The organism is Carnobacterium divergens (assembly GCF_900258435.1).
GTDB classification, from domain to species: domain Bacteria; phylum Bacillota; class Bacilli; order Lactobacillales; family Carnobacteriaceae; genus Carnobacterium; species Carnobacterium divergens_A.
The window spans coordinates 737,275-787,172 of the sequence record NZ_LT992558.1; the positions used below are offsets into that span (position 1 = coordinate 737,275).

General features: G+C 35.7%; 53 protein-coding genes, 2 riboswitches and 1 other annotated feature. Of the genes, 40 read left to right on the forward strand and 13 right to left on the reverse strand.

The annotated features are described in order from the left end of the window. Positions 1 to 165: 165 nt before the first annotated feature. Entirely contained in the window at positions 166 to 1,068 is a 903-nt protein-coding gene (locus CDIMF43_RS03885) for a LysR family transcriptional regulator (RefSeq protein WP_109841241.1), read from the reverse strand. Positions 1,069 to 1,224: 156 nt separating this feature from the next. Between CDIMF43_RS03885 and CDIMF43_RS03890 the strand changes: the two genes are divergently transcribed. The 8 genes from CDIMF43_RS03890 (at position 1,225) to mgsA (ending at position 9,578) form a co-directional block, all read left to right on the forward strand. Next, positions 1,225 to 3,258 carry an oxidoreductase gene (locus tag CDIMF43_RS03890; RefSeq protein WP_109841242.1) on the forward strand — a complete coding sequence of 678 codons (2,034 nt, stop codon included), beginning with the start codon at positions 1,225 to 1,227 and terminating at the stop codon, positions 3,256 to 3,258. 27 nt (positions 3,259 to 3,285) lie between these two features. Continuing rightward, positions 3,286 to 4,152 carry a shikimate dehydrogenase gene (locus CDIMF43_RS03895; protein ID WP_109841243.1) on the forward strand — a complete coding sequence of 289 codons (867 nt, stop codon included), beginning with the start codon at positions 3,286 to 3,288 and terminating at the stop codon, positions 4,150 to 4,152. Between the two features lie 124 nt (positions 4,153 to 4,276). Beyond that, positions 4,277 to 5,479, forward strand: a complete 1,203-nt coding sequence (locus tag CDIMF43_RS03900) for an MFS transporter (protein ID WP_109841244.1) — start codon at positions 4,277 to 4,279, stop codon at positions 5,477 to 5,479. Positions 5,480 to 5,524: 45 nt separating this feature from the next. After that, positions 5,525 to 6,286 (forward strand): type I 3-dehydroquinate dehydratase, encoded by a 762-nt coding sequence (gene aroD, locus CDIMF43_RS03905; protein WP_109841245.1) that lies wholly within the window; start codon positions 5,525 to 5,527, stop codon positions 6,284 to 6,286. Positions 6,287 to 6,320: 34 nt separating this feature from the next. Beyond that, positions 6,321 to 7,547, forward strand: a complete 1,227-nt coding sequence (locus tag CDIMF43_RS03910) for an MFS transporter (RefSeq protein WP_109841246.1) — start codon at positions 6,321 to 6,323, stop codon at positions 7,545 to 7,547. Positions 7,548 to 7,657: 110 nt separating this feature from the next. Beyond that, on the forward strand, positions 7,658 to 8,161 hold the full coding sequence (locus CDIMF43_RS03915) for an NUDIX hydrolase (protein WP_199198146.1): 504 nt from the start codon (positions 7,658 to 7,660) through the stop codon (positions 8,159 to 8,161). A gap of 152 nt (positions 8,162 to 8,313) precedes the next feature. Then, positions 8,314 to 8,553, forward strand: coding sequence for a hypothetical protein (locus CDIMF43_RS03920; protein WP_074402313.1), 240 nt, complete (start codon positions 8,314 to 8,316; stop codon positions 8,551 to 8,553). Positions 8,554 to 9,155: 602 nt separating this feature from the next. Beyond that, a complete protein-coding gene (gene mgsA / locus CDIMF43_RS03925) occupies positions 9,156 to 9,578 on the forward strand; it encodes a methylglyoxal synthase (RefSeq protein WP_109841247.1) in 423 nt (140 codons plus the stop codon). A gap of 57 nt (positions 9,579 to 9,635) precedes the next feature. On the opposite strand, the gene CDIMF43_RS03930 is transcribed toward mgsA, so the two are convergent. From CDIMF43_RS03930 to CDIMF43_RS03945, 4 genes are read right to left on the reverse strand one after another with little or no spacing between them, the layout of a single operon-like run. Beyond that, a complete protein-coding gene (locus CDIMF43_RS03930; RefSeq protein ID WP_162532906.1) occupies positions 9,636 to 10,838 on the reverse strand; it encodes an amidohydrolase in 1,203 nt (400 codons plus the stop codon). 11 nt (positions 10,839 to 10,849) lie between these two features. Next, positions 10,850 to 11,683, reverse strand: coding sequence for a MetQ/NlpA family ABC transporter substrate-binding protein (locus tag CDIMF43_RS03935; RefSeq protein ID WP_109841249.1), 834 nt, complete (start codon positions 11,681 to 11,683; stop codon positions 10,850 to 10,852). 28 nt (positions 11,684 to 11,711) lie between these two features. Further along, complete coding sequence (locus CDIMF43_RS03940) at positions 11,712 to 12,395, reverse strand: methionine ABC transporter permease (RefSeq protein ID WP_034571693.1); 684 nt, start codon at positions 12,393 to 12,395, stop codon at positions 11,712 to 11,714. A 21-nt stretch (positions 12,396 to 12,416) separates the two neighbouring features. Beyond that, on the reverse strand, positions 12,417 to 13,490 hold the full coding sequence (locus CDIMF43_RS03945) for a methionine ABC transporter ATP-binding protein (protein ID WP_109841250.1): 1,074 nt from the start codon (positions 13,488 to 13,490) through the stop codon (positions 12,417 to 12,419). Positions 13,491 to 13,865: 375 nt separating this feature from the next. Further along, positions 13,866 to 14,137, reverse strand: a binding site (T-box leader). A gap of 165 nt (positions 14,138 to 14,302) precedes the next feature. Further along, positions 14,303 to 14,407: riboswitch (THF riboswitch) on the forward strand. Between the two features lie 41 nt (positions 14,408 to 14,448). On the opposite strand from CDIMF43_RS03945, the gene CDIMF43_RS03950 reads away from it, so the two are divergent. Beyond that, a complete protein-coding gene (locus tag CDIMF43_RS03950) occupies positions 14,449 to 14,976 on the forward strand; it encodes a folate family ECF transporter S component (RefSeq protein ID WP_109841251.1) in 528 nt (175 codons plus the stop codon). A 94-nt stretch (positions 14,977 to 15,070) separates the two neighbouring features. Here the strand turns inward: CDIMF43_RS03950 and CDIMF43_RS03955 are convergent, their stop codons facing one another. Further along, positions 15,071 to 16,108 carry a YdcF family protein gene (locus CDIMF43_RS03955; protein ID WP_074402317.1) on the reverse strand — a complete coding sequence of 346 codons (1,038 nt, stop codon included), beginning with the start codon at positions 16,106 to 16,108 and terminating at the stop codon, positions 15,071 to 15,073. Positions 16,109 to 16,261: 153 nt separating this feature from the next. Here CDIMF43_RS03955 and CDIMF43_RS03960 point away from each other — a divergent pair, with 153 nt between their 5' ends. Continuing rightward, the gene (locus CDIMF43_RS03960; protein WP_109841252.1) at positions 16,262 to 16,720 is read left to right on the forward strand and encodes an NUDIX hydrolase; all 459 of its coding nucleotides are present in this window, start codon (positions 16,262 to 16,264) and stop codon (positions 16,718 to 16,720) included. A gap of 46 nt (positions 16,721 to 16,766) precedes the next feature. Here CDIMF43_RS03960 and CDIMF43_RS03965 read toward each other — a convergent pair whose 3' ends face one another. Further along, a complete protein-coding gene (locus CDIMF43_RS03965) occupies positions 16,767 to 17,201 on the reverse strand; it encodes an organic hydroperoxide resistance protein (protein ID WP_074402319.1) in 435 nt (144 codons plus the stop codon). 90 nt (positions 17,202 to 17,291) lie between these two features. Further along, a complete protein-coding gene (locus CDIMF43_RS03970) occupies positions 17,292 to 18,137 on the reverse strand; it encodes a GNAT family N-acetyltransferase (RefSeq protein ID WP_162532907.1) in 846 nt (281 codons plus the stop codon). Between the two features lie 123 nt (positions 18,138 to 18,260). Here CDIMF43_RS03970 and CDIMF43_RS03975 point away from each other — a divergent pair, with 123 nt between their 5' ends. Together CDIMF43_RS03975 and CDIMF43_RS03980 are read left to right on the forward strand one after the other, a co-directional pair. Further along, positions 18,261 to 18,440 carry a 2-hydroxymuconate tautomerase gene (locus CDIMF43_RS03975; protein ID WP_109841254.1) on the forward strand — a complete coding sequence of 60 codons (180 nt, stop codon included), beginning with the start codon at positions 18,261 to 18,263 and terminating at the stop codon, positions 18,438 to 18,440. Between the two features lie 121 nt (positions 18,441 to 18,561). Further along, the gene (locus CDIMF43_RS03980) at positions 18,562 to 19,356 is read left to right on the forward strand and encodes a histidine phosphatase family protein (protein ID WP_074402322.1); all 795 of its coding nucleotides are present in this window, start codon (positions 18,562 to 18,564) and stop codon (positions 19,354 to 19,356) included. Positions 19,357 to 19,446: 90 nt separating this feature from the next. On the opposite strand, the gene yidA is transcribed toward CDIMF43_RS03980, so the two are convergent. Genes yidA through CDIMF43_RS03995 form a run of 3 tightly spaced genes read right to left on the reverse strand, consistent with a single transcriptional unit; the run spans position 19,447 to position 22,514 of the window. Beyond that, positions 19,447 to 20,259, reverse strand: a complete 813-nt coding sequence (yidA, locus tag CDIMF43_RS03985; protein WP_109841255.1) for a sugar-phosphatase — start codon at positions 20,257 to 20,259, stop codon at positions 19,447 to 19,449. Further along, positions 20,260 to 21,651 (reverse strand): HD domain-containing protein, encoded by a 1,392-nt coding sequence (locus CDIMF43_RS03990; RefSeq protein ID WP_109841256.1) that lies wholly within the window; start codon positions 21,649 to 21,651, stop codon positions 20,260 to 20,262. Further along, positions 21,648 to 22,514, reverse strand: a complete 867-nt coding sequence (locus CDIMF43_RS03995; protein ID WP_109841257.1) for a lipoate--protein ligase family protein — start codon at positions 22,512 to 22,514, stop codon at positions 21,648 to 21,650. The genes CDIMF43_RS03990 and CDIMF43_RS03995 overlap by 4 nt, the downstream gene beginning before the upstream one ends. Positions 22,515 to 22,722: 208 nt before the next feature. Between CDIMF43_RS03995 and CDIMF43_RS04000 the strand changes: the two genes are divergently transcribed. The 12 genes from CDIMF43_RS04000 to CDIMF43_RS04055 all read left to right on the forward strand — a co-directional run bounded on the left by CDIMF43_RS04000 (position 22,723) and on the right by CDIMF43_RS04055 (position 34,333). Beyond that, a complete protein-coding gene (locus tag CDIMF43_RS04000; protein WP_109841258.1) occupies positions 22,723 to 23,712 on the forward strand; it encodes a thiamine pyrophosphate-dependent dehydrogenase E1 component subunit alpha in 990 nt (329 codons plus the stop codon). A gap of 10 nt (positions 23,713 to 23,722) precedes the next feature. Further along, positions 23,723 to 24,712 (forward strand): alpha-ketoacid dehydrogenase subunit beta, encoded by a 990-nt coding sequence (locus tag CDIMF43_RS04005; RefSeq protein WP_074402327.1) that lies wholly within the window; start codon positions 23,723 to 23,725, stop codon positions 24,710 to 24,712. Between the two features lie 29 nt (positions 24,713 to 24,741). Then, positions 24,742 to 25,683, forward strand: a complete 942-nt coding sequence (locus CDIMF43_RS04010) for a sugar-binding transcriptional regulator (protein ID WP_109841259.1) — start codon at positions 24,742 to 24,744, stop codon at positions 25,681 to 25,683. Positions 25,684 to 25,703: 20 nt separating this feature from the next. Beyond that, entirely contained in the window at positions 25,704 to 26,132 is a 429-nt protein-coding gene (locus CDIMF43_RS04015) for a YwiB family protein (RefSeq protein WP_074402329.1), read from the forward strand. A gap of 44 nt (positions 26,133 to 26,176) precedes the next feature. Then, a complete protein-coding gene (gene rpoE / locus CDIMF43_RS04020; protein WP_074402330.1) occupies positions 26,177 to 26,776 on the forward strand; it encodes a DNA-directed RNA polymerase subunit delta in 600 nt (199 codons plus the stop codon). A 468-nt stretch (positions 26,777 to 27,244) separates the two neighbouring features. Next, positions 27,245 to 28,846 carry a CTP synthase gene (locus CDIMF43_RS04025; protein ID WP_034571647.1) on the forward strand — a complete coding sequence of 534 codons (1,602 nt, stop codon included), beginning with the start codon at positions 27,245 to 27,247 and terminating at the stop codon, positions 28,844 to 28,846. 147 nt (positions 28,847 to 28,993) lie between these two features. After that, complete coding sequence (locus CDIMF43_RS04030; RefSeq protein ID WP_074402331.1) at positions 28,994 to 29,548, forward strand: biotin transporter BioY; 555 nt, start codon at positions 28,994 to 28,996, stop codon at positions 29,546 to 29,548. Positions 29,549 to 29,762: 214 nt separating this feature from the next. After that, positions 29,763 to 31,028 (forward strand): UDP-N-acetylglucosamine 1-carboxyvinyltransferase, encoded by a 1,266-nt coding sequence (locus tag CDIMF43_RS04035; RefSeq protein WP_074402332.1) that lies wholly within the window; start codon positions 29,763 to 29,765, stop codon positions 31,026 to 31,028. 14 nt (positions 31,029 to 31,042) lie between these two features. Next, positions 31,043 to 32,338, forward strand: a complete 1,296-nt coding sequence (gene rho / locus CDIMF43_RS04040; protein ID WP_074402333.1) for a transcription termination factor Rho — start codon at positions 31,043 to 31,045, stop codon at positions 32,336 to 32,338. 132 nt (positions 32,339 to 32,470) lie between these two features. Continuing rightward, positions 32,471 to 32,734 (forward strand): type B 50S ribosomal protein L31, encoded by a 264-nt coding sequence (locus CDIMF43_RS04045; protein ID WP_034571636.1) that lies wholly within the window; start codon positions 32,471 to 32,473, stop codon positions 32,732 to 32,734. Positions 32,735 to 33,077: 343 nt separating this feature from the next. After that, entirely contained in the window at positions 33,078 to 33,365 is a 288-nt protein-coding gene (locus tag CDIMF43_RS04050) for a hypothetical protein (RefSeq protein WP_109841260.1), read from the forward strand. A 245-nt stretch (positions 33,366 to 33,610) separates the two neighbouring features. Beyond that, positions 33,611 to 34,333 carry a class A sortase gene (locus CDIMF43_RS04055; protein ID WP_109841261.1) on the forward strand — a complete coding sequence of 241 codons (723 nt, stop codon included), beginning with the start codon at positions 33,611 to 33,613 and terminating at the stop codon, positions 34,331 to 34,333. A 42-nt stretch (positions 34,334 to 34,375) separates the two neighbouring features. Here CDIMF43_RS04055 and CDIMF43_RS04060 read toward each other — a convergent pair whose 3' ends face one another. Continuing rightward, positions 34,376 to 35,155, reverse strand: a complete 780-nt coding sequence (locus tag CDIMF43_RS04060) for an SMI1/KNR4 family protein (protein ID WP_109841262.1) — start codon at positions 35,153 to 35,155, stop codon at positions 34,376 to 34,378. A gap of 220 nt (positions 35,156 to 35,375) precedes the next feature. Here CDIMF43_RS04060 and CDIMF43_RS04065 point away from each other — a divergent pair, with 220 nt between their 5' ends. From CDIMF43_RS04065 to CDIMF43_RS04135, 15 genes are all read left to right on the forward strand, one after another. Next, entirely contained in the window at positions 35,376 to 35,849 is a 474-nt protein-coding gene (locus tag CDIMF43_RS04065) for a Dps family protein (RefSeq protein WP_109841263.1), read from the forward strand. Between the two features lie 141 nt (positions 35,850 to 35,990). Further along, positions 35,991 to 36,545, forward strand: coding sequence for a LemA family protein (locus CDIMF43_RS04070; protein WP_034571614.1), 555 nt, complete (start codon positions 35,991 to 35,993; stop codon positions 36,543 to 36,545). Positions 36,546 to 36,697: 152 nt separating this feature from the next. Beyond that, entirely contained in the window at positions 36,698 to 37,591 is an 894-nt protein-coding gene (htpX, locus tag CDIMF43_RS04075) for a zinc metalloprotease HtpX (protein ID WP_109841264.1), read from the forward strand. A gap of 149 nt (positions 37,592 to 37,740) precedes the next feature. Beyond that, complete coding sequence (locus tag CDIMF43_RS04080; protein ID WP_074402342.1) at positions 37,741 to 38,505, forward strand: hypothetical protein; 765 nt, start codon at positions 37,741 to 37,743, stop codon at positions 38,503 to 38,505. 187 nt (positions 38,506 to 38,692) lie between these two features. Then, positions 38,693 to 39,022: a DMT family transporter gene (locus CDIMF43_RS04085; RefSeq protein ID WP_074402343.1), complete on the forward strand. Its 330-nt coding sequence runs from the start codon at positions 38,693 to 38,695 to the stop codon at positions 39,020 to 39,022. Next, positions 39,019 to 39,336, forward strand: a complete 318-nt coding sequence (locus CDIMF43_RS04090; protein ID WP_074402344.1) for a DMT family transporter — start codon at positions 39,019 to 39,021, stop codon at positions 39,334 to 39,336. Before CDIMF43_RS04085 ends, CDIMF43_RS04090 begins: the two co-directional genes overlap by 4 nt. Positions 39,337 to 39,489: 153 nt before the next feature. Next, positions 39,490 to 40,581 carry a D-alanine--D-alanine ligase gene (locus tag CDIMF43_RS04095; protein ID WP_109841265.1) on the forward strand — a complete coding sequence of 364 codons (1,092 nt, stop codon included), beginning with the start codon at positions 39,490 to 39,492 and terminating at the stop codon, positions 40,579 to 40,581. A gap of 102 nt (positions 40,582 to 40,683) precedes the next feature. After that, positions 40,684 to 42,063 carry a UDP-N-acetylmuramoyl-tripeptide--D-alanyl-D-alanine ligase gene (locus CDIMF43_RS04100; protein WP_109841266.1) on the forward strand — a complete coding sequence of 460 codons (1,380 nt, stop codon included), beginning with the start codon at positions 40,684 to 40,686 and terminating at the stop codon, positions 42,061 to 42,063. Between the two features lie 84 nt (positions 42,064 to 42,147). Beyond that, positions 42,148 to 42,840, forward strand: a complete 693-nt coding sequence (locus CDIMF43_RS04105) for a Bax inhibitor-1/YccA family protein (RefSeq protein ID WP_074402347.1) — start codon at positions 42,148 to 42,150, stop codon at positions 42,838 to 42,840. Between the two features lie 381 nt (positions 42,841 to 43,221). After that, positions 43,222 to 44,841 (forward strand): degradosome RNA helicase CshA, encoded by a 1,620-nt coding sequence (gene cshA, locus CDIMF43_RS04110; RefSeq protein ID WP_162532908.1) that lies wholly within the window; start codon positions 43,222 to 43,224, stop codon positions 44,839 to 44,841. A gap of 301 nt (positions 44,842 to 45,142) precedes the next feature. Beyond that, entirely contained in the window at positions 45,143 to 45,496 is a 354-nt protein-coding gene (gene acpS, locus CDIMF43_RS04115) for a holo-ACP synthase (protein WP_074402349.1), read from the forward strand. Positions 45,497 to 45,527: 31 nt separating this feature from the next. Further along, positions 45,528 to 46,640: an alanine racemase gene (gene alr, locus CDIMF43_RS04120; RefSeq protein WP_109841268.1), complete on the forward strand. Its 1,113-nt coding sequence runs from the start codon at positions 45,528 to 45,530 to the stop codon at positions 46,638 to 46,640. Positions 46,641 to 46,775: 135 nt separating this feature from the next. Then, complete coding sequence (locus tag CDIMF43_RS04125) at positions 46,776 to 47,039, forward strand: hypothetical protein (RefSeq protein ID WP_074402351.1); 264 nt, start codon at positions 46,776 to 46,778, stop codon at positions 47,037 to 47,039. A 13-nt stretch (positions 47,040 to 47,052) separates the two neighbouring features. Next, positions 47,053 to 47,403 carry a type II toxin-antitoxin system PemK/MazF family toxin gene (locus CDIMF43_RS04130; RefSeq protein ID WP_034571581.1) on the forward strand — a complete coding sequence of 117 codons (351 nt, stop codon included), beginning with the start codon at positions 47,053 to 47,055 and terminating at the stop codon, positions 47,401 to 47,403. 75 nt (positions 47,404 to 47,478) lie between these two features. Further along, a riboswitch (PreQ1 riboswitch) is annotated at positions 47,479 to 47,526 on the forward strand. Positions 47,527 to 47,532: 6 nt separating this feature from the next. Continuing rightward, positions 47,533 to 48,024, forward strand: a complete 492-nt coding sequence (locus tag CDIMF43_RS04135) for a QueT transporter family protein (RefSeq protein ID WP_074402352.1) — start codon at positions 47,533 to 47,535, stop codon at positions 48,022 to 48,024. Positions 48,025 to 48,085: 61 nt separating this feature from the next. Here the strand turns inward: CDIMF43_RS04135 and cbpA are convergent, their stop codons facing one another. Beyond that, positions 48,086 to 48,727, reverse strand: coding sequence for a cyclic di-AMP binding protein CbpA (gene cbpA, locus CDIMF43_RS04140; protein WP_034571575.1), 642 nt, complete (start codon positions 48,725 to 48,727; stop codon positions 48,086 to 48,088). 224 nt (positions 48,728 to 48,951) lie between these two features. On the opposite strand from cbpA, the gene CDIMF43_RS04145 reads away from it, so the two are divergent. Continuing rightward, a complete protein-coding gene (locus CDIMF43_RS04145) occupies positions 48,952 to 49,650 on the forward strand; it encodes an O-methyltransferase (protein WP_074402353.1) in 699 nt (232 codons plus the stop codon). Positions 49,651 to 49,898: the final 248 nt, after the last annotated feature.

The window sequence follows — 49,898 nt, forward strand, 5'->3', positions numbered from 1 at the left end:
TAATGGCTGTAAATTTAAGAAAATATAGGCTAAATAAGCCAGAAAACAAGGGTGATTCTCCCAATAATCGAAAAAATAGAAGACTGAAAATCCTTTTTGCGATTTTCGGTCTTCTATTTTATTTATCTTGAGACTTATGTCCCAAGCTCTTTTTTATGGATAAAATTAAGATTTATGAAGAAAAAATGTTTGGCCATAATTTACGACGAAATCGCGAAATAAGCGTGTAGCAGGTGCTAAATAGTGGTTTTTCAAGGTAGCTGCATAAATAAAGCGATGGTAGCTTGGGTTTTTAATCGAAATAATTTTAACCGCGTAATGATCCAATGCTGCTATCCGAGGTAAAATACCAATCCCATGTCCAAAAGCCACAAAACCAGCTAAAGTATGATCTTCTTCTACTTCGCAAACGATTTTAGGTGTGATATTTACTTCAGCCAACATACTGTCAACAATAGGACGTAAGCCACTTTTTTTATTAAAAAAGACAAATGGATAAGGAGCCGTGTCCGCTAAATCAATCTCTTCAAGTTCGGCTAAAGGATGATGAATTGGAACAATTAGTACGACCTCTTCTTCTGCAATTCGTTCAAAATGGATTTGTTCATCAGGAACCACCATAGAGCATAAAGCGATATCAATGGTCTCATTTTTTAAATGAGTTAGTAGGTCTTTTGTGTTGCCTTGACTTAATGAAAATGAGATTTGTTGATAGTCTGGGTGAGTCGAAAATTCTTTTAATAAAAGAGGAGCAAAATGAGCACCTAAAGTATAGATAAAAGCTAAATCAATGTGGCCCTTGTCTGGACTGGTTAATTCTTTTAAGGCTTTTTCACCACGTTCCAATTCATCCAGCGAACGCTCTACATAGGACAAAAAGAAGTCGCCGTATTTAGTTAAACGAATGTTACGTCCTTGCTTTTCAAATAAAAAAGTTCCAAGTTCCTTTTCAAGTTCAGCCATCGAATGGCTCAAACTAGGTTGAGTAATTGTTAATTCTTCAGCAGCTTGTGTCATATGTTGGATTCTTGCCAATGTTTTAAAATAATAAAGTTGTTTCAAATTCATGATTTTAGCACCTCTCTGTATTTATTGATAGTTTTATTCTATCAATAAATACAAAAATATGCATTAGATTAATAGAAAGTTTCACGTTACAATTTAATTGTGAAATAAAGAACAATGTATCGTTATATTAATGGATTTAACAGGAGGATTTAATAAATGGAAAATTATGAAGCAATTTTTGAACCATTGACAGTTAAACGTATGACACTTAAAAATCGTGTGATTATGCCTCCGATGGGAACCAATTTCGCCAATATGGACGGTTCGTTCAACAATGAACATATTACCTATTATGAACAACGTGCAAAAGGCGGGACGGGCTTGATTACATTAGAGAACGCTTGTATCGACTACCCAATGGGAACTAATGGAACGACGCAGCTCCGAATTGATAATGATCAGTATCTACCTGGCTTATGGAAATTTAATGAAGTCATGCATTCGTATGGTGCTTGTACCTCCGTTCAAATCAATCATGCGGGAGCCTCAGCATATGGTCTACGCTTAGAAGGAAAACAAGCTGTTTCAGCTTCCAATATTCCTTCTAAAAAAGGAAATGCCGTTCCTCGTCCTCTTTTAAAAGAAGAGATTTTAGAAATCGTAAAAAAATATGGTGAAGCAGCCAATCGCGCGCAACGTGCTGGCTTTGATTGTGTTGAAATTCATGCAGGCCATTCTTACTTAGTGAGCCAATTCTTATCGCCACTGTACAATCAACGAACAGATGAATTTGGCGGAAGCCCAGAAAATCGTTCACGCTTTGCCAAATTAATTGTTGAGGAAGTTCGAAGAGCGGTTGGCCCACATTACCCGATTTGTCTCCGTTTTAGTGCGGATGAATTATTAGAAGGTGGAAATACATTAGAAGACACCCTAGATTTATTAACCTATTTTGTAGAAGAGATTGACATTCTAAATGTTTCGGCAGCGTTAAATGACAGCATTCAATATCAAATCGATCAAATGAACTTGGCTGATGGTTGGCGCTCTTATATGGCAAAAGCTGTGAAGGAGAAATTTGGCAAAGTGACGATTACCTCAGGAAATATCCGCAGTCCTAAAATTGCCAATGATATTTTACTAAAAGGCGATGCGGATTTATTAGCAATGGGTCGGGGGTTAATTGCTGAACCAAACTGGGTCAATAAGGTGAAAAATGGCGAAGAACAGTTATTGCGTAAGTGTATTTCTTGCAATATTGGATGCGCAGATCACCGCATTGCCAAATCTCGTCCCTTACGTTGTACGGTTAATCCAGATGTGATTTACGAGGATGCCTACAAAGAGCATCAAGTAAAAAATCATCTGAAGATGGTCGTTATTGGCGGTGGTACTGCAGCTCTTGAAGCAGCTACAACGGCAGCAGAGGTTGGTGTTGAAGTAATAGTATTTGAAGCGAAAGCTTATCTAGGAGGCTTAGCACATGAAATCGCTCGCTTACCTGATAAGCGAAGAATTGATGATTATGTGCTTTATTTAAAAGAGAGAGCCAAACAATTGCCCAACTTAACGATTCACTTACAGACCAAAGCAACAGTAGAAATGATTGAAAAAATTAAACCGGATATAGTTGTGAATGCAACAGGCGCAAAACCTTTATTGCCTCCAATTAAAGGTTTGCAAGAACAGCTTGCAAACCCAAATCGTAAGGTATTTTCAATTTTTGATTTACTAAACAATATGGAAAATTTCCAAGAATTTACTGGAAAACGAATTGCTGTTATCGGTGGTGGCGCAGTCGGCTTAGATGTTGTAGAGTATTATGCAGAACGACATGCGAAATCTGTTTCGATTGTTGAAATGCAACCAACATTAGGTAAAGATTTAGATATGATTACACGTATCTCAATGATGGACATTATTCAACGTCATGGAGTGGCTACGTATACTGAAACAGCATTGACACAAGTAAATGAAGCTTCCTTTACAGTCATGCAACAGGGAGAAGAAGTCGATATTCCTTTTGACTTAGGCTTTGTTTGCTTGGGTATGAAGGCATATCATCCATTAATGGAACCTTTGATGGACTACCAAAAAGAGAGTGGCGCAACAGTTGTCAATCTCGGCGATAGCAAAGTAGCCCGCCGTATATATGAAGGAACAAAAGAGGCTCGCGATATTTTAACAACCGTTCATCAAGTAGACCGAGAAAAGAGTCGTCAATCATTGAAACACTATAGTTACCAATAAACGTTAATAAAAAAGGAGCAACTTAACATGACAGAAAGATTAAACGGACACACCATTTTAATTGGATTAATGGCAACACCAATCAGACACAGCTTATCGCCAACTATGCACAACGAAGCATTTGCAAAATTAGGTTTAGATTATGCTTATCTTGCTTTTGAAGTTGGAAACAATCAATTAGCAGATGGCATTCAAGCCATTCGTGCGCTAGGCATGCGCGGTTCAAACATCTCAATGCCGAATAAACAAGCTGTTTTAAGCCATTTGGATAAATTGTCTCCAGCTGCAGAAATGGTGGGAGCCGTTAACACAATCGTCAATGATGATGGGGTTTTAACGGGACATATTACAGATGGAACAGGATTTATGCGTGGTTTACAACAAGCAGATGTCTCGATTATCGGAGAGAAAATGACGATTTGTGGAGCAGGAGGAGCGGCAACGGCTATTTGTATCCAAGCGGCACTGGATGGCGTTAAGGAGTTGGCTATTTTTAATCGTAAAGATGATTTCTACAAAAATGCCGAACGAACCGTTTCAATGATTAATGAAAAAACGGATTGTAAAGCAACTTTATACGATATTACTGATGAAGAACAACTACGCAAAGAAATTGCGACAAGTGCTATTTTTACCAATGCAACAGGTGTTGGCATGAAACCCTTACAAGAGGAAAGTTTAATTACGGATCCAACAATGTTACGCAAAGAGCTGGTTGTTGCTGACGTTGTCTACGTTCCAAGTGAAACCAAACTATTGAAATTAGCCAAAGAACAAGGTTGTAAAACGGTAAACGGATTAGGGATGATGCTGTGGCAAGGTGCAGCAGCATTTGAATTATGGACAGGGGAAGAAATGCCTGTTGATTATATTCGTGAGTTGTTATTTAATTAAATTTTTATTGAATAAAAAGGCCTGAATCAGTAGGTTTGGGCTTCTTTTATAAAAGTAGGTATTATTAACTAGAAGTAATAATCATTGTGAAATAATAAACAAATATAAAATAAGGAGATTAATAATGAAAAATAAATATATGCCCACAGCGATTAGTCTGTATATCAACTACTTCGTGCATGGTATGGGAGTTTTGATTTTAGCTCAAAATATGGGAGCATTGGGAAGTCAGTGGGGAACAGATGATGCTGGAGTGGCAATTGTAATTTCCTCACTTGGAATCGGACGGTTATTAGTCTTATTTGTTTCAGGAGCATTATCGGATAAATTTGGAAGAAAGCCTTTTGTGTATCTAGGAATGTTGACTTACGTTGCTTTTTTTGTCGGAATTTTATTTAGTCCAAGTATTGCAGTCGCGTATTTCTTTGGAATATTAGCTGGGATTGCCAATTCCTTTATGGATTCAGGCACGTATCCAGCGTTAATGGAATCTTTTCCAGAATCACCTGGAACAGCGAATGTTATTATTAAAGCCTTTATTTCAGCAGGTCAATTCGCCTTGCCATTGATTGTAGGATTACTTATTTCAACAGGAGCTTGGTATGGCTGGTCTTTTGTGATTGCCATTGCTATTTTTGTAGTAAATGCGATTTATCTTTTTAATAAACCTTTCCCAGATCAAAAAGGCAAAGCCGTTAATGAAGAAGCGGAATTGGAAGAAGCTCAAACAGTAGCAGCAAAGCCAGTTAAAAAAGTGAAATTTGCCGTTGAAGGTCTGTGTTTTATTTTATATGGCTATATCTCACAAGCTACCTTTTATCTTGTCAGTCAATGGTTGACGAAATATGGATCAGAAGTTGCAGGAATGGGAGACACTGCCTCTAGAGCGTTAATTAGTTATTACAGTATTGGCTCACTGGTTTGTGTTTTTATAACATCAGCATTAGTTAAAAAAATGTTCAAACCTATTCAATTTTTAGTGATCTATACGTTTATTTCCTTTGTATCCTTATTGATCCTATGGTTATTCCCAACGCCTCTTGTCTGCATGATTGGTGCATTTGTGATTGGATTCAGCGCTGCTGGTGGCGTCATGCAATTAGGTTTAACAGTGATGTCAGAGATGTTCCCAGCAGGTAAAGGGACGGTTACCGGTATTTTCTACACAGCAGGAAGTATTGCATCTTTTACAATTCCTTTAATTACCGGACAAATGTCTAAAACAAGTGTCGCTAATATTATGTTGTTTGATGTTGGGATTGCTTTAGTTGGATTTGTGCTAGCGATTATTATTTACGTAAGGTATAATAAAGTATTTTCAAAATAAAATGAGTTGTTATTCTAAAAAATGCAACGTAAAGGATGAATTGGAATGAAAACTGTTACGATAAAAAATGTCACATTAGGTAGCGGAGCACCTAAAATATGTGTTCCAATGGTTGGGAAAACAGTAGCTGAATTGCTTGAAGAAGCTAGTACGTTAGTAGCGATGGATTTAGATATAGTTGAATGGCGTGTTGATTTTTTTGAAGAAGTGGAAAAATTAACAGCAGTCAAAGAAGTTGGCGTTAAAATTAGAGAGATTTTAAAAGAAACACCGATTTTATTTACATTTAGAACAAAAAAAGAAGGCGGCGAACGAGAGGTTCCATCAACTTATTATTTCCAATTAAATGAAATGATGATGGAAAGTGGTTTAGTGGATTTAGTTGATATCGAATTATTTATGGGAGATGCTGAAGTGAAAGCCACTGTTGCTAAAGCACAAAATCATCAAGTGAAAGTTGTGATGTGCAACCATGATTTTGACAAGACGCCTCCAAAAGAAGAACTCATCAACCGATTGCGCAAAATGCAAGAACTGGGAGCAGATATTTGTAAGATTGCTGTTATGCCAACGTCAACAGAAGATGTGCTAACGTTGTTATCTGCAACCAATACAATGAAAGAAAAGTATGCAGATCGTCCAATCGTCACCATGTCAATGGGAGGCATGGGAGTTGTCAGCCGTATTGCGGGTGAAACTTTTGGTTCTGCTATGACCTTTGGAGCAGCAAAACAAGCATCTGCACCTGGTCAAGTTCCAGTAGCGGAGTTACGTTCAATGTTAAAGGTTCTACACGATAGTATTTAAAACCAATAGTAACTGATAGGAGAGAGAAACCAAGATGCGTAAAAATCCTTATTTTCCAACCGTCATGTCGTTGTATACAAATTATATCTTGCAAGGAATGGCAGCCATTATTTTAGCGCAAAATATGACCCCATTAATGAAACAATTTGGTACGACAGCGACAGGGATGTCTTTGGTAATCTCTTCAATTGGTTTAGGTCGTATTTTGATTTTATACTTTGCTGGACGAATGTCAGATAAATTTGGTCGCAAACGGATTGTTTTAATGGGAATGGCGAGTTATGTTGTTTTTTTTGGCGGTATCTTAATCAGCAATTCTATTTGGGTTGCAAGTTTTTTTACCTTATTTGCAGGCTTTGCCAATGCGTTATTGGATACCGGAACTTATCCAGCTTTGATGGAAGCCTATCCTGCTTCCAGTGGCTTTATGAGCGTTTTAAATAAAGCTTTTATTTCAGCGGGTCAGTTTATTTTACCGATTTTAGTAGGGGCGCTGTTAACCCATCAACTTTATTATGGCATCAGCTTTATTTTGTGTTTAGGAGTTATTTGTGCCAATCTACTCGTTATGTCGCAACAGAAATTTCCTCCGATTCAATCAGTAGAGGATGAACGAGAGTATGTTTCAACTCAAACCACTAATGAAAAGTCTAAATTTTGGCTCGAAGGGGTGGCTTTGATTTTATTTGGCTTTACGTCCGTTTCTACCTTTAATATTATTGTTTTATGGTTGCCACAGTACGCGGAGCAACTAGCGGGTATGGCAAAAGGCAATTCGTTGATGTTGATTAGTTTATACAGTACAGGATCATTAATTTCTGTTTTTCTAACAGCATTTATTGTCAAAAAATGGGTTCAACCAATTGTCGTGATTTTAAGTTGTACAATGGCTTCTTTTTTAGTGTTGGGATTTGTTCTTCTTTTTCCAACAGAGATAGGAGCAAGCATTGCAGCTTTTGGAATCGGTCTGTTTTCATCAGGAGGAATTTGGCAATTAGCGTTAACACTTTTGTTGCAGCTATTTCCAAAGAACAAAGGGCAAATGACAAGTTATTATACTTTAATGACCTCTTTTTCAGTAATGTTGATTCCGCTGATAACAGGAAGCTTGAGTGAAATCAATATTCGATTGGTTATGATTTTTAATGCAGGAGTGACTTTAGTAGGCTTTTTATTGGCTGTATTTGTTTTTATACGGTGTCAACGATTGTCTCAAATTGAAAATAAGGCTATCCTAGTAAATGAAACAATGGAGTATTGAAAATAAAGAAATTTCTAATCCAAAAAGAGCTAAGGGATGTAAATAACTTGAGGGAATAAAGCGTTTGAAGAGAATCCTTCAAGTTGTTTAGTTTAGGGGGGAAATCAAGGGTGACAATCCATAAAAAACATTTTGGCGTGTATGGTGTAGCGTATGTAAATGAGCATTTGCTCTGCATTCAAAAGAAAACAGGTCCCTACAAGAATCGATTTGATTTGCCAGGAGGAAGCCAAAAAGGAAGTGAAGGGTTAACAGAGACGCTGATAAGAGAAGTTTGGGAAGAGACAGGCTACAGGGTTGAAAACTATCGAAACGTTAGGTGTTACGATGTCCTTGTAGAAGAAAAAGAGACCGATAGAGTTGTTCACCACATCTTTGTGCTATACACGATAGACGTTATCAAGCAAAATGACAAACTTCCCAAGCTCGGTCAAGAAATAAATGATTCTTTTGGACCAATTTGGGTGGCAATCAAGGATTTGACAGAAGAAAATACTTCTCCCTTAGTCACAAAAGTAATAGCAGAATTGAATCAAGAGTTGAACAAAACCTTTTTTGACGTTAAAAGATATGAAAATTGGTTAATTAAAGGAGATTCAAATAAAAAAATATAGCTGAAATAGGTTAGTATAGGTGCGAAAGAAGCTTCTTTTTTTGACAATTTCTTTTTTTAAGTAAAAGGACTATCTTCTCTAATTGTTCTGTGTTAATATGGTGTTTGTTTGAAATGACGCATTTATATTTTATGGAAAGAAGATGAATTGTTTTGCATTCTATTGTTCACTTTATTAAGTCGAATCCATTCTCTAAAAAGCAACCCTATTATGAAACAACAAATTTTATGGCGATTGTTTCGATTATTTTAATTAGCGTGGTGTTACGTGATACAACCGTTTACCAAGCCAATCGTTTGTTTTATTATTTAGATATTTTTGCCTGTGGTGTGTTAGTGGCGATTGCCATTAAATTTATTGTGTTTAAATGCTGTAAATCTAATTTGAAATAAAGTTACGAAATCCATTTATTAAATGGATTTTTTTATTTAAATAAAAAAGGCCACTCACTGGGAGTGGCCAAAAAGGAGTTGGTTACCTTAACTTTGGAGGAGTATAAGGTAAATGAAAAATAAAAAAGTTGGTTGTTTGTTGGTTGTAAGATAATAATACCCAATAAATATGAAGAAACTATGACCAAAGTTTGCTATTTTTCTTAAGAAAAACTAAAGCTACTTTTATTGATAACTGAAAAAGAAACAAAGCTACAAAAAAAAGCTACCTCTCAAAGAGGTAGCTAGGGGGAGTGACTCTTTTCAATAGGGGGAGAAAAGAGTAATAAAAATAAAAAAGATTTAGTTTGGACTACTTAGGTAGTATAGCTAGAAAAGCTGAAATTAAAATGATAAACACATAATCTTTTTTTATCAAATCAGTGGCAATGTCTTTATTTAGAAGCGCTTCCAGATTAATCTTATTCTCATTTTTGTGTTATTTAATTATCGGTGTTATGATTAATAACCTTTGGTTTGAAGTGTTTCTAAGAGGTGTTTATTAAATTTGAGTTATATGATATAGTTTTTAAAAGGGCTTACAATGAATTAGGGGGATTGAAATGAATATTGCATTAATTGCACATGATCGTAAAAAAAAGCTGATGATTGAATTAACCACGGCTTATCGAGAAATATTAAAAGAGCATACTCTTTATGCAACTGGTACAACTGGTTTAAGAATTATTGAAGAAACGGGATTAGCCGTTCATCGATTTAAATCAGGCCCATTAGGAGGCGACCAACAAATCGGTGCTCTGATTTCAGAAGATAAGATCGATATGGTGATTTTTTTAAGAGATCCATTAGCAGCCCAGCCTCATGAACCTGATGTGACTGCATTAATTCGATTAAGTGACGTTTACGAGATTCCGTTAGCAACCAATATCGGCACTGGAGAAATATTATTAAGAGGTTTGGGAGTAGGATTTGCAGATTGGCGAACGATAACCAATGAGGTTGAAACTAAAATTTTAGACATTTAACAATTAAAAGGCTCAGCTACTATGAATTAGTAACTGAGCCTTTTCCATCAGATAAGATTATTTTTGTAAATAATTAAGAGCGTATCGAACGTGAAATTCGGTTGCTAAAACTAAACTTCGTTCATCAATATCAAAATTTTCATGGTGATGACCATACCAAGTGTCAGGATTTTCAGGATTTCTAGTTCCAACACGTGCGTAGACTCCTTCACTAACGGCTAGAAAATCGGCAAAATCGTCTGCTCCTAAACTTTTCGGGTTATCAGTAATCACATTTTCAGCACCAACCATATCATTCGCAATCTGTTCAGCAAAATGAGTTGCAACAGGGTGATTAATCAAGGGAGCTGCTGCATTATAATTTTCAAAGCTTAAAGAGGTGCGGTGAGCCTTCGCTACGTCAGTTGCAATGCGTTTAACAGCGTCTAATACGAAATGGCGCGTTTCGTGGCTGAAAGTACGGACCGTTCCTTCTAACGAAGCTTCATTTGCGATAATATTGTAGCGAGTGCCAGCATTTAAAACACCAACAGCCACCACCGCGTTGTCTAAGGGGCTGACTTCTCTAGCCACAATACTTTGGAGTTCAACCGTAATAGCTGCAGCTGTTAAGAGTGCGTCTCTTCCTAAATCTGGCCTAGCAGCATGTCCAGATTCTCCTTTAATCGTAAGTTTAAAAATATCACAAGAAGCATTTGTAGCTCCTTTAGTCGTAACAAGTTTGCCAACGTCAACACTTGAATCCAAATGGAGTCCAAAAACTTGATCTACATTTTGAACAAAATTCCCCTCAACAAACTGTCTAGCCCCAGCACCGATTTCTTCGGCTTGTTGAAAAGCGAGTTTAATGGTTCCTGAAAATTCAGATTGGTGACTCTTTAATAATTTCGCTGCGCCAAGTAAAGCAGCGGTATGTCCGTCGTGACCACAAGCATGATTTAAACCTGGATGCACTGATTTATAAGGAACATCTTTTGCATCTGCCAACTCAAGGGCATCAATATCTGCTCGTAACAAAATAGTTTTTCCTTCACCAAGTCCACCTTGAATGGTTCCAAGGACACCGGTCTCACCAACTGATTCATATGGAATCCCAATTTTCGTAAGTTCAGCTTTAATGCGTTTAATGGTTTCAAATTCTTTTAAACTTGCTTCGGGGTGTTGATGGAAATACCGACGTAATGCGATAACTTCAGCAGCACCATTTTTTAATTCAGTTGTTAAGTCTGTTTCAATTAAATTGATTGTCATATTTTTCATCCTTTTTGTGGTTATTTTTTAGCATCTTCCCAAACAGGTGTAGAGGAACCTTTAGTTGTTTTTTCAAGTAATTTAACGGTCTCAGGGGACTGATAAGCTTTAACGATTTTTTGATAAATGCTATTATCTTTATCCTTTTTCTTGGCAACAATGATATTGATATAAGGTTTTGATGTTTCATTTACTGGTTCTAGGAAAATCGCATCTTTATTAGGAACAAAGCCTGCATCGACAGCCATTCCGCTGTTAATGAGTGAAACCGTTGTGTCACTTAATGAACGAGCAGTTTGAGCAGCATCAAGTTCTTTAATTTCAAGATCGAGTTTATTTTCGGTAATGTCTTTAACTGTGGGTGTTTGTTTAGCAGCAGGGTCTACTTTGATTAAGCCGGCTGTTTGTAGCAATAAAAGCGCGCGCCCACCATTAGTAACATCATTTGGAATGGCCACAATATCTCCTTTTTTTAGTTCTTTTACATCTTTAATCTTTTCAGAATAAATACCTAATGGCGCAATAACAGTTTCCCCAATAGGGACTAAGTCTGTTCCGTGGTCTTTGTTGTAAGAATCCAGGAAAATTTGATGTTGGAAAGAATTTAGATCAATTTCACCTTCATTTAAAGCGGCATTCGGTTGTGTGTAATCTGTGAATTTTACAATTTCTAATTGAATATTGTCTTTCTTTAAACGCTCTTTAACATCATCCCAAACATCAGAATCATCCCCAACAACACCTAGTTTGACCGTAGTCGTTTTTTCTTTTGCTTGCGTACCGCCACATGCCGTAATGAAGAAAGCACCTAAAATTAGTAAAGTAGAAATCGTTAATTTTTTTATTGTTTTCATGTTGTAAAACTCCTTTTTAATTGTTTTTTTAAGAATGGCTTGTTCGTTTAATTAAGAAATTTCCGATAAATTGACTAATAAAGACTAAAATTAAAATGATTAAAGTTGCCACGAGCGTGACATCATTTTGGAATCGATTGTATCCTTTTGAAATAGCTAAATTTCCCAATCCACCGCCTCCAATTGCTCCAGCCATGGCAGTTAGTCCGATTAAATTAATAATGGTTACTGAAGAAGCGCGAATAATACCATTTAACCCTTCTTTTAGGTAAACGCGGAAAATAATTTCTAAAGGACTAGACCCCATCGCTTGAGCTGCTTCAACCACGCCAGAGTCAACTTCAACTAAGGCGTTTTGAATTTGTCTAGCAAAAAAGGGAACCGTTCCAATAACAAGAGGAACAATTGCTGCTGTGGTGCCAATGGAAGTTCCTACTAGTAGGCGTGTAAAAGGAACAATAACGGCTAACATAATAATAAATGGAATTGACCGAAAGACATTAATGATTTTATCTAGAGTGGTGTAAATTCCTCTATTTTCTAGAATCCCATTAGCATCTGTTACAACTAAGATTACCCCTAAGATAATTCCTAAAATTCCTGCAATAATGGCTGTAACGCTGACCATGTATAACGTTTGAATCGTACTTTCAATAAATTCCTCTTTTAAAGGGGGAATATTTTTAAAATAGCTAGCTAATGAATCCAACATTGTTTTCACTCCTTTTGTAAATTAACTAATTTTTTGTTTGCGTGGCAACGAAATAACGTTTTGTTGATGTTCAATTATTTCGACTTTAATATCTTTAGAAACCAGATAAGCGAGTGCTTGATCACGTTTGATTTTTTCCCCTGAAAAGATAACAATTAAATTCCCAATCGGAGTGTCTTGTAAAATTTCAATATTGCCAAATAAAATATTGGTCGAAATTGTAAATTGAGAATAGAGATGAGCAATCAAAGGCTCACTTGTTGTAGCACCTACATAAGAAACTTTCGCAAGAATGTCGTTCGGCTGTAAATCCAACAAACTAGGATGGGTTAAAATAGTTTCTAATCCTTGATCTACATGAGTCGCAGTATTAATAAAATCTTTAGTGATGGGTTTTCTAGGCTGGGTAAAAATTTGGACTAAATTTCCTTCTTCAACGACACGGCCTTTTTCCATTACCGCAACTTTAGTGCAAATTTCTTTTACAACTTGCATTTCATGAGTGATAATCACAATCGTCAAATTTAATTTTCGATTGAGCTCCTTTAAAAGCGTTAAGATTGAGGACGTTGTTTTGGGATCTAACGCGCTAGTAGCCTCATCACAAAGGAGAACCTCAGGATCATTTGCTAAAGCCCTAGCAATGGCAACACGTTGTTTTTGTCCTCCTGAAAGTTGGGAAGGATACGCGTTATTTTTATCTGATAAACCAACCAATTCAAGTAGACCAGAGACTTTTTCATTCAGCTCTTTTTTTGATAATGATGAATGTTTTAAAGGATAAGCCACATTATCAGCAATTGTTCGAGAAGCCATTAAATTAAAATGTTGAAAAATCATGCCTATTTTTTTACGTGCCCTTCGAAGTTCTTTAGGCGTGAGGCTTAAAAGATCGCGGTCAGCAACGATTACTTTTCCGCTAGTTGGACGTTGGAGCAGGTTGATGGTTCTAACGAGCGTACTTTTTCCAGCCCCACTATAGCCGACAATTCCAAAGACATCGCCTTTTTCAACGGTTAAGTCAACTTGCTCGACAGCCGTGATTTGTTGATCTTTTGTTTTAAATGTGACACTTACTTGTTCTAATTGAATCATATTATTCCCACCTTCAAGATAATTTAAAATAAAAAAACGTCCTTTTAAAATCAATTTGAATTGATTTTAAAAGGACGAATTCAACGTTCGTGTTACCACCTTTTTTTAGATTTCCTTTACAAGAAATCCCTTATCAAGTACGAGAAGACATGCTTCCGATACTCTAGCACGTTAATGGGTGCACCCATGATAGCCTAATGGAAAATCCACTCGGTATCCCGCCTCAGAGGCCATTTTCGACTTGCTTTTCATTCGCCCTTTTCAGCATCATACAGGCTCTCTGTTAGAATGAAATTTCAAGTGTACTTTTCTCGTCACTGCGTTTATCGATATAAAATAAAAAAACTCGTCCTTTAAATGATTGATTTCAATCATTTAAAGGACGAGTACAATTATGTATTCGTGTTACCACCTTTTTTTATAAAACGATTGCTCGTTTTACCTTAACCAGTACTTAAAATAACTAGACTTTGCATACTGTGGCACGATAGCGGGTGCTCCCGTAGCAATCTAAAGTAGATAATCTACAATTCAACTGCTTCACTCCAAGGCCATTTTCAGCTTTCTTCCCACTACCCTTTTTCAGCAATCTTTCAGGGCTCTCTATAAGTGTTTGTAAAACGTACTTTCCTTTTCATTGTGATTTAATGATATTCTCATTATTTGTTAACTTGATTCTTAATATACAGGTCAGTTGTCAATTTGTCAACAACAAAATAAAAAATAAATGACTTAGTGAAATAAAGTAGAACTTATGAAAACCATATGCTATAGTAAGAGAGGATTTTCTCATACGAGAAAATCTAAAAATAAACAGAGTAGGAAATAAAGCGTTAAGTGCTGCTGGGATGGGATGTTGCTCACAGACGAAAAATGATTGAACAATCATTTGCGGTTTTATTTTTGCATTCGCTGCATAAAGTTTTTATGTGTGGGAGCTCTTAAAGGAGATCTTCAAATGTTCAAAAAAAAGTTAGACGCAAAAACAATTGCAACAATGGGTTTATTAATGGCTTTACAGCTAGTTTTAACTCGATTTGTTTCGATTGAGACCCCAATTGTTCGCATTGGATTTGATTTTTTACCCATTGCCATTATGGGGATGCTTTTTGGTCCTTGGTTATCTGGCGTTGCGGTTGCAATGACCGATATTATTGGGATTTCACTATTTGCTAGAACAGCACCATTTTTCCCAGGATTCACGTTGTCTGCATTTTTGACAGCAGCCGTTTATGGTTTCTTTTTATACAAAAAACCTAAAACCTTGCTAAGAGTAGCACTAGCTGTGATTATGGTGACACTTGTGATTAACTTGGGCTTAAACACGCTGTGGTTATCAATGATTTATGACAAAGCAATGATTGTGATTTTTCCAGCCAGAATTTTACAAAATTTGATAATGACCCCGATTCAGATTGCCTTGCTTTATTTTGTTGTTCAAAGCAATATTTTATCAAAAACAATCGGAATCGATTCAACTAAATAAAACGTAACAGCTCCCAACATCCAATTCACCTTCATTTTTTGAAGGTGTTTTTTTATAAAAAAAATCCAACCCCGCAGGATTGGAAATACCCATATTAAGTGAAAATATAACCAATAATTCCTAACGCAATGGTTATCAAAGCCATTACAATGACGACGGCTAAATGCCATTTTTTATATAAAGCAAGAATAGCAATAAACTCACGAATCATAGCATTTGGCCAATAATAAAATGCCGTTTTTGCCCCAATCCCTTGACTGGTTAATCCCGCACGTTTGGCATAAATCCCTGCTCTAAAAAGATGGAAATTATTAGTAGCAAATAAGCTTTTATAATGACCCTCACCCTTTAAACGATCCATTATTTTTTTAGAAAAAACCATATTTTCAAATGTATTAACTGATTGATCTTCTAGCAATGTATCTTCAATCGGAATGCCCTTTTTTAGTGCATATTGTTGCATGGCAACCGCTTCAGGGATTTTTTCATCGCCACCTTGTCCGCCAGAAAATAAAAGCTTAGGTGGAGTGTGGAGTTTAGCCTGTTTAAGATAAAAATCCATTGCGACATTGATTCGATTTTGCAATAATGGCGGGACGATGTACCCATCAATTAATCCGCTGCCTAAGACAATAATAAAATCTTTGTTTAATCTTGGACGATAGACTTGGTAAATAAAAGAGGCAATAAAAAAGTTCAAAAAATTAAATAAAAAATATAAGAACAATAAAATTAAAAAGCCAGTAACATACCTCATAAATTCAGGTAGATAATTTGCAAGAATCGTTGATGATAAAATTAGCAAACCCAATATAGCAAGTCCTAAAAATAACGTTAAAAAATTAGAAAAACGGGCGCCTTCCTTTTTTATCAAAATTCGAGCATTGACAAAAGAAGCAACCATTAAAGCAAACGCTCCAAAAAGTCCTATTAATCCTAAGATAACTAAAAAGACTAATGAAATGATTACTAGAATCCGATTGTAGGTTGAAAAACTAAAGTACAACAGAGTGATAAAAAGTGAAAATAAAAAGCAATTAAACAAAAAACCATTGATAATCTTACGTCGATCTTGCCAATAAGAAAGAGCAAAAATTAAAAATACAGCTATATTAAGATATAAAAAAAACAAGTGGACACCTCCGATGATTTTTGGATTCAAATTATTATAACAAAAAAATCAGTTGAAGAAAGACAAAAAAGGAAATAATTTATAAATAAAAAGGATTAAACTAGCAAATAGTCAGTCTATTCTGATAAAATAAAAAGAATAGGGGGAATGAGTATGTCAATCAAACGATTTGGAACTAGAATTGAAGAAGTGTCTTACACCGTTCGAGTGGGAGTCTATGCATTAATTTTTGACGAAACACGTGAAAATTTAATGATTGTTTCACCACCTAATGGTGCGTACTTATTACCAGGTGGAGAAATTGAACCAGGTGAGACAAAGGAAGAGACGTTGCATAGAGAAGTAATGGAAGAGCTTGGTTTTACAGTATCCATAGGTACATATCTCGGTGAAGCAGAGGATTTCTACTACTCGACGTTTCGCAAAAAACATTATCATAATCCAGGCTATTTTTATGTAGTGGAATCTTATCAAAAAGTGAGGGAGCCTTTGGAAGATTTTAACAAACTGTATTGGTTGCCAATCAAAGAAGCTCATCGCCTTTTAAAAAGAGGCAGCCATAAATGGGCAATTGAGACGTATCTTGCACAACATGGTTTAAGCATCCATTAAATCAAAAAAAGAACCTTCTTAAATAGAAGGTTCTTTTTTGATGCATCTATTCTTCGTAAGCAACAGCAGTAACTGAGCTATCGATATTTCCTTTAGTTGCTTTTGAATAAGGACAAAAAGCATGTGCTTTATCCGCTAATTCTTGAACTGTTTCTAAGTCATGGCCTTCAATTGCTACTTGAATTTCACTAGCTAATTTAAAACCATTGTCGACTGGATCACTTACTAAATCAACTGTAACGTAGACTTTTGATTTTCCAGAAATTTTTTGTTGGCCCATAATATGTTCCAAGGCAGAATTGAAACAAGCGCTATAACCTAAAGCAAATAATTGTTCAGGGTTACTTCCTTGTCCTTTTCCTCCCATTTCTTTTGGAGTAGAAACACGAACTGAAAAAGAACCATCAGGTAAATGACTCTCGCCATTACGGCCACCTGTGTTGATAGCTTTTGCTTGATAAAGTTTTTTTGATTCTGACATAAAATAATCTCCTTTCAAATCCTTTAGTTTTACATTATTATGGTACCGAAAAAATGTAAAAAGACCTAATGATTTGCTCAAAAAATAATTTTATAAATCCAATTCATAGTAATCAAAGATTGCTTCTTGGTAAAAACCTGCCGATAAGTACAATTTTAAAGCACGGGCATTTTGGCTATCGACTTCAAGGTAAAGTTTTTGAAATGGTTGGTCAATTGCAAGTTGAATCCCTTGATTTAGTAGCGCGCGTCCCAGTCCTTGTCCTTGCCATTCGCTTGTAATGACCACTCCGTAAATCCCAATGATTCCTTGGAAATGGTCTAATTTAATTTTTCCTACAATTTCATTATCTAAATAGGCGATATAATTTCCTTCAATTTCAAGAGCCTCTATTTTTTGGGGGTCATAAATTAGTTTATCCTGAGGTGTAAAACCTTCATGATCAAGACGATAGAGTAGTTTTCGATCTTCTTGACTAGCCGAGTGAAGAACCAAAGGGGAGTAATCCGCTTGATTAAAATTAGCTGGATCAAAATTTAAACGATATTCTGTAAACGAGAAAGCCCCGGCATATTTTTTAATTAAAGCAGGAATGATAGGATCTTTTCGATCCGAAATAAATAGAATTCTTTTAATTTCTTGTTCTTTAGCATAGTTTACTAGGGCGTTAATAAGAATTATGGCAATTTCTTGATTGTTATTAGTTAAAATACTCGCTTCAATTTCAACTCCATCAAAAGTACTTGCGGATAAGTAGCCTTTCAGTTCAGTTTTTTCAAAATAAAGAAAATGTTGGTAATGAGGGGAATTTTTTTCAAAAGCTTTAGGGTCTAATTTATAAGAAAGATTTTCCTTTTGTTGTGCTGATTCAAGTGTTTGGATTGCTTGAATGTGTGAATCTGTTAATTGTTGCAGATGGCATAATTCAGTTTCCAATAGGCTTCCTCCGATTCTGTTTTATTCTCTTTTTCATTATAGGCTTTTTTATCAAATAGGGAAATCTTAATTGAGATTTATGCTATAATTTAAACAAAATAATTTGTTTAAGGAGAGATTTAGATGCCATTTGTTCATATTGAATTGATTGAAGGACGCTCAAAAGAGCAAAAAGAAAACTTAGTCAAAGAGGTAACAGAAGCAGTTGTTCGCAATACGGGCGCTGCTGGTGAAAGTGTCCATGTTATTTTACAAGAAATGAAAGCTAGTGACTACGCTCAAAATGGGATCTTCAAAGGATAAAAATTAAACAGGTACTTTTAGTACTTGTTTTTTTATTCGCAAGCTATTGATAGCGTTTACATAAAGTGGTAAGATATTTAAAGAACGATTGTTTCTTATTTTTTAAAAGGAGGAAAAATAAATGAAAAAGTTTATCAAAGCGATAGTGGTTGGTGCGGGAATTAGTTTAATGATTGTTGGAAGTGGGCACGAGGCAAGTGGGAAAAAAGAAACTAAAAAAGAGTCTTCAAATGATGGAAAGGTAACCTTTTACATAGCGAGACACGGTAAAACGCTATTTAATACAATGGATCGTGTGCAAGGATGGTCAGACACGCCGCTGACAGAACAAGGTCGTGAAGTAGCAGAGGACTTAGGTCGTGGTTTAAAAGACATTAAGTTTAAATCAGCTTACAGCAGTGATTTGGGACGTGCAAGAGAGACGGCTCAACTGGTATTAGCAAATAACGGTCAAAAAAAATTAGCGATTACACCAAAAGAGACATTAAGAGAAGCTTGTTATGGGAAATTTGAAGGTGATTTCAACGAAAATATGAAAAAAGCGATGGCTGAATATTACGGCTACGAAACGTTAGACAATAATCCACTAGGCAAAGAAATGTTCGAAAAAGGAGCCGATGCAGTAAGTGCATTAGACACAGAGTACCAGATGGGGGAAGATGCCAAAACAATCAAAGCAAGAATGCAGACTACCTTAAAACAAATGGCTAAAAAAGAAGCTAAAAATGGTGGAGGCAATGTGCTAGTGGTTGGCCATGGGATGTCAATTAATATCATGGTGTCAGATATGACGGATAAATATACGGGAGAAGGGTTGAAAAATGCAAGTGTAACCAAAATTATTTATGATAAAGGCAAATTTAAAGTGGAATCTATTGGCGATACCAGTTATTTTGAAAAAGGCAAAAAAGAATAAAAAGTAGCTGAAAAAAGCGACTAACCTACAATAAAAAAGCATGAATCCCATTATAAAAATGAGGATTTCATGCTTTTTTGATTAGGGTTTTTAACGAAAAGCCAGTTCTCTAATCACGTGTGCAACGCCGTCTTCGGCATTGGTTTTCGTAATAAAAGTAGCGATTTCTTTCACCGCAGGAACGGCATTGCCCATAGCAATTTTATATTTTGCAAAGTGCAACATGTCCATATCGTTCATATTATCACCAATCGCCATCACATTTTCTTGAGGAATATGAAGGTGAGCAGCTAAATCTTTCACCGCGTTGCCTTTATTTGCCTTTTTATTTAAAATTTCATAATAAAAATCTTCACTTTTAATCATCGTATAGCGTTCATTAAATTCAGCAGGAATTTGTGAAATTCCTTGATCTAAAATAGCCGGATGATCAATCATCATCATTTTACTGATTTCGATTGCAGGGTCAATTTCTTCAACAGTTCGATACTTTAAAGGGATATTTACTAAGAAAGCTTCTCGAACTGTATATTCGCTAATGTCTTTATTGGTTGTATAAAGATGATCCATATCAAAGGTTTGGAAATGAACCCCAATTTCGTTGCTAAGTTTTTCTAAGGCTAAAAAGTCTTGATAACCTAATGTATGGTGAACAATTGCCTTTCCATCATGTGTGCTTTGAACTAAAGCCCCATTATAAGTGATGGCAAAATCGCCTTCTTCTTCTAAATTCAATTCCGCTAAGAAGTCTTTAACGCCAATCAAAGGTCGGCCTGTACATAAAACAATTTTGATTCCTTTTGTTTTTGCTTCCATAATCGTTTCTTTCACGGCTTGACTGATTTTTTTATCTGGATTTAACAGTGTTCCATCTAGGTCGATGGCAATTAATTCAATACTCATTTAATCTGATTCCTCCTGAAATGTGATTGGGTTTTTAATTGCGCCATTGGCAATATATTTTGTAAATTCATTAAACAAAGGTTCAAATAAATTCACTTCACTTGTACTAGCGGGTTTAATAATCTCTTTTGGAAAATAAAAACGTTCATCTCCTCGAACTTTACCAGTCAGCGCAGCAACAATCGGACTTGCTTTAGATAACTCAATTAAAGAACCATCTGCTTCAACTAATTCAATTTGAGTTCGATGATTGATTTGCTCTGGGCGATAAAAATCATAAGGCAAGTCATAACTGTTATTGATAGCGGTATAGTAAACCGGATCATAACCGGATTCTAAAATCAACGTTTCTAAATGACGGATTACAGGTAAATCTGTTTCACTGTTGAAGGCAACTGATTTAAATGGATGTCGATCTAAAAAGCGAGTAGCTAAGTCACTTAAAATCGCATCGTTCTCTTCACGCCATTGAGTAAAATAGGTATTTAAAACCCCGTCATCTAATTTTAAATAGTCCTTCAGTGTAAAATCATTTCTGAAAAATGGAGCTAACAGAGAAACGGAGCCTAGCATTTCAAAATCAGGATCTTCGTAGAGCTTTTTAGCGCGTTTTAACAAATGATCTAAAATGACTTCCATACTTCTAGAAACAGGATGAAAGTAAACTTGCATATACATTTGATAACGACTCACCACATAATCTTCAACCGCATGCATACCGGATACTTGGAAAGAAATGCCATCTTTGTAAGGACGCATGACACGCAAAATTCTCGTTAAATCAAAAGTACCATAATTGACTCCGGTAAAATAAGCATCTCTTAACAAGTAATCCATTCGATCTGCATCAATCTGACTAGAAATCAATTGAACAACCTGTGGATTAGGATAGGTTTTTTGAATGACACTTGCTACTTTTTCAGGAAAATCAAAATGGATTTTTTTTAAAATTTGATTGACTTCAGTTTCTGGCGAAGTAATAATTTCTACTGTAATAGCTTCATGATCCGTTTCAAAAATACGCTCAAAAGTATGAGAATAAGGACCGTGACCAATATCATGAAGCAGAGCTGCACAAAGGACAACTAGACGTTCACGATCATCCCAGCCTCCGTCACCCTCAATTTTTGTAGAGAAGCTTCTTGCGAATTTATCACAAATTCTTCTAGCAATTTCATAAACGCCTAAAGAATGAGTGAAACGAGAATGCTCTGCACCGTGAAAAGTAAAAGAAGAAGTTCCAAGCTGTTTAATGCGACGCAGTCGTTGAAATTCACGAGAGTTAATCAAGTCTAAAATCACTTGATGTTGAACATGAATATAATCATGAACAGGATCACGAAAAACCTGTTCAATTGGCAATAGTTGATCTTGATAGGCTATTGAATTCATCTACTCAGCTCCTCATCGAATGTTTCTGCTAACATTTGTTCATTGCGTTCAATCATTTTTTGATAAGCCATTTTATAATTTTCTTTCAATTCTAAGTCATAATGTCCATCGCTTAACAAACAGCCATTCGTTTTTAACGTTTCAAGAATTCTTTTTTTGACGCCATCCACAGTTAAAGGGGTTTCAAGCAACGCATCTAAATTTGCCATAACCGCTGGATTCACCTTAGGAAAATGCCATTTCACTGTTTCATTTGCCAATCCGACTTGATAAAAATCACGAATCATTTCGGTTCTTTTATCCTGAGAGCCCGTCACGCTAAGATAAATCATAATTGCCACACCTTTTTTTAAACGGCGCTGTGCGATGCCAGCAAATTTTTTCCCATCAATACTTAAATCAAAATCTCCTGGACAATAAGATTCTTCAATTTCATAAGCATCAATGGTTTTCCCATACGCTTTAAATGTTTGGCGAATCAAGCGTAACATAAACTCGTATCCTTCCGTAATACTCATCTTAACAAGAGGATCTTCAGGAAGAATCAATGAAAAATTCAACACGCCCTCATTTGAAGCCACTGCCAGACCACCCGAATTACGAACTAAAAAGTGTTGTTGATGGTGAATAAAAACGTTTAACGCATCCTTGAAAAAAGGCAATTTTGTATCCATCATTCCTAAAATTACTAATTCAGAAGCAGTCCAAAAATGCAATGCTCCAAAGGATTGATGAGTCCCAATTTTTTTTATCAAGCTATCTCCCAAAGCAAAATGAGAAATAAATTGATTTGTAAAAGGCATCGAAGTGGAATCATATAGTTCATAAGCTTGTTGACTTAAATAATCTTTTTTTTCTGACATAGTTTGTCTTCCTTTATAGTAAAATTACGATACTGTTTATATTTAATAACTTCATTATACCAAAAAATAGCGCAACAAGAAGCATAAATAAAGGAATTAAGCTAAAAAATTGCTAAGAGTTAAGTAGAATAGTTGACCTTAATTTCAAAAACACGTTATACTATTTACAATTGATTCGAGAAGGAACATTTGTAAAGGAGGCGTTTTTTTGACCAGTCGAATAAAAAATTTAGCTGGATTGTCAGACGAAGACTTTAAAAACATTTATCAAATGATGTGGGAAATCCGCTTTTTTGATGAAAAAGTAGAAGAACTTTTTGCAAAAGGAAAAATACATGGAACAACACATCTTTCAATAGGTCAAGAAGCGACGGCTGCAGGAACCGGTTATTTATTAAGAAAAACCGATTGGATTACTTCAACACATCGAGGGCACGGTCACAGCATTGCAAAAGGAACCTCAATGACGGCAATGATGGCTGAATTATTCGGCAAACGAAGTGGTACAAACGCTGGTAAAGGTGGCAGTATGCATATTGCTGAATTAGCAGAGGGGAATTTAGGTTCAAATGGCATTGTGGGTGCAGGATTTCCCATTGCCGTTGGAGCCGCCTTATCTGCTCAATTAAAAGGCGAAGACCGAGTAGTTATTTGCTATGCTGGGGATGGCGCAACAAACGAAGGAAGTTTTCATGAAGCTTTAAATTTAGCCTCGATTTGGCAAGTTCCAGCACTCTTTTTTATTGAAAATAATCAATACGGGATGAGCAGTAAAATTGATCAGATGGTAAATATCCCTCAACTCTCCAAACGAGCTGAAAGCTATGGATTAAAAGGCGTAACGATTGATGGAAATGACTTAATCGCTGTACTCGATACAACTTATCAAGGGATAGAAGAAGCCAGAAAAGGCAATGGTCCGATGATGATAGAAGCCCTAACTTACCGTTTCAAAGGGCATTCAAAGTCAGATGAACGGATTTATCGCACAAAAGAAGAAGAGTTGCGTTGGGAAGAAGAACGAGACCCTATCAAATTAACTGAAAAATTATTGACGAACTCTCAAGTTGCTTCAAACGAAGAACTAATGAAATTAAAAAAACAAGCCTTTGAGAATGTTCAAAAAGCGGTTCAAGAAGCAGAAAAAAGTGAAGATAGTGAATTAAGTGATTTAACGACACAAGTTTATGCAGAATAGGAGGTGCGTGATGAGAGAAATAACTTATATCCAAGCAGTCAATGAAGCATTAGATGAAGCATTGGCAACAAATGAAGAAGTTTTCCTAATGGGAGAAGACATTGGTGTTTATGGTGGTGGCTTTGGTGCAACCAAAGGACTTGTTGAAAAATACGGCCAAAAGCGCATCCGCTCCACCCCTATTTCTGAAAGCGCGATTGCAGGAACAGCAGTTGGAGCAGCGATTACCGGCATGCGTCCTGTGATAGAACTCCAATTTTCCGATTTTATTACGATTGCTATGGATCAGCTAGTGAATCAAGCAGCAAAAATGCACTATATGTATGGCGGAAAAGTTAACGTACCCTTAGTAATGAGAACCGCTGGAGGATCAGGCACCGGTGCTGCAGCGCAACATTCCCAAAGTTTAGAAAATTGGATGGCGCATATTCCAGGATTAAAAGTCATTCAGCCCTCCAATGCCTATGACGCCAAAGGATTGCTACACGCAGCGATAGAAGATAATAATCCCGTGATGTTTTACGAACACAAATTATGCTATAAACTAAGCTGTGACGTTCCAAACGAAAAATATACGATTCCGATTGGAGTTGCAGCTATTAAACAACCAGGAACGGACATCACTGTCGTAGCTACAGGGGTGATGGTCCATAAAGCGCTAGACGTTGCAAAAAAACTAGCCCCAACAGGCATTTCTTTAGAAGTAATCGATCCAAGAACCTTAGTCCCATTAGATAAAGAAACGATTTTAAAATCAGTCATCAAAACAGGTCGACTAATGATTGTCCATGAGGCTGTAAAAGAAAGTGGCTTTGGAGGCGAAATTGCAAGTATAGTTGTTGAAAGCGAGGCATTCTATTCCTTAAAAGCACCCATCAAACGCTTAGGAGGAGCATTTATTCCGATGCCTTACCAAAAAGAATTAGAAAAAGCCGCGATTCCGCAATGTGAAGATATCGAAGCAGCAGCCAAAACGCTTATGCATGAGCATAAAAATTAAAAAAGAACGAGAACGTAAGGGGGGATACGTTGAGAATTACCGAAGATCGACGCAACCTATTAAAAGCGGCTACCATGTATTACAGCGAAGGAAAAACCCAAGCAGAAATTGCCAAAAAAATGAACATTTCAAGACCCGTTATTTCAAAAATGCTACAACTTGCGAGACAGGAAGGCATTGTTGAAATTTACGTCAAAGATGAAAATGCACATTCGATTGCGTTGGCCTTAGAAATTGAAAAAAAATATCAACTAAATGATGTAATTGTAGTTCCTAAAAGCATCGAATTTTCCAAAAGTACGATTAAGCATAATGTGGCTAAAGCGGCAGTTTCCTATTTAACTACACACCTAACAAAGGATGCTAAAATAGGCCTTTCTTGGGGGACGACGATTGCAGAAGTTATTGACGAAATGCCTTATTTATCAAAGCCAGGAATAACGATCCATCCTTTAGTTGGTGGTATCCAAAGCCAACATGTTTATTTAGATGCCAACCATTTGACCTTTTTATTAGCTGAAAAATTATCTGCTCAGTGTAGCTATTTTTACGCACCAGCATTGGCTGACACCATTGAATTAAAAGAATTACTAGCAGAATCAACCGTAGTTGAAACCGCAATGTCTGATGCCCGTAAAGTTGAGTTAGCCGTAATTGGTGTGGGAAATCCTTTAGACAATACCACTTGGAAAGAACTCGGTTATATTGGAAAAAAAGAGCTGACACAAGCAAAAAAACAAGGAATTGTTGGAGATGCGGTAGCCTCTTTGTTTGATAAAACAGGCCAAACCGTTGTCACCGATTTAACGAAGCGAATGATGGGAATGACAATTGAAGACTTGGTTCAAATTCCCAATGTAGTGGCAATTGCGTCAGGATCAACTAAAGGAACAAGCATTCAAGCCCTATTAAACAATCATGTAATAAATACCTTGATTATCGATCAATCCATTGCAGAACAACTATACTAAGAAACAAAAGGAGTAAAAAAATGAGCTTAAAAAAAATAACCCCAGTAAACATTCAATTATCAACAACGATTACACAATATGAAGCAGTAGAAAACCACACTTTCGATGTAATGGGGCAAGCCACTCAAATGGGAGATACCCTCTATGTGCGTTACAAAGAAGAAACCGAAGGCGAGACCCCAGTTACAATTAAAATAGAACCAGATGGAACTGTGGGGTTGATTCGAGCAGGAGAAACAAGAACAAAATTACGTTTTGGCAAAGGTGAACGTTATGTGACACACTATACGACCCCTCAAGGAGTAGTTTCATTAGAAACAATGACCAATCATTTGCAAATTAGTTTGATGGATCAACCCTTTCGTGGCAATCTAGAAATCCATTACGATCTCTATATGGGAAAAGAAAAATTAGGAGAATACAAATTACAATTGCTTTTTACTGCCTAAATATTGTATGATAAAGAGTAGACTGTTGAAAGGACGTGGCGAATGTGGAATTAAAACGATTTGACGGTATGAAAAAAGATGAATTGTCAATGATTGAAGTAGCTCATGCCATTTTAGAACAAAAAGGAGACGTGATGGATTTTTCTGAACTCGTTGAACAAATTCAGAAATTTTTAGGCACTTCTGCTGCAAAAGTGAAAAAAAATACTCCGCAATTTTATACAGATTTAAATATTGATGGTAGTTTTATTTCTTTAGGAGACAATCGTTGGGGGTTACGTTCATGGTATCCAATCGATTCAATCGATGAAGAAGTAACTCATTCAACTGAAGAAGAGGCTCCACGTCGTAAAAAACGTAAAAAAGTGAGTGCATTTGTTCCAAATGTCGATGATGATGTAATTGATTACAACGATGACGATCCAGAAGATGAAGATGTTGTCTTAGTGGATGACGAAGGTGTTGTTGTTGATGATGAAAGTACAGAAGATCTTGGCGAATACAAATCTGACTTAACTGAATTAGGGACAGACGAAGATGAAGAAGACGAACTTCCAGATGGAATTGAAGGTTCTTTAACTTTAATTGATGAAGACGAAGAAGAAGATGACTTCGATTCAGAAGATGAAATCAACCCAATTTAATGAATTGACAAAACTTTCCTTTTTGGGAGAGTTTTTCTTTTTTTGTTGATTTCAGCAAGTCAGTCGACATTTTTTTTGACGATTTAAGTTGATGTAGGCTCGTTTCACTTAAATCAAAAAATAAATGCCTTGACGATTGTCTGTTTTGATTGTATTATCTTTATTGGGCTCCCTAAAGAGTAATCTTGAAGGACCGATGAGATAAACGATAATCACGCTCCCCGTTCATTTATGGATGGGGAGCTTTGTTTTTTGTTTTCAGTACCCTAAATAAAAAATGCAAACAAGATTGCTATTGAAGCTAAGTAGCGTCTGTTTTTATTTTTTAGGCAAGGTTTAGTTTGTAAGAAACGAGATTTCAGAAATAAGATTGTTTTATTCTTTGTTCATTCTTAGCTTAAAGAGAGAGGAAACAAGTGAAAAAAACTATCGATTATTTCAAAAAAACACACAAAGGAGTTCGATTTAATGACCAAGTATATTTTTGTAACAGGTGGCGTTGTATCTTCAATAGGAAAAGGGATTGTAGCAGCATCTCTAGGAAGATTGTTGAAAAATCGTGGACTAAAAGTAACCATTCAAAAATTTGATCCATACATCAACGTAGACCCAGGAACGATGAGCCCATACCAACATGGTGAAGTTTTTGTAACCGATGATGGTGCGGAAACAGATTTAGATTTAGGTCATTATGAACGTTTTATTGATATTAACTTAAACAAATATTCAAACGTAACAACTGGCAAAGTGTATTCAGAAGTATTACGTAAAGAGCGTAAAGGGGAATATTTAGGCGCAACCGTGCAAGTTATTCCACATATTACCAATGAAATCAAAGAAAAAATCATGCGTGCAGGTCAAACAACGGATTCTGATATCGTCATTACAGAAGTCGGTGGAACGGTTGGAGATATCGAGTCATTGCCTTTCCTAGAAGCATTACGTCAAATGAAAGCTGATGTTGGTGCGGATAACGTGATGTACATCCATACAACCTTGATTCCTTATTTAAATGCAGCTGGCGAAATGAAAACAAAACCAACACAACACAGCGTGAAAGAATTACGCAGCTTAGGAATTCAACCAAACATTTTAGTGGTTCGTACTGAAAAACCAGTACCACAAAGCTTGAAAGACAAGTTAGCATCATTTTGTGACGTTGACCCAGAAGCAGTGATTGAATCACGTGACGTTGAAACTCTTTACTCAATTCCATTAGCATTACAAGCACAAAACATGGATCAAATTGTTTGCGATCATTTAAAATTAGACGCTCCTGTTGCGGATATGACTGAATGGATCAAACTAGAAGAAAAAGTATTAGGCTTGAAAAAAATGACAAGAATTGCATTAGTTGGAAAATACGTTGAATTACCAGATGCTTATTTATCAGTTGTTGAAGCATTAAAACATGCCGGTTTTGAATACGATTCAGATATTCAAATTGATTGGGTCAACGCAGAACACGTAACAGACGAAAACGTTGCGTCAATGTTAAAAGAAGCCGATGGTATCTTAGTACCAGGCGGTTTTGGCGATCGTGGATTAGAAGGGAAAATCTCAGCAATTCGTTACGCTCGTGAAAATAAAGTTCCATTCTTAGGAATCTGTTTAGGAATGCAATTAGCCTGTGTTGAATTTGCCCGTAACGTTGCAGGCTTAGCAGATGCCGATTCAGCAGAAACAAATCCAAATTGTGAAAACAACATTATTGATTTGATGAGTGATCAAGAAAATATCGAAAACTTAGGTGGAACCTTACGTTTAGGTTTATACCCATGTCATTTAGTGCCAGGAACAGTGGCCGCTAAGTCTTACGACAATGCAGAAGTTGTTGAAGAACGTCACCGTCACCGTTACGAATTTAACAATGAGTACCGTCAAACCTTAGAAGAAGCAGGATTGGTCTTTTCAGGCGTTTCACCAGACAACCGTTTAGTTGAAATCGTTGAATTATCAGATCATCCATTCTATGTTGCCTGTCAATTCCATCCAGAATTGATTTCACGTCCAACACGTCCACAAAAATTATTTACTGGATTTATTGGAGCAGCACTTCAATCAAAATAACCCTTTTAAAGTCTTAAAATGGCAATTCGTCATTTTAAGACTTTTTTATTTTCTGAATTACGTTAACCTAAAAAAACTTGAAAGTTAACGTAATTTGAAGTAGACTGTAAAAAAAGCATTTATTCTTAAACTAAAAGGGGCGTTTAGATGAAACTAACGACAAAAGATAGGATTCAAATAGCACTATGTACAGCATTACTTTCTATTTCTTCTTTAATTATGATTCCAATTGGGCCAATCCCGATTACGTTGCAAGTTCTTTTTATGATTTTAATACCAGCTTTACTAGGCGCCAAAAAAGGCATGTTGACGATTGGTTTATACCTAGTACTAGGTTTAGTAGGATTTCCAGTATTCGCAGGAGGGATGGGGGGATTGCAAAGTTTACTAAAACCTTCATTTGGTTATTTAATAGGAGGATTTGTCATCGCAGCAATGATTGGTAGCGTAGCTAATAAAAATGCTTCCTTTAAATCACTAGTTACGATTTCTGTCATCAGTATTCCTGTTCTTTATAGTATCGGTATTAGTTATGCTTACTTTTTGATGAACATTGTTTTGGAAACACCCATTAGTTTAAGTGTCTTAATTACTACAAGCATCTCAGTATTCTTACCTTTAGATATTATAAAAGCAATAGTTGCTTCATTTTTAGCAGTAAGGATCAGAAAAGCAGTCGGTATCAAAACGATTGTATCCTAGCAAATGTCAGTCTCTTTAAACTAAAAAGAGGCTGACATTTTTGTTATTTTTTTTCAATAAGCTATTCAAAGTTCACAAAGTAATTCGAAACTTAATAAATGAACTATTGTATTTTTGCCTTTTCTTTTCTATTATGGTTATTAGGGACAAAATAAAATTGAGATTAAAACGAACTTAAATGATTGTTACTATAGAAAAGTGAGGATATAAATTTATGAAAAAATTAGTGATCAATGGCGGAAAGCCATTATCAGGTGAACTGACGATTAGTGGTGCTAAAAATAGTACCGTAGCACTGATTCCAGCAGCAATATTAGCCGATTCGCCAGTAACGTTAGAAGGGGTTCCAGACATCCAAGATGTTCATTCATTAATTGAAATATTAACGATTATGGGAGTTGAAGTTGATTTTAAAGGTTCAACTTTGACAATTGATCCAACAAACATGGTTTCAATTCCAATGCCAAGTGGAAAAATCAAGAGTCTAAGAGCTTCTTACTACTTTATGGGAGCTTTGTTAACTAAATACGGACAAGGTGTTGTAGGGCTCCCAGGAGGCTGTTTCTTAGGACCAAGACCAATCGATCAACACATTAAAGGTTTTGAAGCATTAGGCGCAACAGTTGATAATGAAATGGGTGCAATGTACTTAAGAACAAGTGAAGAAGGGTTAGTCGGCGCACGAGTTTATTTAGATGTCGTATCAATTGGAGCAACCATCAATTTAATGTTGGCAGCCGTTAAAGCAAAAGGCAAAACGATTATTGAAAATGCTGCCCGCGAGCCTGAAATTATTGATGTGGCAACCTTGCTAAACAATATGGGTGGAAAAGTTAGAGGTGCCGGAACCGACGTGATTCGAATTGAAGGCGTAGAAGAACTGCACGGCTGTCGTCACACCGTAATTCCTGATCGAATTGAAGCCGGAACGTACTTATCCATAGCAGGAGCAGTTGGAACGGATGTTGTTATTAAAAATGTTATTTTTGAACATTTAGAAGGATTAATCGCTAAAATGCAAGAAATGGGCGTTCCAATGGAAATCGGCGAAGATAGCATTCGGGTCTTGGAAGCTAAAAACTTAAAAATGGTTAGCGTTAAAACCTTGCCATATCCAGGATTTGCAACAGATTTACAACAACCCCTAACACCGTTACTACTAAAAGCGCAAGGAGAAGGTACGATTGTGGACACCATCTATCCAAAACGCGTTAAGCACATCCCTGAGTTAGTAAGAATGGGAGCAACTGCACGAGTAGAAAGCGATATGATTTTACTAGAAGGACCAGCCATTTTGAAAGGCGTAGAAGTAGAAGCGAGTGATTTAAGAGCAGGAGCATGCCTAGTAACAGCAGGATTAATGGCAGAAGGCACAACAACGATTACCGGAGTAGAAAACATCTTACGAGGCTATGACAATATTGTTGAAAAATTAACCAATTTAGGTGCAGATATTAAAATGAGTGAAATCGAAAACTAATAGGAGTTACGTATATGGGCGATTTATTAACATTAGCAGAACTAGAGAATAAAACATTAAAAGAGATTTACGGATTTGCAAAGGCATTTAAAATTCCATACTATAGTCAAATGAACAAAAAAGAACTCTCATTAGCTGTATTGAGAATGCAAGAAGAAAAGCAAGGTTTTTTTATCGCAGAAGGGGTCTTGGATATTGTCTCGCAAGAAGGCTTCGGTTTTTTACGCCCAATTAATTACACACCAAGCCAAGAAGATATTTATATTTCAGTGTCACAAATCAGACGTTTTGGATTGCGAAATGGAGATAAAATTACAGGAAAAGCGAGACCACCTAAACCGTCAGAGCGTTACTACGGTTTAATGCATGTAAACTCAGTGAATGGGAAGAATCCAGAAGAAGCAAAAGAACGCCCTCATTTTCCTGCATTGACGGCCTTATATCCAGACAAACAAATCCACTTAGAAACAGAACAAACAAGAATTCCAACACGAATGGTCGATATTTTAGCCCCAGTAGGGTTTGGTCAAAGAGGACTGATTGTAGCCCCACCTAAAGCGGGGAAAACTATTTTACTAAAGGAAATTGCCAATGGAATTTCAAAAAACTATCCCGATGCCGAACTCATTATTTTACTGATTGACGAACGACCAGAAGAAGTAACGGATATTGAACGTAGTGTTAAAGGAGATGTCGTGTCCTCCACCTTTGACCAAAAACCTGAAAACCATGTTAGAGTAACAGAATTAGTACTGGAACGTGCGATGCGCTTAGTCGAAGATAAGCGTGACGTGATTATTTTAATGGATAGTATCACAAGACTTGCAAGAGCTTATAACCTAGTAGTCCCACCAAGCGGTCGAACATTAAGCGGCGGAATCGATCCAGCTGCATTTTATCGTCCGAAACGCTTCTTTGGAGCGGCTCGAAATATTGAAGAAGGTGGAAGTTTAACGATACTAGCGACAGCCTTAGTTGATACAGGAAGTCGAATGGATGATATTATCTATGAAGAATTTAAAGGAACTGGAAATTCAGAATTGCATCTTTCACGAGAATTAGCCGAACGTCGAATCTTTCCAGCAATTGATATTAAAAAATCAAGTACCAGAAAAGAAGATCTGCTAATGGATTCAGAACGATTAGAAGAAATCTGGAAACTAAGACGAGCAATGACGGGTGATTCATTAGAATACACCAATAAATTGATTACGATTCTTAAAAAAACCAAGACCAATAATGAGTTCTTTAAACAGTTTACAGATGAAACCTTCAGCCAAAATAAATTGCGTCGTCCAACAAAAAAGTAAAAAAATAGAACAAGAAACTAAAAGAAAATAGATTGCAATCTAACAAAGTTCATGGTATTATTTTAATGTTGTCATTAGACAAAAAATAACTCTGGTACAGCAAATGAATCAGGGCAAAGGAGCGAATAAGATATGAAACAAGGAATTCATCCAGAATACCATCCAGTAGTTTTCATGGACTCAACAACAGGTTTTAAATTCTTGTCAGGTTCTACAAAACACTCACAAGAAACTGTTGAATGGGAAAATGGCGAAACTTACCCATTAATCCGTGTCGAAATTACATCTGACTCACATCCATTCTATACTGGGCGTCAAAAATTCACCCAAGCAGACGGACGTGTGGATCGTTTCAACAAAAAATACGGTCTTGCAGACGCAAACGCAGCAGAATAAGAAAGATAGCTTAAAGATTCACTTGAATTACTGTTATAGCAGTAATTCAAGTGAATCTTTTTTTGTTTCTTTGAGTAGGATTAACCCATTTTGTAATGATTTTTTAACGGTTTAACTTTTATTTTTTTGAGAATGAAGCATAATTTAATTACATTCGTTTTTAAAAAAGGAATGTTGACATGAAAAAGCTTTTGATTGCTTATTTGATTGTGATTTTGGCAGGATGTAGCCAATCAAGTATAGAAACAAAAAAATAGAGGATCAGAATACGGGTTTAAGGAATAAGCCTGATAAATCTGATCAAAAATTAAAAATTAGTCAACTAACAGGGACTTGGCTTTCTATGGAAGATAATTATGAAATAGAAGTTTCTGAAACACAAGAAGCAAATGTTTACAAATTAGAATTTAAGAACAATGACGCGGATGGTGATGATGGTCTAGCTAGTTTAACGACCGATGATGCTGTATTAGCAGTTGAGAATGAGAAGTTTTCCTTTACATCTGAAAGTCATAAACTAAACTATTCTTTTATTATTGACAGTAGTGGCCGAGCAACATTTTTTTTTAGTACACTAGTTGAAAAAGAACCAGGGATATCTCGGCCAACAAAAATGGAGAAAATAAACTAGCAAAAAGTAGAAAGTATTTTTAATCCACAATTCAAAAATCACCAAATTTAAGGAAGAGGATAGTAGCTATAAAAAGAAATCCAATTTACACTAAATAATGAATCTTAGTGATTAGTGGGTAACCCCTTAGCATCAGAAATTCCGGAATTTTTTCAATCGTTAAAAAAAAGTAAAGCAACTATCCAAAAGAAAGAATTTAAGTTATACTATTACTACTATTATGTAAAAAGTGAGGAAACTAAAAAATGGTTAAAAATAAACAGCAAAAAAGTACCAAAAACAAGGTAATCAATGTTTTAGCAGGTTTGCTACTGATTATTGGTTTGCTTTTAATATTTAGTAACCCAATAAAATACTGGATCATCGGTCAAATGTCTAATAAAAATGCGGTCTCTAATGTATCAGCAGCAAGTATTGAAAAAAATAATCAAACCAAAGGTGAATTTGATTTTGATAAAGTAGTAGATTTAGATTTAGAAACAATCGCTAAAGCAAGACTATATCAAGATAAAATGGCTGTTGTAGGTGGAATTGCGATACCGGGAGTAAACATTAACTTGCCAATTATAAAAGGTGTTTCTAATTATAATTTAGCAGTTGGGGCAGGAACTATGAAAGAAGATCAAGTGATGGGAGAAGGAAATTACGCCTTAGCGGGGCATAACATGATCGATAAAGATTTACTATTTAGTCCCTTATACAAATTAAAGATGGATGATGAGATCTATTTAACTGATTTAACAGATGTCTATGTTTACAAAACCTCGTTTATTGAAACCGTCAATCCAGATCGTGTTGATTTAATTGATGATGTTGAAGGGAAAACCTTATTGACATTAGTTACATGTAATCCAGATGGCTCAAAACGTTTAGTTGTGCAAGGTGAATTTGTCAAAAAAGTACCTATTAAAAGTGCAACAAAAGAAATGAAAAAAGCATTTGATATTGAAAAAAATGTGACTAAATAAAAAACAAGCAAGGCGCCCAACAAAGGCGTTTTGCTTGTTTTTTTAGTTCTCTTTCAATTCTTTTAAAATAGCAACTAAAGTAGGCGAGTTTTTTTGAGTTTCAAGACTTAAAAAAATAGAGACTAAGTCATTTACAGATTCGGGTAATTTTGAATGGAAATAGAAAACTTGAGTTTCGAATGCTTGAAGAGAAGCGGCAACAAGCGATGGTTGCTTGGACTTGGCAAGATAAGCAAGCCAGTTAAAGTACCATTCTTTATGAATGGTTGTTTCAAAGCGAGTTAACAATTCTTCAATTTCAAAATTTTCTCCAATCAAAAAAATATGATTAGCCTCAATTAAAGAGAGTTCTTTTGCATCATTTAAAGTAAATGAATCTTTACGCAACAAAAGCAAAAATTCTTCAAATGAATCGGCTAAGTATAGCCATTGATCCGTATCTGTATCAATATAACGAATTTTAGGTTCTCCATTTGTATTTAAAATGGAATAATCAAAACCAAAAAATTGTTCATTTTGATAACTAAAAACAATAAAATAATCAGGTAAATGAAAAGCTTCATGAAGTTCTTTTTGCTCAAGAATACTAGGTGTCCCCTCTTTTTGGATACCTAAAATAGTATGAATTGCTACCATATCAAGTCCGTCACGAGTCGGTTCGCTGGTTGGTAGAGCATTTTTAGTTAAGTAACCTCCATTTTGTTCGTCCAATAAGTGCAGGTAAGCTTTAGGGAGTTCTTTTATGGTGTAATGGTTGAAAAATGGACTAGTTGAGACTGAATAGTTAGTAGTTGGGAAAAAAGACGTTTCAATAAAATACATAAGCTCATCCTTTCGTTAAAATACTCAGTTTATCATAGCATTGAAGCTACCTAAATGACAAGATTCTTTAAAGGCTATTTATTGTATTTCAGCTATTGAAAAGTTATAATTAAAGGAACAGAAGCTTTCTTGTCGGAATGAATGGACAAAAGAGTCGTTTTACTTTATAATAATTATAAAGTAAGAATTTATTTAAAAAACAATTGGAGGATGAAAAAACATGCAAAAAACGAATATTGATGTCAAAGCTATTTTAAACAAACAGGTAGCCAATCACGGAGTTTTATATACAAAGTTCCATCAACATCATTGGTACGTACAAGGAGCTAGTTTTTATACACTTCATGAAAAATTTGAAGAATTATTTAACAGCATTGCAGCAAATAGCGATGAAATTGCAGAACGTTTAATTGCGATTGGAGGCGCACCGTATTCAACACTAGCTGAATATTTGGAACACGCATCAATCGAAGAAAAACCCTACAAAAAAAAAATCAGTGCCAATGACATGGTAGCTTCAGTTGTTCATGATTACCGCATTATTCGTGATGAAATCAGCGAAGGAATCGAATTAACAGGGGAAGCTGGCGATGATTCAACACAAGATATGTTGATTGCCTACAAAACTGAAATTGAAAAAAATATTTGGATGTTACAAGCCTTCTTAGATCAATCACCATTAGAAGGAGAGTAAGGATCTTTAAAATTGTAGGTTTTGCTTAAAACCTACAATTTTTTTACGGTTTAGTTAAGAAAACTTAACGGAAACTTTGCTTTCCTTTTAGAGAATTCTTTGCTATATTTAAACTATAAAAACACAAGGGAGCGATTTGGTATGGGATTAATTATTGCAATTGTTATTATCGTATTACTAGTACTAGTTTACATTAGTTTATATAATGGTCTAGTTAAAGCAAGAATGTGGGTTAAAGAAGCATGGAGCCAAATCGACGTTCAATTAAAACGCCGTAATGATTTAATTCCGAACCTAGTAGAAACAGTTAAAGGGTATGCAAGTCACGAAAAAGAAACCCTAGCTAAAGTAGTTGAAATGCGTAACCAATTAACACAAGTTCCAGCAGATAACCACGAAGAAACAATGAAAGTCTCAAATCAATTAAGCGATTCATTAAAAACAATATTTGCCTTAAGTGAAAGCTATCCTGACTTAAAAGCAAACCAAAACTTTATCCAATTACAAGAAGAATTAACAACAACTGAAAATAAAATTGCCTATGCGCGCCAACTGTATAATTCAAGTGTAGCGACATACAACATTAAACTACAATCATTCCCAAGCAACATTGTTGCTAAAGCACATCACTTTACAGAAGAAGCGATGTTAGAAACACCAACAGAAGAAAAAGTTGTTCCAAAAGTATCCTTCTAATTGAACAAAAGGTCTATCTTTCGACAAAGGTAGACCTTTTATCAAATAAAAGGATAGTGACCCTTAGTGGTTAAAGTCAGGGGAAACTCCTTTCTTTTTCGCAAGGGTTTTTTCTTATCATAAAAATAGTTGTATAGAAAAGAGGGATTTTTGTGTTACATCAACAAATTGAGCAAAATAAACGGAAGACCGTGCTTGTCATGTTTGCATTTTTTCTTTTGATTTTGCTAATTGGTGCAGCCGTGGGATATGCTAACTTCAATAGCATTACAACTGGAATCATTATGGCGGCAATTATTGCTGCGATTTACATGGGAATCATGGTTTTAAATTCAACTAAAGTTGTAATGGGATTGAATAAAGGCAGGGAAATAACTAGTAAAGAGCAGTACCCAATGTTGTGGAATGTAGTAGAAGAACTATCTTTGATTGCAAAAATTCCGATGCCGAAAATTTATATCATCGATGATCCAAGTCCAAACGCTTTTGCAGCAGGAAATTCTCCAGAAACGGCATCAGTGGCAGCGACGACTGGTATTTTAGAGAAGTTGAACCGAGAAGAATTAGAGGGCGTTATGGCTCACGAAGTTTCACATATCCGAAACTATGATATTCGTTTATCGACTATTGCACTAGCGTTAACAGCAGCTATTGCACTATTGGCTAATATTGGGACAAGAATGATGTGGTTTGGTGGAGGGCGACGTAGCAGCAATAGCAAAAATGACAATGGAAGCTCTGCAATTATGTTGGTTATTTCAATTATTTTGATGATTCTAGCTCCCTTAGCTGCAACCTTAGTTCAGCTTGCTCTTTCTCGTAATCGCGAATATTTAGCAGATGCGTCTGCAGTCGAATTAACAAGAAATCCTCAAGGGTTAATTTCTGCATTAAATAAAATTTCTCAAAGCGAACCAATGAAATCAGCAGATCCAAGTAGCGCAGCATTATACATTGAAAATCCGTTAAAAAAAGAAAGCAAAGATTCCTTATTTTCAACGCACCCAGCTACTGAAAAAAGAATTGCACGATTAGAAGCGATGTAAATCCATTTTGTAATCAGATTGACGCAATCCTTGTGTTTCGAATTCAAACTGTAATAGTCTTATCATGGTTTTGATACAGATTAGTTTCTTGTTTAGTAGTACAATGTTATTTATAAGACAAAAATCGAATAGGAGGGGTAAATCATATCATGGCTTCAGAATATATATACGTACATTTAGATAGTGTTACGAACCATGTGTTGAGTAAGGGCATTACGGTGGTTGACTTTCAGCAAACACTAAAAAAAATACCTAACAACATTCTCCTCCTAAATACTGAAAAAGGAATTGGAGAATACGAAACTCATACAGGATTTCGTATCGTTCGTGACCGTGAAAATGTACGTCGGTTTTTAGAAGAAGCTGGTCGTTCAGAAATTAAGTACAAATGGGTGGATTTTGAAAATTTAGAACTATTACGTCAACTGACACCTGTTGAAATTTCAGAGCTTCTTTATATTGCGCATGCACATACACACTTGCATTCTCCATTTTATTATAAGTTACAAAACAACTATATTTATTTGACGTTGTCAGATGGCATGAATAAAGTTTATTATCGTTATTTAGATCAATTTTATAATTTGCTTGGAAAAAGTATCAGAGAAGCATTAGAAGCTAAAATTAACGAAAAACGAAATTTTTTCCAGAAAAGCAAAGTCATTGAAAAACTCCCATTAGAAACAATCAAAGAAATTGTTCCCTACCTAAAAGAAGGCGTGCTTCTTTCTTTGAAACATGTTACCGTGGAGGGGGATTGTTACTGCATTCCAATTTATTTGTTAGAAGATCGCTTGCGAGCAATTAATACAAATAGTTTTTCTGGAAAAGACCTAGTTGGAGTGGTTTGTTACAATCAAGAGACTGGTAGTTGGACAGTTGAAGAAAAGTTACCCTTATTATCAAGTATTTAATTAAATTATAGAGATGTTTGAGAGAATTTCGGCCTTAGAATGTGCCACGCATTCTAGGGCTTTTTTCTTTTTATTTTAGAAAGAACAGGAGAGAATAAAATGTATTTGAAAAAGATTCCAACTGGCGATGGCTGAATTAAAAAAGTAAAAAACAATAAAAAAATAGAAAAGAAACGGGGAAATGAAAATGGAATGGATTTATTTATTAATTGCAGGCGTGCTAGAAATTGTTTGGGCTTATTTTTTAAATGAATCAAACGGTTTTACGGTTCTGCTTCCAAGTATAATTGCGATCGTGTTTATTATCATTAGTTTTGTTGCCTTAGAAAAAGCCATGAGAAAATTAGGTATCGGCGTAGCCTATGCTATTTTTACAGGAATTGGAACAGCAGGGACAGCTTTAATGGGCATGCTTTGGTTAGGCGAAAATGTGAGTTTTTGGAAAATTATTTCATTATTAATTTTATTGGGCGGTATCTTAGGGTTGAAAATGACTGAGGACGGTGATGAAAAATGAGTATCTTATATTTAATAATTGCAGGAGCATGTGAACTGGGTTTTATTATTTTTCTAAAAAAATCAGATGGATTCAAAAATAAAAAAGAAGGTATTCTTTCTGTTATCATTATGGGAACAGGATTGTACTTGCTGTCATTAGCAACTCGAACCATCCCAATCGGCGTAGCCTACGCAATTTGGACAGGAATTGGCGCCTCTTCGACAGTCTTGTGGGGAATGTTTTTCCTTGGAGAAAATCGAAATTGGAAAAAATTCTTATTTGTAGGCATGATTATAATCGGGGTAATCGGTTTGAAATTAACCTCACATTAGAAGATGAAATTTGAGAATCTTAAGCGAAACTTAGAGATTGATGAGACATTTTATTATTTCAAGGATAACAAAAGTGTGATACAATACCTTTGAATTAATGTAAAAAATAACTAAAAAAATAAACTTTGAGTAACACTTGGAGGAACGAATAAGATGAAAATCTTTCTAATCTATGGCGGTAAAAGTGCAGAACATGATGTCTCAATTTTAACAGCCTTTTCAATCACTAAAGAAATTTACTATAAATATTATGATGTTGAACCTATTTATATTACAAAATCAGGCAAATGGCTACAAGGTATGACTTTAGAATCCCCTGTCATCAGTGCGGATGCATTAAAATTTGAAGAAGCCGGTGAAGCTGTTCTGGCGATTAAAGAGGGAGCAATTTCGACTGGCGTTGAAATCAGCCCAATAAGTATCAAACAAGAGGACGCTGTTATTTTCCCAGTCCTACACGGACCAAATGGAGAAGATGGGACCATTCAGGGATTATTTGAAGTGATTGGAATGCCTTATGTAGGCGCTGGAGTTTTAGCAAGTGCATGTGGAATGGATAAAATTATCAGCAAATATCTTTTTCAACAAGCAGGTCTTCCTCAAGTACCATACGTTCCGGTTTTAAAAAATAACTGGTCAACAGATGCTGAAAAAGTCTTTATGCAATGTGAAGGAACGCTTTTATATCCAATGTTTATAAAGCCAGCTAATATGGGATCAAGCGTAGGAATTAGCAAAGCTGGAAATCGTGAAGAATTGATTGATGCGATTGAAGAAGCTTTAAAATATGATCGTCGTATCGTTGTAGAACAAGGAATTGAAGCAAGAGAACTTGAAGTAGCAGTTCTTGGGAATTCAGATATTCATACATCCGTTCCAGGAGAAATCGTTAAAACCGTTGATTTTTATGACTATGAGTCTAAATACATCAACAACGAAGTAACGTTACAGATTCCAGCAAAAGTAACTGAAGAAGTATCGGGTCAATTAAGAGAGTACGCAGCAAGAGCCTTCCAAACACTTGACGGAAGTGGTTTAAGTCGTTGTGATTTCTTTTTAACTAGCAACGATGAAATTTTTATCAATGAAGTCAATACAATGCCTGGCTTTACTCAATTTAGCATGTATCCATTATTATGGGAAAATACTGGTTTAGGTTACGGAGATTTAGTTGAAGAATTGATTCAATTAGCCCTAAGAAGATTTGAAGAGCGTCAAGCTTTTCAGTATTCAGAAGAAAGCTAATTTGATGGGATAGTAGAAAAGCTGGACGCGAATGTGTTCAGCTTTTCGAGTATAATAAACGGTAAAATCGACCGATTACGATTTTAAACTGGAGGAAAAAGAATGAAGTTAACACTGAAAGAAATTGCTCAAGCAGTAGGGGCAGTAAATGATAGTACACAATGGGAAGACCTTACAATTGAGAACGTTCAATTTGACACACGTAAATCAACGAAAGGTTCTTTATTTGTTCCTCTTAAGGGAGCAAATGATGGACACGATTTTATTCACAGCGCGATTGAAAATGGTGCAACTGCATCTTTTTGGAGTGCACCATTAGATCAAGCTCCAGCACATTTTCCAGTTATCCAAGTTGAAGATTCATTACTAGCCTTACAACAACTTGCAAAATATTACCTTGAAAAAATTGGACCTAAAGTTGTTGGAATTACGGGGAGCAATGGCAAAACTACGACAAAAGATATGACAGAAGCTGTTTTAAGTGCAAAGTACAACGTTCATAAAACGCAAGGGAATTTTAATAACCATATTGGCTTGCCGATTACGATTTTAGAAATGCCTTCAGACACAGAAGTAGTGATTTTAGAAATGGGCATGAACCATGCTGGAGAAATTGAATTGCTTTCTAAGCTAGCACAACCCGATATTGCGGTCATTACAATGATTGGCGAGTCCCATATTGAATACTTGGGATCAAGAGCAGGAATTGCGGATGCTAAGATGGAAATCACAGCCGGCTTAAAAGAAACCGGTTGTCTGATTTTCCCAGGGGAAGAGCCGCTGCTAGTCGAAAAAACAAGTAATCTACCCACAAAACAACTTGCTACTTTTGGAATGAAAGAGACGAATGATCTTTATCCACTTACGATTCAATCTGGAATGATGGAAACAACCTTTATAACAAATACAGCGCCAGAAGTCAGCTGCTCCATTCCGGTTCTTGGCACATATAATGTTAGCAATGCACTTGCTGCGTTAACTGTGGGAATAAAGTTAGCGATTCCTATTCAAGAGTCAGCACCGTTCTTGGCAAAATTTAATTTAACAAAAAATAGAACAGAATGGCTAAAAGGGATTAACAACAGTATGATTTTAAATGATGCTTACAACGCAAATCCCACTGCAATGAACGCCGTCTTAGATAATTTTAGTGAATTAGAAAATCAAGGGAAAAAAATAGCTGTCTTAGGAGACATGTTGGAGTTGGGCGAGCTTTCAAAAGAAATGCATGAAAGCGTAGCTGAGCATTTAAATCCGAAAAAAATTTCAGAAGTCTATTTATATGGAACAGAAATGAGTGTTCTTTTTGCTAAATTAACATCCACTTTTTCACCAGAGAAAGTTCATTATTATGCAGCAGATAAAGAGCAGTTGATTGCAGATTTAACAGAGTCTATTCAATCAAATGACCACATCTTAGTGAAATCAAGTTTTGGAACGAATCTTTTAGCGGTTGTTACAGCGATTCAAACGATCGATTGAATCAGTCTTTGGACGGAGTGCAACCATCGGAACTTTCTGTTATACTATTAGGTATAATAAATTAGATTTAAAGGGGTAGATACAATGCAAAATCAACGAAGAGAAGTAGCTACAGAAGGAATGTCACGCTTCTTTGCTACTGTTTATGGATATATGACGCTAGGGTTAGCACTATCAGGCGTGACAGCTTTTTATGCATCACAAAGCCCGATCATTATGAGATTTGTTTACGGCAGTCCATTTGGTCTGATTGCATTAGTTGTTTTAGAACTGTTCTTAGTTTTTAAACTAGCATCTAATGGCAAAAAATTACGATCAGTAGGTTCTTCCATTGTAGGATTCACTGCATTTTCAATCGTGAATGGAGTCTTATTGTCTTCAATTTTCCTTGTTTATAACTTGGGAAGCATTGCTTCTGCATTTATGATCACAGCTGGAACATTTGCTGGGATGAGTTTTGTAGGATTCGTAACGAAAAAAGACATGAGTTCATTCGGCGGACAATTACGAGGTGCGTTAATCGGATTGATTATTGCAACCGTTGTAAACGGCTTTATTTTGAAAAGCGGACCAGCAGATTTCGTGCTATCAATTATCACCGTTTTAATCTTTATCGGATTTACAGCATATGATACACAAAAACTAAAACAAATTTACATGCACTACCAAGATCAAGAAACGCTTGGATCAATTGCCATTAGTGGCGCATTAAGTTTATATTTAGATTTCATCAACATTTTCTTGAGTATTTTAAGAATTTTTGGCGGAAGAGACTAAGAGAAGGGCTAGCAATAGCCTTTCTTTTTTTATTTATAACAAAAAAAGAAAAAATTTTCTTGTATTTTAGATGTCGTAAATAAAAATAGAAAACGTGTTCATGAAAACAATAGTGTAATTTGATTGAAAATTAGAATGAAACATGGTAACATTGCTTAGATAACAGAAAATGAAACCATTGAGGGTTTTGTGAATAGATACGCGAGAAAACGAAACTTGGAGAAACAAACCCAAGTTTTTATATGAAATGAAGGGCCTGGTGCATGACGAAATCGTCAATCAGACACCGGGTTTTTATATGGACTGACAGCAGAAGGTTTTTTTATTGCCTGTATTTCGCAAAAATCTCTCTTTAAGGTTTTGTAAATGGGAGGAAATATATTGAAATTTTCAGAATTAGGATTATCACCAGAATTACTACAATCCGTAGAACGCTTAGGCTTTGAGGAAGCAACACCAATTCAAGATCAAACCATTCCACTAGCTTTAGAAGGAAAAGATGTAATTGGTCAAGCACAAACAGGTACAGGTAAAACAGCAGCATTTGGTTTACCAATGCTACAAAAAATCGACATTACCAATCGTACTGTCCAAGGTTTAGTTATTGCGCCAACACGTGAATTAGCAATTCAAACACAAGAAGAATTGTTCCGTTTAAGCCGTGATAAAAAAGTTCGCGTACAAGTAGTTTATGGTGGAGCTGATATCAGCCGTCAAATCCGTGCTTTAAAAGACCAACCACATATCGTTGTTGGTACACCAGGTCGTTTACTTGACCATATCAACCGTCGCACATTAAAATTAGATCACGTTGAAACTCTAGTATTAGATGAAGCAGATGAAATGTTAAACATGGGATTCTTAGAAGATATCGAAAAAATCATCAAAGAAGTACCATCAATTCGTCAAACATTATTATTCTCAGCAACGATGCCAGATGCTATCAAACGTATCGGTGTTAAATTTATGAAAGAGCCAGAACATGTTAAAATCAAAGCAACCGAAATGACGGCTAACTTGATTGATCAATATTTCGTTCGTTGTAAAGACTTCGAAAAATTTGATGTGATGACTCGTTTACTAGATGTGCAAACTCCAGAATTAACCATCGTATTTGGACGTACAAAACGTCGCGTTGATGAATTGTCTAAAGGATTAGAAATGCGCGGTTACCGTGCTGAAGGAATCCACGGAGATTTATCACAACAAAAACGTATGAGTGTTTTGAAATCGTTCAAAAAAGGCGATTTAGATATTTTAGTTGCAACCGATGTAGCAGCTCGTGGATTAGATATTTCGGGAGTTACGCATGTATACAACTATGATATTCCACAAGATCCAGAAAGTTATGTTCACCGTATCGGTCGTACAGGACGTGCTGGTAAAGAAGGGATGTCAGTAACATTCATTACACCAAATGAAATGGGCTACCTACGAGTAATTGAAGAATTAACGAAGAAAAAAATGACTGCATTACGTCCACCAACCAATGATGAAGCTTTCGAAGGCCAAATCAAAGCAGCAATGGAAACAGCAGGAGAAATTATTAATTCTGCTGAATTAGAACGTTATGAAAAAGCAGCAGCACAATTATTAGAAGATTATGATGCAACTGACTTAGCAGCAGCATTCTTGAAGAGTATTTCAAAAGATGCAAGCGAAGTTCCAGTTAAAATCACCCCAGAGCGTCCACTTCCAAACCGTAAAGGTGGCGGCGGTGGCGGTGGCAACCGTAGTGGTGGCGGCCGTAGTAAAGGTGGTTCATCATACCGTGGTGGCGAACGTCGTGGAAACGGCGGAGGCAACCGCTCAGGTAAAGATAATCGTCGCAGTGGTGGCGGAGCTAGCTCTAATGGAAATTGGAGTAAAGATAGCAAACGTAGTAGCAGTAACGGAAGTGGCGAAGCTCGTAAGAGTGGTGGCGGCAACCGTGGTAAAGCAACAGATAACCGTCGCAATGGTGGCGGAGATCGCAACTTTACGATTCGTAATAAAGATTAATTTTCAAGAAGCAACTTCTATTTCTATAGAAGTTGCTTCTTTTTTTGCTCTAAAAGCGATGAAAATTAGACTTTAATCAACGTAAAGAAATTCTGTTATTAAGGAAAAATAAAAAAAATAAGATAACAACTCATAAATATTAATGTTTATCAGAATAATAGTGGTTAAAAGGTGACAAAAGTATTTTTTTTTGATAAAATTACTGCTAGTAACACTTATTAAAGGTTTGCGAACTTTTACCGCTTTTTAAATCAATGGTAAGTAAGCCAATTAGAAATGATACATAAAAGAGGGATTCTAAATGATTATTGGCATTGGTTTAGATTTAACTGAAATTCCACGAATTGTTAAAGCATATGAAAAGCAAGTCAGTTTTCCATTGAAAGTATTAACTGAAAATGAACAGCAAGTATTCAATCAATTAAAAGGAAAGCGCAAGATGGAATTTCTGGCGGGAAGATTTGCTGCCAAAGAGGCCTTTTCAAAAGCCTTGGGAACAGGAATTGGCAAAGTTGGTTTTTTGGATATTGAAGTATTGAATGATGAAATGGGCAAGCCACGTATTACTAAATCACCATTCAATGGAAATGTTTTTATTACCATTACCCATACAGACACCGTTGCTGCAGCTCAAGTGATCTTGGAAAATACCTAATATTTTGCTACAAAATAAAGGTGGGATTTTTTTGGTTTCAGGAATGCATCGCAAGACATACGCAAGAATTAGCAAAAAAGCAATTGAACATAATTTAAAAATTGAACAAACAAGACTAGGAGATGACTGTGAATTATTTGCAGTTGTAAAAGCAGATGGTTATGGGCATGGGGCAGTTGAGGTTGCCAAAATTGCGAAAGATACTGGGGTATCTGGGTTTTGTGTTGCATTATTAGACGAGGCATTAGAATTAAGGAAGGCTGGAATTACCGAACCTATTCTAATCTTAGGAATTGTTGATGCAGAATTTGCGCCTATTATAGCAGCTGAAAATGTAAGTGTGACAGTGAGTAGTTTAGCGTGGCTAAAAGAAGCTGAAAAAAGAATGATACAACAAAAAGAACCATTACGTGTTCATTTAGCGGTAGACACTGGAATGGGAAGAATTGGGTTTAGAACAGTTTCAGAATTGAAAGAGGTAGAAAACGATCTAAATCAATCTGAATCAGTTGTATTTGAAGGCATTTTCACACATTTTGCTACAGCAGACGAGGCCGATGAAACACAATTTAATAAACAATTGAAGATTTTCAATGAATTAGTAGCGAGTCTAAACAACAAACCGAAATTTATTCATGTTGCAAATAGCGCAACTGCGTTGTGGCATCAACAAGTACCAACGAATTTAGTTCGTTATGGAATTGCTATGTATGGTTTAAATCCATCAGGAACGACTTTATCATCAGCGGTTTCTTTAGAACCTGCAATGGAATTGATTAGTGAACTGGTACATGTAAAACAAATTCAAGCAGGCGATACCGTTAGTTATGGTGCTACTTACGAAGCGAACAAGGCTGAATGGGTAGGGACGATTCCAATCGGTTATGCGGATGGCTGGCGTAGAAGCTTACAAGGACAAACTGTATTGGTTGACGGAAATCGCTGTGAAATTATCGGACGAATTTGTATGGATCAATGTATGATTCGTTTGCCAAGAGAATATCCAGTTGGAACCCAAGTGGTTTTAGTTGGGAAAAGTGGGACAGATCAAGTAACGATGGAAGAATTAGCAGAACATTTGGACACAATTAGTTATGAAATCATATGTGGTTTAACATTACGAGTACCTCGAATTTATGTTTAATTTGTGAACGGAATTTCTGATAAATTTTACATATGCCAAATAATTCAAAAAGGACTATTTAAAAGTTTTATTTTTCATGGTACCATAAAACGAAAGCTATAAAATTTAACATAGCACTGTTTGGGGGTATGGATCATGGAAAATGAAAAAATAGAATCATTAGAAATTAAATTAGATGGCTTAATTTATCAAGAAATCCAAGAATATTGTACAAAATATTCAGCCGATGAAACGGAATTTGTCAACGCTGTAATGATTCGTTTTTTTAAAGAAAATAAAAAAAATCATGATACCATGCGCAAAGGATACGCAGAAATGTCTGAAATTAACCTTGATATCTGTAATGAATTTGAAGGTTGTGAAAAAGACGTAAGTTCAAAGTTTGAACAAGGTATCTAGGGAGGAATAGCCTATGGTAAAACGGGGAGAAGTTTATTTTGCAGACTTATCACCGGTAGTTGGATCAGAACAAGGCGGAATGCGTCCTGTTTTAATTATCCAAAATAATGTTGGGAATCATTATAGTCCGACAGTTATTGTTGCAGCTATCACTGCAAAAATTCAAAAAGCAAAAATGCCTACCCATGTCGAGGTGTCAGCTGAAAATCATGGTTTAGAAAGAGATTCAGTTATCTTATTGGAGCAAATTAGAACAATTGACAAACAACGACTTAAAGATAAAGTGACTCAAATTGATTTTCAATTAATGCAAAAGGTCGATGAAGCATTGGAAATCAGCGTGGGACTTACTGGAAGTGTTTGATACTTATATAAAATCATCTGTTTAAAGCAGATGATTTTTTTCTGTTATATGCTATACTAATCAAGAGCTTGTCTCATAAACGTGGTTCATTCATACCATCCCACGAAAAAAAACTAGGAGGAAATAGCAGTGAAAACAAAAACGTTAGTTACAAACGCCATTGTTGCTGCACTATATGTTGCAGTAACAGCGGTATTAGCTCCGTTATCTTTTGGAGCAGTACAACTTAGATTTGCTGAGATGTTCAATCATCTGGTAGTCTTTAATAAAAAGTATATTATTGGAATCGTAGCTGGAGTCTTTATTTCAAATTTATTTTTCTCCTCCCTTGGAGTCTATGACTTGGTGTTTGGTGTTGGGCAATCGTTGCTGGCTTTGTTAATCACTAGTGGATTGATTCGGAAAATAAATAATGTCTGGATTAAGATGACGATTAATACAATCATTTTCAGCCTCACTATGGCAATTATTGCATGGGAACTTGTTTTGGTATTTGGATTGCCATTTTGGGCAACCTATTTAACCACAGGAATTGGCGAAATGATTGTTCTAGTACTGACAATGCCGGTGATGAAAGTCTTAAATGACTACCTAGATTTTAATCGTAGAATTGAAAAATAAAAAAGAAGACGTTGCTAAACTAGTCATTAGTTTAGCAATGTCTTCTTTTTAGGAAATAAGTTTAATTTAAATGTTTTAAATCTTCAATCTCAACGACTCTAAAACCACGTTTATCAAGATGCTCGATAATTTGATCGCGTTTTTCTTCTTCAACGCCAGCAGGCAAGGTAATCATTGTGCGACGGACTAAATCATCTTGCTCAACGTCAAGTGTAATACAACTTGCAATGGTACAGTATTTATTGATGATTTTAGTCATATTACTTAAATCGCCTTTTAAACCAGAAGAAGCTATAGTTAGAACATAACTACCTACTTTAACATTCCAAGATTGTTGGAGCATGTTTAAAAGAGAACTATGGGTTAAGATTCCATAAAAGCGATTTTCTTCATCCAATACAGAAATATAAGGCAATTCTTTGATTGTAAAGAACACTTTAAAGAATGAAGAATCAACAGAAATGAATTTAGTCGCATTTTTAAGCAAATGAGTAACAGGTAAACTCATATCTCCGCCATTCGCTTTATGACGGTAAATGTGCATTTTATAAATATTACCTCGGAAAATAGTTCCGGTTTCGTCAAGAATTGGAATACAACGGTAACCAGAATTTTCCAAAATTTCAATAGCTTCTTGAAGAGTAACGGTTTCCTTAACAGTCGTTAATTTTTTCTTAGGAATACAAAGTGATTTTATTAACATCATCGTATCCTCCTTTATAATTTAATGAGTTGATGAAAAGGCTCTACTCCTTTGATAATACCATATAAAGAGCTAGAGTAAAATGTTTTCAACTAGATTTGCAAAGAAATATAAAACTTTTTTTCATTAAAAGCTTGTGTCTTGTGGAGTAGAATTTTATAATAGAACAAGTTTCTAAATAAATTCTCTTAAAATATAGTATAAATAAGAAAGTAGGCTTTTAAATGGCACGAAATGAAATGATGTATCGACCAGTTGTAAACCAAGATGTCCTAGAGTTTATTCGAAAACAACAAAAACCACTTGCAGGAGAGCTTGGTGAAATAGAAAGAACTGCAAATGCTAACGGAGTTCCAATTATTCCACACGAAACAGTAGTATTCTTAAACTTATTGCTAGGACAATTGAAACCAAAAAACATTCTAGAAATCGGAGCAGCAATCGGATTTTCTTCTAGCCTAATGGCTCAGCATGTTGGAGAGGAGGGACATGTTACAACCATTGATCGTTTTGACGTGATGATAAATAAAGCAAAAGCAAACTATGAAAAATTAGGTTTAACGGACAAAGTTACTCTATTAGAAGGACAAGCATCGGATATCTTACCTACTTTAGAAGGACCGTACGATTTTATTTTTATGGATAGTGCGAAATCAAAATACTATGATTTCTTTCCAGAATGTATGCGCCTGTTAAAAGTAGGAGGAATGTTGATTGTAGACGATGTTTTACAAGGCGGGACAATTTTACTTCCTAAAGAAGAAATACCAAAACGATCAAGAGCAATCCATCGAAAACTAAATGCTTTTTTAGATGTAGTAATGAAACATGATGCATTAGAAAGTAGCATCCTACCACTGGGAGACGGTCTATTAATGATTGTCAAAAAAGATGAAACAGATTTTTCATATTTAATTGAATAAAAAAAGACTAAAAAGACTGTTTATACAGAAAAATAGTCTTTTTAATTTTGTGAAAATCCTTTTAAACAACAGTTTTTCAATGAAATATGCAAAAAAACAAAAAAATGTATAAAAAAGTGTTGACGAAATGCTGAAATCTTGGTATATTATTACATGTCGCTAGGACGTAACAACAACTTAGCGAAAAAGAAAATTAAAAAAGTTGTTGACACAAACTTCTAAACGTGCTAATATATAGAAGTTGTCAA

Excerpts from the sequence above, each read along its gene's own strand:
- CDIMF43_RS04065 (WP_109841263.1), top strand. The coding sequence starts at position 35,376 with ATGCAAAAAACGAATATTGATGTCAAAGCTATTTTAAACAAACAGGTA.
- CDIMF43_RS04130 (WP_034571581.1), top strand. The coding sequence starts at position 47,053 with ATGGTAAAACGGGGAGAAGTTTATTTTGCAGACTTATCACCGGTAGTT.
- CDIMF43_RS03990 (WP_109841256.1), bottom strand. The coding sequence starts at position 21,651 with ATGAATTCAATAGCCTATCAAGATCAACTATTGCCAATTGAACAGGTT.
- CDIMF43_RS03975 (WP_109841254.1), top strand. The coding sequence starts at position 18,261 with ATGCCATTTGTTCATATTGAATTGATTGAAGGACGCTCAAAAGAGCAA.
- yidA (WP_109841255.1), bottom strand. The coding sequence starts at position 20,259 with ATGAGTATTGAATTAATTGCCATCGACCTAGATGGAACACTGTTAAAT.
- CDIMF43_RS04045 (WP_034571636.1), top strand. The coding sequence starts at position 32,471 with ATGAAACAAGGAATTCATCCAGAATACCATCCAGTAGTTTTCATGGAC.
- CDIMF43_RS04145 (WP_074402353.1), top strand. The coding sequence starts at position 48,952 with ATGGCACGAAATGAAATGATGTATCGACCAGTTGTAAACCAAGATGTC.
- CDIMF43_RS03900 (WP_109841244.1), top strand. The coding sequence starts at position 4,277 with ATGAAAAATAAATATATGCCCACAGCGATTAGTCTGTATATCAACTAC.
- CDIMF43_RS04125 (WP_074402351.1), top strand. The coding sequence starts at position 46,776 with ATGGAAAATGAAAAAATAGAATCATTAGAAATTAAATTAGATGGCTTA.
- CDIMF43_RS03890 (WP_109841242.1), top strand. The coding sequence starts at position 1,225 with ATGGAAAATTATGAAGCAATTTTTGAACCATTGACAGTTAAACGTATG.
- CDIMF43_RS03960 (WP_109841252.1), top strand. The coding sequence starts at position 16,262 with ATGTCAATCAAACGATTTGGAACTAGAATTGAAGAAGTGTCTTACACC.
- mgsA (WP_109841247.1), top strand. The coding sequence starts at position 9,156 with ATGAATATTGCATTAATTGCACATGATCGTAAAAAAAAGCTGATGATT.
- CDIMF43_RS03930 (WP_162532906.1), bottom strand. The coding sequence starts at position 10,838 with ATGAAAAATATGACAATCAATTTAATTGAAACAGACTTAACAACTGAA.
- CDIMF43_RS03980 (WP_074402322.1), top strand. The coding sequence starts at position 18,562 with ATGAAAAAGTTTATCAAAGCGATAGTGGTTGGTGCGGGAATTAGTTTA.
- CDIMF43_RS03895 (WP_109841243.1), top strand. The coding sequence starts at position 3,286 with ATGACAGAAAGATTAAACGGACACACCATTTTAATTGGATTAATGGCA.
- CDIMF43_RS04060 (WP_109841262.1), bottom strand. The coding sequence starts at position 35,155 with ATGTATTTTATTGAAACGTCTTTTTTCCCAACTACTAACTATTCAGTC.
- acpS (WP_074402349.1), top strand. The coding sequence starts at position 45,143 with ATGATTATTGGCATTGGTTTAGATTTAACTGAAATTCCACGAATTGTT.
- CDIMF43_RS04050 (WP_109841260.1), top strand. The coding sequence starts at position 33,078 with ATGGAAGATAATTATGAAATAGAAGTTTCTGAAACACAAGAAGCAAAT.
- cbpA (WP_034571575.1), bottom strand. The coding sequence starts at position 48,727 with ATGTTAATAAAATCACTTTGTATTCCTAAGAAAAAATTAACGACTGTT.
- aroD (WP_109841245.1), top strand. The coding sequence starts at position 5,525 with ATGAAAACTGTTACGATAAAAAATGTCACATTAGGTAGCGGAGCACCT.
- CDIMF43_RS04005 (WP_074402327.1), top strand. The coding sequence starts at position 23,723 with ATGAGAGAAATAACTTATATCCAAGCAGTCAATGAAGCATTAGATGAA.
- CDIMF43_RS03950 (WP_109841251.1), top strand. The coding sequence starts at position 14,449 with ATGTTCAAAAAAAAGTTAGACGCAAAAACAATTGCAACAATGGGTTTA.
- CDIMF43_RS04070 (WP_034571614.1), top strand. The coding sequence starts at position 35,991 with ATGGGATTAATTATTGCAATTGTTATTATCGTATTACTAGTACTAGTT.
- rho (WP_074402333.1), top strand. The coding sequence starts at position 31,043 with ATGGGCGATTTATTAACATTAGCAGAACTAGAGAATAAAACATTAAAA.
- CDIMF43_RS04055 (WP_109841261.1), top strand. The coding sequence starts at position 33,611 with ATGGTTAAAAATAAACAGCAAAAAAGTACCAAAAACAAGGTAATCAAT.
- CDIMF43_RS03910 (WP_109841246.1), top strand. The coding sequence starts at position 6,321 with ATGCGTAAAAATCCTTATTTTCCAACCGTCATGTCGTTGTATACAAAT.
- CDIMF43_RS03965 (WP_074402319.1), bottom strand. The coding sequence starts at position 17,201 with ATGTCAGAATCAAAAAAACTTTATCAAGCAAAAGCTATCAACACAGGT.
- CDIMF43_RS04015 (WP_074402329.1), top strand. The coding sequence starts at position 25,704 with ATGAGCTTAAAAAAAATAACCCCAGTAAACATTCAATTATCAACAACG.
- CDIMF43_RS03935 (WP_109841249.1), bottom strand. The coding sequence starts at position 11,683 with ATGAAAACAATAAAAAAATTAACGATTTCTACTTTACTAATTTTAGGT.
- CDIMF43_RS04080 (WP_074402342.1), top strand. The coding sequence starts at position 37,741 with ATGGCTTCAGAATATATATACGTACATTTAGATAGTGTTACGAACCAT.
- CDIMF43_RS03885 (WP_109841241.1), bottom strand. The coding sequence starts at position 1,068 with ATGAATTTGAAACAACTTTATTATTTTAAAACATTGGCAAGAATCCAA.
- CDIMF43_RS03945 (WP_109841250.1), bottom strand. The coding sequence starts at position 13,490 with ATGATTCAATTAGAACAAGTAAGTGTCACATTTAAAACAAAAGATCAA.
- CDIMF43_RS04025 (WP_034571647.1), top strand. The coding sequence starts at position 27,245 with ATGACCAAGTATATTTTTGTAACAGGTGGCGTTGTATCTTCAATAGGA.
- CDIMF43_RS03995 (WP_109841257.1), bottom strand. The coding sequence starts at position 22,514 with ATGTCAGAAAAAAAAGATTATTTAAGTCAACAAGCTTATGAACTATAT.
- CDIMF43_RS04095 (WP_109841265.1), top strand. The coding sequence starts at position 39,490 with ATGAAAATCTTTCTAATCTATGGCGGTAAAAGTGCAGAACATGATGTC.
- CDIMF43_RS03940 (WP_034571693.1), bottom strand. The coding sequence starts at position 12,395 with ATGTTGGATTCATTAGCTAGCTATTTTAAAAATATTCCCCCTTTAAAA.
- CDIMF43_RS04030 (WP_074402331.1), top strand. The coding sequence starts at position 28,994 with ATGAAACTAACGACAAAAGATAGGATTCAAATAGCACTATGTACAGCA.
- CDIMF43_RS04100 (WP_109841266.1), top strand. The coding sequence starts at position 40,684 with ATGAAGTTAACACTGAAAGAAATTGCTCAAGCAGTAGGGGCAGTAAAT.
- CDIMF43_RS04105 (WP_074402347.1), top strand. The coding sequence starts at position 42,148 with ATGCAAAATCAACGAAGAGAAGTAGCTACAGAAGGAATGTCACGCTTC.
- CDIMF43_RS04035 (WP_074402332.1), top strand. The coding sequence starts at position 29,763 with ATGAAAAAATTAGTGATCAATGGCGGAAAGCCATTATCAGGTGAACTG.
- CDIMF43_RS04090 (WP_074402344.1), top strand. The coding sequence starts at position 39,019 with ATGAGTATCTTATATTTAATAATTGCAGGAGCATGTGAACTGGGTTTT.
- CDIMF43_RS04085 (WP_074402343.1), top strand. The coding sequence starts at position 38,693 with ATGGAATGGATTTATTTATTAATTGCAGGCGTGCTAGAAATTGTTTGG.